This window comes from Leeuwenhoekiella parthenopeia (assembly GCF_020782115.1).
Classification (GTDB): Bacteria; Bacteroidota; Bacteroidia; order Flavobacteriales; family Flavobacteriaceae; genus Leeuwenhoekiella; species Leeuwenhoekiella parthenopeia.
The window spans coordinates 288,358-344,125 of record NZ_JAJGMW010000001.1 but is presented as its reverse complement, the minus strand read 5'-3'; the positions used below and the strand labels follow the sequence as shown (position 1 = coordinate 344,125).

General features: G+C 38.1%; 33 protein-coding genes (1 of these 33 cut by a window edge). 24 read left to right on the top strand and 9 right to left on the bottom strand.

Translation table 11 applies throughout. The features are described from left to right. Positions 1-212: 212 nt before the first annotated feature. Together LLW17_RS01100 and LLW17_RS01095 are read right to left on the bottom strand one after the other, a co-directional pair. Positions 213-2,189 carry a DUF262 domain-containing protein gene (locus LLW17_RS01100; RefSeq protein WP_228228424.1) on the bottom strand — a complete coding sequence of 659 codons (1,977 nt, stop codon included), beginning with the start codon at positions 2,187-2,189 and terminating at the stop codon, positions 213-215. Positions 2,190-2,194: 5 nt separating this feature from the next. Further along, positions 2,195-3,904 (bottom strand): DUF262 domain-containing protein, encoded by a 1,710-nt coding sequence (locus tag LLW17_RS01095; RefSeq protein ID WP_228228423.1) that lies wholly within the window; start codon positions 3,902-3,904, stop codon positions 2,195-2,197. Positions 3,905-4,450: 546 nt separating this feature from the next. Here LLW17_RS01095 and LLW17_RS01090 point away from each other — a divergent pair. From LLW17_RS01090 to LLW17_RS01080, 3 genes are read left to right on the top strand one after another with little or no spacing between them, the layout of a single operon-like run. Next, positions 4,451-5,647: a DNA adenine methylase gene (locus tag LLW17_RS01090; RefSeq protein ID WP_228228422.1), complete on the top strand. Its 1,197-nt coding sequence runs from the start codon at positions 4,451-4,453 to the stop codon at positions 5,645-5,647. Position 5,648: 1 nt separating this feature from the next. Next, entirely contained in the window at positions 5,649-7,448 is a 1,800-nt protein-coding gene (locus tag LLW17_RS01085) for an AAA family ATPase (RefSeq protein ID WP_228228421.1), read from the top strand. After that, a complete protein-coding gene (locus tag LLW17_RS01080; protein WP_228228420.1) occupies positions 7,435-8,238 on the top strand; it encodes a retron system putative HNH endonuclease in 804 nt (267 codons plus the stop codon). Before LLW17_RS01085 ends, LLW17_RS01080 begins: the two co-directional genes overlap by 14 nt. Positions 8,239-8,278: 40 nt before the next feature. Here the strand turns inward: LLW17_RS01080 and LLW17_RS01075 are convergent, their stop codons facing one another. Then, a complete protein-coding gene (locus tag LLW17_RS01075; RefSeq protein ID WP_228228419.1) occupies positions 8,279-8,584 on the bottom strand; it encodes a hypothetical protein in 306 nt (101 codons plus the stop codon). A 2,336-nt stretch (positions 8,585-10,920) separates the two neighbouring features. On the opposite strand from LLW17_RS01075, the gene LLW17_RS01070 reads away from it, so the two are divergent. Genes LLW17_RS01070 through LLW17_RS01060 form a run of 3 tightly spaced genes read left to right on the top strand, consistent with a single transcriptional unit; the run spans position 10,921 to position 18,128 of the window. Further along, entirely contained in the window at positions 10,921-13,920 is a 3,000-nt protein-coding gene (locus LLW17_RS01070; protein WP_228228418.1) for a SusC/RagA family TonB-linked outer membrane protein, read from the top strand. A gap of 4 nt (positions 13,921-13,924) precedes the next feature. Continuing rightward, a complete protein-coding gene (locus LLW17_RS01065) occupies positions 13,925-15,319 on the top strand; it encodes a RagB/SusD family nutrient uptake outer membrane protein (RefSeq protein ID WP_228228417.1) in 1,395 nt (464 codons plus the stop codon). Then, the gene (locus LLW17_RS01060; RefSeq protein WP_228228416.1) at positions 15,306-18,128 is read left to right on the top strand and encodes a M16 family metallopeptidase; all 2,823 of its coding nucleotides are present in this window, start codon (positions 15,306-15,308) and stop codon (positions 18,126-18,128) included. The genes LLW17_RS01065 and LLW17_RS01060 overlap by 14 nt, the downstream gene beginning before the upstream one ends. A 60-nt stretch (positions 18,129-18,188) precedes the next feature. Here LLW17_RS01060 and LLW17_RS01055 read toward each other — a convergent pair whose 3' ends face one another. The 4 genes from LLW17_RS01055 to LLW17_RS01040 all read right to left on the bottom strand — a co-directional run bounded on the left by LLW17_RS01055 (position 18,189) and on the right by LLW17_RS01040 (position 20,427). Beyond that, on the bottom strand, positions 18,189-18,467 hold the full coding sequence (locus LLW17_RS01055; RefSeq protein ID WP_228228415.1) for a DUF6520 family protein: 279 nt from the start codon (positions 18,465-18,467) through the stop codon (positions 18,189-18,191). Positions 18,468-18,549: 82 nt separating this feature from the next. Then, positions 18,550-18,987: a MauE/DoxX family redox-associated membrane protein gene (locus tag LLW17_RS01050; protein WP_228228414.1), complete on the bottom strand. Its 438-nt coding sequence runs from the start codon at positions 18,985-18,987 to the stop codon at positions 18,550-18,552. 68 nt (positions 18,988-19,055) lie between these two features. Next, entirely contained in the window at positions 19,056-20,003 is a 948-nt protein-coding gene (locus LLW17_RS01045; protein ID WP_228228413.1) for a helix-turn-helix domain-containing protein, read from the bottom strand. A gap of 43 nt (positions 20,004-20,046) precedes the next feature. After that, on the bottom strand, positions 20,047-20,427 hold the full coding sequence (locus tag LLW17_RS01040; RefSeq protein ID WP_228228412.1) for a DUF7793 family protein: 381 nt from the start codon (positions 20,425-20,427) through the stop codon (positions 20,047-20,049). A 218-nt stretch (positions 20,428-20,645) separates the two neighbouring features. Here LLW17_RS01040 and LLW17_RS01035 point away from each other — a divergent pair, with 218 nt between their 5' ends. The 4 genes from LLW17_RS01035 to LLW17_RS01025 all read left to right on the top strand — a co-directional run bounded on the left by LLW17_RS01035 (position 20,646) and on the right by LLW17_RS01025 (position 27,207). After that, positions 20,646-23,075 carry a bifunctional aminotransferase class I/II-fold pyridoxal phosphate-dependent enzyme/GNAT family N-acetyltransferase gene (locus LLW17_RS01035; RefSeq protein ID WP_228228411.1) on the top strand — a complete coding sequence of 810 codons (2,430 nt, stop codon included), beginning with the start codon at positions 20,646-20,648 and terminating at the stop codon, positions 23,073-23,075. Positions 23,076-23,088: 13 nt separating this feature from the next. After that, complete coding sequence (locus LLW17_RS01030; RefSeq protein ID WP_228228410.1) at positions 23,089-24,789, top strand: helix-turn-helix domain-containing protein; 1,701 nt, start codon at positions 23,089-23,091, stop codon at positions 24,787-24,789. Between the two features lie 61 nt (positions 24,790-24,850). Beyond that, complete coding sequence (locus LLW17_RS18830) at positions 24,851-24,979, top strand: hypothetical protein (protein ID WP_262908914.1); 129 nt, start codon at positions 24,851-24,853, stop codon at positions 24,977-24,979. Positions 24,980-25,029: 50 nt separating this feature from the next. Further along, positions 25,030-27,207, top strand: coding sequence for a prolyl oligopeptidase family serine peptidase (locus LLW17_RS01025; RefSeq protein ID WP_228228409.1), 2,178 nt, complete (start codon positions 25,030-25,032; stop codon positions 27,205-27,207). Position 27,208: 1 nt separating this feature from the next. Here the strand turns inward: LLW17_RS01025 and LLW17_RS01020 are convergent, their stop codons facing one another. Continuing rightward, positions 27,209-28,501 (bottom strand): HlyD family secretion protein, encoded by a 1,293-nt coding sequence (locus LLW17_RS01020; protein ID WP_228228408.1) that lies wholly within the window; start codon positions 28,499-28,501, stop codon positions 27,209-27,211. 1 nt (position 28,502) lies between these two features. After that, a complete protein-coding gene (locus LLW17_RS01015) occupies positions 28,503-30,686 on the bottom strand; it encodes a peptidase domain-containing ABC transporter (protein WP_228228407.1) in 2,184 nt (727 codons plus the stop codon). A gap of 541 nt (positions 30,687-31,227) precedes the next feature. On the opposite strand from LLW17_RS01015, the gene LLW17_RS01010 reads away from it, so the two are divergent. The 14 genes from LLW17_RS01010 to LLW17_RS00945 form a co-directional block, all read left to right on the top strand. Then, positions 31,228-32,865 carry a sulfatase family protein gene (locus LLW17_RS01010; RefSeq protein WP_228228406.1) on the top strand — a complete coding sequence of 546 codons (1,638 nt, stop codon included), beginning with the start codon at positions 31,228-31,230 and terminating at the stop codon, positions 32,863-32,865. Positions 32,866-32,876: 11 nt separating this feature from the next. Then, positions 32,877-34,364: a sulfatase gene (locus tag LLW17_RS01005; protein ID WP_228228405.1), complete on the top strand. Its 1,488-nt coding sequence runs from the start codon at positions 32,877-32,879 to the stop codon at positions 34,362-34,364. Continuing rightward, positions 34,361-35,479, top strand: coding sequence for a family 43 glycosylhydrolase (locus LLW17_RS01000; protein ID WP_228228404.1), 1,119 nt, complete (start codon positions 34,361-34,363; stop codon positions 35,477-35,479). Before LLW17_RS01005 ends, LLW17_RS01000 begins: the two co-directional genes overlap by 4 nt. A gap of 46 nt (positions 35,480-35,525) precedes the next feature. After that, positions 35,526-37,175 carry a sulfatase-like hydrolase/transferase gene (locus tag LLW17_RS00995; RefSeq protein WP_228228426.1) on the top strand — a complete coding sequence of 550 codons (1,650 nt, stop codon included), beginning with the start codon at positions 35,526-35,528 and terminating at the stop codon, positions 37,173-37,175. A gap of 6 nt (positions 37,176-37,181) precedes the next feature. Then, positions 37,182-38,345, top strand: coding sequence for a glycoside hydrolase family 43 protein (locus tag LLW17_RS00990; RefSeq protein WP_228228403.1), 1,164 nt, complete (start codon positions 37,182-37,184; stop codon positions 38,343-38,345). 107 nt (positions 38,346-38,452) lie between these two features. Beyond that, on the top strand, positions 38,453-39,886 hold the full coding sequence (locus tag LLW17_RS00985; protein ID WP_228228402.1) for a sulfatase: 1,434 nt from the start codon (positions 38,453-38,455) through the stop codon (positions 39,884-39,886). Between the two features lie 198 nt (positions 39,887-40,084). Continuing rightward, a complete protein-coding gene (locus LLW17_RS00980; RefSeq protein ID WP_228228401.1) occupies positions 40,085-44,131 on the top strand; it encodes a cellulose binding domain-containing protein in 4,047 nt (1,348 codons plus the stop codon). Positions 44,132-44,456: 325 nt separating this feature from the next. Continuing rightward, complete coding sequence (locus tag LLW17_RS00975; protein ID WP_228228400.1) at positions 44,457-45,512, top strand: hypothetical protein; 1,056 nt, start codon at positions 44,457-44,459, stop codon at positions 45,510-45,512. An 80-nt stretch (positions 45,513-45,592) separates the two neighbouring features. Beyond that, positions 45,593-46,600 (top strand): TolB-like translocation protein, encoded by a 1,008-nt coding sequence (locus LLW17_RS00970; protein WP_228228399.1) that lies wholly within the window; start codon positions 45,593-45,595, stop codon positions 46,598-46,600. Further along, on the top strand, positions 46,597-48,204 hold the full coding sequence (locus LLW17_RS00965) for a glycoside hydrolase family 43 protein (protein WP_228228398.1): 1,608 nt from the start codon (positions 46,597-46,599) through the stop codon (positions 48,202-48,204). Before LLW17_RS00970 ends, LLW17_RS00965 begins: the two co-directional genes overlap by 4 nt. A gap of 2 nt (positions 48,205-48,206) precedes the next feature. Further along, the gene (locus LLW17_RS00960; protein ID WP_228228397.1) at positions 48,207-49,238 is read left to right on the top strand and encodes a nucleoside hydrolase-like domain-containing protein; all 1,032 of its coding nucleotides are present in this window, start codon (positions 48,207-48,209) and stop codon (positions 49,236-49,238) included. 214 nt (positions 49,239-49,452) lie between these two features. Then, positions 49,453-52,641, top strand: coding sequence for a SusC/RagA family TonB-linked outer membrane protein (locus LLW17_RS00955; RefSeq protein WP_228228396.1), 3,189 nt, complete (start codon positions 49,453-49,455; stop codon positions 52,639-52,641). A 23-nt stretch (positions 52,642-52,664) separates the two neighbouring features. Next, positions 52,665-54,416 (top strand): RagB/SusD family nutrient uptake outer membrane protein, encoded by a 1,752-nt coding sequence (locus tag LLW17_RS00950; protein ID WP_228228395.1) that lies wholly within the window; start codon positions 52,665-52,667, stop codon positions 54,414-54,416. A 37-nt stretch (positions 54,417-54,453) separates the two neighbouring features. Beyond that, positions 54,454-55,768 carry the beginning of a SusC/RagA family TonB-linked outer membrane protein gene (locus tag LLW17_RS00945; protein WP_228228394.1) on the top strand. Its footprint extends 1,754 nt past the window's final position, so the window shows 1,315 of its 3,069 coding nt (coding positions 1-1,315); it begins with the start codon at positions 54,454-54,456; its stop codon lies beyond the right edge, outside the window.

Here is a 55,768-nt window from a genome sequence, read left to right as displayed (position 1 = left end):
CTCTTTGAGAGCTTCTAAAACCACTTTGGTCTTGAACTTGGGTGTGAATTTTCTTCGTGTCATAAAACAGTAAATTTAAAGTTATTTTGGAACTTAAATTACTGTCCTAATTTTTGGGGGATGCTCAATCTTTCTCTTTTAAAGTTTAGCTATTTATACTTCGGCTTAGTTTACCACGCCACCGGTCACAGACTGGCGGGAGCTTGGAGTTTTTACTCAATTTTTATACACCCTTTTTTATCTCTGGGTCTTTTACTTTTTAATAAATAACAATAACTATTATCTTGAGGGATAGCTATATAGTTTGAACTATTCTCGTTTAATAATTTTTCTTCCTTAATTAATCTCAGTTTCCAATTAGGGAAATTGTTTTCAGGATTAAAATTATCAGCTATTTCCTTCAAATTGTTGGTTTTAAGTTTATGAATTAAAATTTTGAAATATTCGCTAAATTCAGAATGAATCAAATATTCAATCTCACGATATTTGTCTATCAATCTTCTCTTATCACTATCTACAACATTCCAAAATGACCACCAGTAGTGATAAAATTCATATCTACCATTAACCGATATAGTCAATAAAGCTCTTCTTAAATCATTTGTTAAGCATGCGTCAGAACTTAAGTTGCTTAAGAATACTGTTTTAATTTCTTCTAAAAATTTAGTGTCAATATTGTCTTGTTGTTTGTTAATATCTAAACAGTAAAAAATAAAATCAATTCTTCCCCTTAGTAAGTCTGTATCCTCTAACTCAAAAAGTGTTTTTTTAGTGTCAGGGTTTTTGAAAATGATTTTAGCTTTAAATTTCTCCTCTTCAACTTGTTCTTTGGCAAATGTTGAATTTAGATTTCTAATTTCTGACAAATGGCCATAAATATCGTTACAACCTTTTGACAATTCAGATATTAAATAAATAACTCCATCAAATGTTGCAGGACTCCTTACGATGTCTGGTCTCTTACCGCTTTTTTCTATGTCACCTCGAGAAACAATGTTTCTTACTACCCTCATCCATTCCAGGTATTTTTGAGTATCTACATTTTTTACTTTTCTGAAATACTCTAGTTGAGCAAATAGAAGTACCTTCTGAGTATATGAGGCATCTGATTCAAGAGTAATAGTTTTTACTAAACTTTCTTTTGGTTCATGTCTAAAAAGTGGAAAGTTGAATTTAATTGCTTCTATTTCAATAAAGTGATCATTTATAAGGTTAAGACATTCAACTAGATATTGGAAATCATCAAGTGAAAAAAGTTTTGGAGATATATTATTTGAATCCTCTTGTAACTTTGAGATGATTCTCAATCTTTCTTCTGTTTTTTTATTTCTTTCAACGGATTGTCTAACCATTAATAGGGTAGAAATGAAGTTTACAAACGAAGCATCAACTGTATTATCTTTTCTGAAATGCTTCCAAAATAAATCCGTCCAAGCAGTATCTATCCTAAACGCAAATGATTTTGTGAAGTCCGAATATGACTCCCATTTTTCATCTCTAATTCTTTTCTCAAATCCAGCTTTAAAGTTTTCAAATGTTGAAAGCAATTTCCCTCTAGCATTCATTTTGATGTAGAGATCATCGGTTAAGCCAATATTTTCTAATTCAACGTGATAAAATTGTATTAAATCAAATTCTTTAGAGGTTAATTTATACCAAAGATTAGGTATGTTATAGAATTGATGATGAATATCGTCTATTGTTCTAAGCATTGCATCAATTGTAGGGTCATTCTTCCATGATAAATAAAACCAAGGTGAATCGATGATGACTTCACTCGGAGATATGTCTCTTGATAAGTTAAAACTGTTATCGATTAAGGAATTGCAAAAATCTCGCGAAGAAATTCTTGTTTCATATGTGAACTTTATTAAGATGTTTTTTTCATCGACTAACTTATTATCTTTTTGTGCTGCGTACCAATGTAAAAGAAATAGAGTTGTTAATCTTTGTTGTCCATCTAATGGTTGAAATGAATCGTCTGTATTACTACCATAAACGAAGTCAAGCATTATTTTTTCTTCTTTGTCAATGCTTTCATACAAAGCCTCTAAAAAATTCTGTCTTATTTTCTTTTTATCTTTTCTTCCTTGTGCATAATCACGCTGGATGATAGGGATTTCGATTTTAGTTGATGCAAGTAGTTCATAAAAACTGAAGATTTTACCTTTATACTTTTCGTTTTGCATAGAATTTAAGATAAGTAAGAATTTAATACTTTATTCAAATCATTCTCGTAATTTTCACGGTCTTCTTGGGACCAAAATGAAATTTTGGGAGGATATTCACTAAAATATTTTAAAAAAACATTCTTTGTGCAGATAGGAATAAAAACGCCTTCCTTATCACGATTTATAATTGTTTTTCTCTTGAAGGGAAACACTGCATTTTTGTAGCTTCTGTTTGTTCCAGCATCTAGCAATGTAAGGTTTGACAAATCATTAATGTCATCATCCTCTCTTAACTCAGAATTAAAATATGTAATAACTTCCTCGAATAAAGATTTAAATCCTTCGTCATCTTCTTCTTTCCAATTGTTTATCTTTTTTCTTAGACCCTTTTCTATTTTACTTTCATTACCAATAAATACAATAGCATCATCAATCCATTGCTTTTTATTTTTTTCAGGTAATTTATCCTTGACAGAGGTAATATGTTCAATATCCCATTTTTCATTTTTATATAAGTCGAAGGGAAAGTAGGAGTTGTCTTTTGAACTGGCTAGCATAGTTAGGATATTGTAAAGCAAAAGTATTTTTCTAACCTCATTTCCGTCAGAGTATTGAAGTTCATTGATGTCAACATTTTTTAGATCCTTCTTGATAAGTTTATCTAAATAGTCCTTAAACTCAGATTTACTTATGTCATCAGACTTGTTATAAAGTTCTTTGATACTTGTAGATTCTGTGCTAATTAGAAAACCAATTTTATGATAAAGTTCCCTTTCATTAAACCATTCACTAAATCGTTGAAAATACCTTTTTACTTCATTCCAGTTTTGTGTCAACTCTTCATTACTACCTTTTGAAAATTTCTTACTGAAATATCTAAAAGTATCATAATTGTCATTAGGGTCTGGGTCTTCATTCATTAAGTTGAAAATGAATTCTATTCTGTTTGTCGCAACGTAGTTTTGATTTAAAAAGAACCAAAATTTGTCATTTTGTAATGAGCTTTCAATGTTATCCCATTCAGTTGCGATTTCTAATTGCCGTAACCTGAGCTTATTTTCCTGATTTTTAAAATTTGAACTATTAAGAAAAAGTGCTTTTATTAATTCAGAATTTGTTAATGGAATCTTTCCAATATTAATTCTTGTGAAAATTGAAATAGAATCAGTCTCATTACTTAAATACCAGATGACTTTAGAGTTAAATTTAAATTTTGAGCGAAAATCACCTGTGTCAAAATTTAAACTTCCTTTGTTTTCAAACCATTCAGTAATTGCCCTGAAAGCATTTGAGATATAATAATAGTCAATATTCGAATTGTTATCGATACCGTCTTCTAATCGGCTTAAAAAGACTTTTGAACCACTCCTCGTTTGGTAATCTAATTGAAATAACTTATCTCTTTTTTTCTCAACAAAGTCTTGATTTAAGTAATAGAGTATCAAGTATATAGTTGTAAGTCTTTGTTGTCCATCTATTACTTCATATTTGTCATGCTCAAGTTTCTTTACAACAATTGGTTGAAGACAATACCAAGTTTTTTCATCACTATGCTCATCTATTAATCTAGGTGTGAAATTTGAAATATCATTTAATAACTCCACAACTTCTTTAGGACTCCATCTATAACCTCTTTGGTATGATGGTATGAAGAAATTGAATTCTTGAAGTTCACTTATCGTTTTTAACTCTAATATATTATCCATTTCAGTTTCATTTTGGGCATTATCCACAACTCATTATTTAAACACTTAATACGTACATATCCCTTCAAAATATAGAGAATATCAACACTTTAGAGTTGGATCTATAAAAATAGACTTTTGTCTTTGAAGTAGTCTACAGAATCCTGTAATCCCTTTGATTAAAATTAAAAAAAGGGGAATAACCCCCTTAGAACACCTCTTTATTATTCTGTTTTCAGTTTCCTTTGGTTTTTGTTCGAGAAACTCCCCCTTTTACCGAAGCCCTCTTGAAGGAGACCGTAACGAAACTCGAAGAGATCATTACCCTATAAATGCCACTTTTTTCTTAAGCGTGGCTTACAATAGTGGGCCACCAGTCACAGACTCGCGGGAACGAGGGATACGGGCAAGTCATAACATTGGTTTTTCCATTGTGCCTTAAAATCGCCCGGCAACTATGATATTTTATATTGGTTTAGAAAGAATATTTTTAACAGTCGTATTAATGTTAGAATATTCTGTATATCTTTAAGAGATATAAGTCCAATATATAATTTATAGAACTTACCTTTAACTTTTTGTAAAAAAGTTAAAATGAGCGAAACTATTTCGGTAGTAAAATCAGAAGAATTTAAAAAAGTCCCCCATTTATTGAAGTATATGGGGTCAAAGCGTGAAATAATTGATTTCGTTATAAATTCTATTGAATCCATTGATTCTGATAGTGAATGGCTATGTGATTTATTTAGTGGTACTGGTGTAGTAGGGGGCTCCTTAAAAGATAAATATAAGGTTCATGCAAACGATGTTCAGGAATATTCGTCTATTATGTCTAATACCTATTTGCGTAATTTGAAAGGACAAATATCTATTTCCTGTCTAGTTGAAATAAAAGAGAAGGTATTACATTTCGTAGACGAATTTAAAAATAAATTTCCTTACCATAATTTTGACTATTCTAACATAGATTCATTTAGTGACCTTGAGTTATTAGAAAAAAAACAGCAAACCTTAATAAATAATAATTTTGATTTTGGTTTTCATTTGTTTACAAAATACTATTCAGGTACATATTGGTCATACAATCAATGTGTTTGGATTGATTCAATAAGAGCTGTTGCAGAGTTATATAAATCTAAGCCACAATATTATCCAATTCTTTCCTCTCTAATATTTGCAATGTCCTATGTATCACAAAGTACAGGCCATTATGCACAATATAGAGATGTGACTGAAGATAATATGAAAGATATTTTAAGCTATAGAAATAGGGAATTGTGGCCGTATTTTCAAAAAAAGTTTAAAGAGCTAATTAAAACAGTAAATGGAAACTCAAATGAGTTTCGAGTTACAACTTTAGACTATACGGATTGTTTGCGGATTATAGATGAAGGCTCAATTATTTACGCAGATCCTCCTTATCAATCCGTGCATTATTCACGATTTTATCATGCTCTCGAAACTCTAGTAAAATACGATTATCCCTCTATTAAATTTAAAGGAAGATATAGAGAAGATAGACATCAATCTCCTTTTTGTAAAAAAACTACTGTAAATAAAGCTTTTAAGTTATTGTTCGAAGGAGCTTTTTCAAAGAAGGCAAATCTTGTTTTAAGTTACTCGGATACTGGTATGATAAGTTTAGATACAATACTTAATGTTGCTAACAATAGTTTTACCAATTATAAAACAGAAGTACTTATCAAAGATCATGTGCACAGTAATATGGGTAGAAGTGAACAAAGATCTCAAGATGTAAAAGAATATATCATATTATTTAAATATAATTAATATGTGTGCATTTAATAATGTGAAAACCTCGTGGACAAAGTATGATATAGTCTTGGTCATGGATGTTATTTCAAGTGTCGAAAAGATAAAGGCATACTTGGCTAAGGAAATTGTTATTGATGAACCTATTTTACGATCTTTTCTGGGAATAAATAAACTAACAGATCCTATTCCAAATCATTGGATAGATATTCAAAAATATCCGAATGAAAAAAAATTATTTGCTCTATTAAGTGTGCTATTCACACATGGAGATATAATTGAAATGTTTGCCGATAAATTTTCCAATGTTAAAATGGGAGGTGTATTTATTATTTCTAAAGGTAAAATTTATACTAACATTAGAAGTGCTTTAGTAGAATCTGGTGCTTCATTATCCAACTATAGAAGAGAAAATCGAGTTCCATATGATTTTTCATTATTATTTAAAAATGGGGATGTAGGTAAATTATTTAAAAATGTACTAAAAGAAAGGATCAGTAGAGTAAGTAGATCAAAAGATTTAAAAGACATAGAGTTTTATAAATTTTGTTTTGATAATAAATTTAATAAAGCTGTTGGTTTATCTCGCGAAGAGCTCCAAAGATGGTTAGAAGGAAGTCCAATTTATTCTATTGGTGAGGGCGCTAAATATATAAAAAATGTTCAGATAAGAGATTTTTATTCTATAAAAGAGGTTAACTTAAAGTTTGAAAATTCAAAAGAGATATATTTTCTAGGTGAAAATGGAGATGGAAAATCTCTGATTTTAATGGCTCTTTATTTGACTTTTAGAATGAACTTCATAAATGGAGTTAATAATATAGAAAATATTGCTAGGGTAATTAATATCATTAAAGAAAATCAGAAATTTTCTCCCTTAGGTTTTGATAACATAAATAAACAATATGGTATAGGAAATAATACCTTTTTAGATAATGTGTTTGCATATGGCACCCATCGTGGCCGTTTTTCAACTGATGAAGCAGAAGAGTTAGGATTTATGTCTTTATTTGATGAAGACCAAACTCTCCTCAATCCAGTTACTTGGCTTTCTCGCCAAAAAGCAATAGAATTAGAAAAATCAAATGAATCTCCGGGTTATACTGATGATTCATTTTTATTGGGACTTTCTATTAATGGCTTAGAAAAAATGCTAAATGAATTACTGGAAAGAGAGGTTATAATTAAAGTATATACTGATAGAGTAGAATTCACAGAAAAGGGAGCACGGCCAATATCGTTTTATCAATTGTCTGAAGGCTATAAAGGGGTAATTATATTTGTGTGTGACTTAATATTCAGATTATCTAAGAATATGAAGTCGAGTGAATCCATAACTAATTCTAGTGGCGTAGTTCTTGTTGATGAAATCGACCTTCACTTACACCCTAAATGGCAACGAGTATTAATCGGAAAATTGCGTAAGGTTTTTCCTAACATTCAATTTATTTTCACTACTCATAGTCCTACTATAATTCAGGGGGCATCTGAAGAAGCTATAATTTATAGGGTATTCAGAGATTTAAAAACTGGAGAAACAAAAGTTAGTGATCCATATTTCAGGAAAAACCTAGATCATTTAATGATAAATACCCTTTTGACTTCTCAATTATTTGGGCTTTCTGATTCTAGAATGAATGAAGATAATGATTTTGCAGATACCAGTGAAACTTATCTAATATATCGGATAAATAAAGTGCTTGAAAATGAATTAAATAAACAAAAGGCTGAGGGAAAAGAATTTTTTAAAGACGAAGAAATAGATAATATTATTGAGGAAATATTAAAAGAGGATTTAAATAAAAATGATAAAAATTAAAAAAAACTTAGAAGAAGTACCAATTTCATTAATTCCTGCTTTTAACGATTTATTTTTAAAGACGGGCCAAATCCCTCAAACTACTTTTACTACTCATCAGAAGCGAATGGACATTATAAAAAATAAAACATATAATGATAAGTATAGTGAGAGATACAAATTAGACGATGTTCGTGATTCACTTATTGCTATTTATAAATATAAATGCGCTTACTGTGAACAAAAAATGGAACGATATAACGTAGAGCATTATAGACCCAAAAAAATCTATTATTGGCTAGCTTTTTCATGGGATAATTTAATTATGGCTTGTCCAACTTGTAATGGATATAAAGGTACCCATTTTGATTTACCCATAGGTAATACAAGAATATCTTTTAAGAATACTGAAGCTAATATTCGTTTAATTAATTTGAGCTCTAGTAAATATGATGCAATTGAAAAACCTAAACTGGTAAATCCTGAGGTAACAGACCCGTCTGGATTAATTAGGTTTCAAATATCAGGAAGGATAGAATCACAAGATGAGCGATTTAAATATACTATTGCTAAATGTCAAATTGATAGAAAGTATTTAAATGATGATAGGCGAAAGATTTTAAATGTATTTAAAAGAGATATTTGTAGTGCAATGCTTATTTCTGATTCAAATGAACGATTACTTTGTATAAAAATGATCGTTTCTAAATTCATCAATGATTCTAGAGATGAAGAGCTACCTTTTTTGGCGTTTAGGAGATTTGCTATTGAAAATATGTGGTTAAATAATTTTATAAAAGAAATGAATTGAGAAAATAGTAAGAATTGAAAGAAAATAATTTTAGGTAAAATTACTTAGTATCATAAGTATCATCTAATTTACTTCCATACAACCGCTCCACTTCTTTGAAGAATTGAGAGAGTTTAACTCCTTTATAGAAGCATATTGTACTTAGAGTGTAGAGTGGGATATGATATCCTTCTGGTCGTGTCATTATTTTTTCAACTGTATGATAATGAATACCAAATTCATCAGCGATTTTTTTTGGCTTTTCATCAAGAAGACCAGAAAACCAATTTTCTCTAATAAACTTGCAAACGAATTTGTCAACGTTATAAACTCGCCTATTTTCCTTATTAGAATTATTATCTGACATCTCTACAAAAGAAAAGACATTTTAAAATTATTTACAGCACGGTCGTGCTATATAAAAAGTTTTTCTTTATATTTACTTCATAATTATATATTTGCGAAACTTCTGAAAGTAACATATTAGAAGCATTCGCTTTGAATCTCGACTTGAAAACTGGTAATTTAATACGTACGAGAGGATAAGCAGGGATGCTCACAACCCGGGTGTGAGTGTGCCGCTTATTGTACGTAGGTATACCAGTACCCCAAGTCGATAAGTTGAGCCCTCGCACCTTTTTTGTTTTAAGGTTTTGCAAAACTTCAACTTATTTCTTCAAAGTCGTTTTCTTCTCTATATAAAGCTTCGCACCCCTAAACTCCCCCTACATTAATTTAGGCCAAAATGGTCAACATCCCGCACAGGGTGAGGTGTTTAATTTTTTAAAGTGATTTTGCCTATGGTATATACGAGGTGTTGTATTTGTTTTTCACGATAGCATTAGCTTGATCTGAGGAGATTTTTAGGTACTATAGCATGTTTTGTTCATTTTCTTTAGCTCGCTGTAGCTTATTGGTTTTGAAGCTCGTGAATCTCCTATCGTCGATTTGCATTGTCCAAAGAAAAGTAACAAAAGAAAGGACACTTTTTAATCTGTATCGCTTATTGGTTTTGGACAGATAGAATGTGCCTATAGTAATTGGAGTTCTGTAGGATCATTTAGATTGGGCACATTTCTTAGGTATTTTTCGCCTCAGGGCGAAAACCGCAAGAAGTCCCCTAAATTTTTTCCAAGGCTTCGAAAATTTTTAACGGGTCCTTCTTACTATACTGAAGAAAAAGGACACTAAAGAATGATATTCTTAGTACCAATTTTGGAAATGGCCTACAAGAAGGTATCGTCAAATTTAGGGCAGAGCGTTAAAGAATAGTCCGGTGGACTATTCTAGCGAATGAGCCAGCTTGCCGCGTTGGGCTGTTTTAGTTAGAAACAATGCAGTGCAGCGAACGATAAATTTAGATACCGTCTTGTGAGCCTTGTCCCGACGCTTCGGGATTGGTTCTTTTGTATCAAGACAAAAGAACAGTAACAAGCATAGAAGTAAGAATCTTTTTTCTATAGTTCGAATCCCACAAATCTTATTAGATGGATTTGTAGAGCTCCAGGACTATTCTGAACCGAGGGGGATTTAAAGAATGCTATTCTTAGTTTCAATTTCAAATACGGCCTACAAGAAGGTATCGTAAAATTTGAAGTGAGCGGAACGTAGCAGGCGGTTTTGTTTGAGGCCGCCAGAGCGGCCGAGTTAAGCGCATGCAGTGCAGCAAACGATAAATTTAGATACCGTCTTGTGAGCCTTGATCTTTTGTTTCTTTTGCATCAAGGCAAAAGAAAGGAATCAAGCATAGAAGTAAGAATCTCGATTGAATAACACCACTATAATTGAAACTTAAAACAATACATAAACCATTAAAAATAAATTTATTGTATGAAGCACGTGTTTACGGGTACACGTCATAATCCGCTAATGCACCCGTGGGTTATGGGGTATCTCCCTACGAGGTAACCTGTTGTGGGTGGGTAACGCCGGTTTGCATTGTGCAGGCGGCCTGGGCTTATACCGGGTAGGTTTAAGCACACCGGTGAATTAGCGAAGGTTTTATAAGATGTTTTGTTTGTTTTCTTAAGCTTGAGAATTTTTTTAATGGGAATAGACTGTTTAAGGATAATCATTTGGATTTGAATGTTTAGAGGTTCTATTGAGTGTTCCTTACTTTTCTTTGATTGTCCAAAGAAAAGTAACAAAAGAAAGGACACTTTTTCTTAGGTATTTTTCGCCTCAGGGCGAAAACCGCAAGAAGTCCCCTAAATTTTCTCCAAGGCTTCGAAAATTTTTAACGGGTCCTTCTTGCTATACTGAAGAAAAAGAAGGATAAAGAATGATATTCCTTAATCTTAAAGCAACTTTCCAGTTAGGGATAGGCTCCCTTCTCCAGTGGGAGAAGGGCGGGGGGATGAGGATAGGATTATTCTCTTAACTCATTCTTTCTTTTAGAGTTCGGATCCCGCAAATCTCATTAAGTGGATTTGTAGAGCTCCGGGACTATTCTGAACCGGGGAAGAAGGGTTGGGGATGAGGACAACGGAAACATCCTGCTATACTGAGAAAAAGAAAGTTTAAGAAGCAAACTTAGAACATTGCTATAGACCGTTTGAATTAGCCATAATAAAAAAGAGCTGCAGACCTTGCGGTCTGTGAAGAAGAGAAGCTTTTAAGCTCCAGACCTTCCCCTAAGAGTGGTATCAGGTGGGGAAGGCGTGAGCTTAAACAAATTAATTGTTTAATTAACACGACGAAGTTATGAAAAATAAGACTACGCGCCTTACGGGGGCTGCGTTGCCGGGGCTATTATGCCTTTTTATGAGCCTGAGTGCCCTGTGGGCCAGTGCCTCACCCTTACAATCACGGGTAACGGGAAGCGTTACCGACACGAATGACAACCCCATCCCCGGGGTAAGTATTTCCCTTACAAACACGAATACCGGTACCCAGACCGATCTGGACGGGAACTTTGAACTGGTGGCCTCGCCTCAGGATACGTTGCGTATCAGCTATATCGGGTTTAAGACCTTATTGTTGCCGGTAGGGAATCAAACCAGGTTTACTATCACCCTGCAACAGGACATCACAGACCTAGGCGAAGTCACCATCAATGCCGGGTATTACAATACCACACGCCGGGAGCAAACGGGGAGTATCGCCCGGGTGACCGCCGAAGAAATCGAGCGGCAGCCGGTGACCAATCCGCTAGCCGCCCTGCAAGGCCGGATGGCAGGGGTCTCTATCGTGCAGCGCAGTGGGGTGCCAGGTAATGCGCCCAGTATTCAAATCCGTGGTCAGAATAGTCTGCGCAGCGGCTTCGGGAATTCGGGAAATCTGCCGCTGTATATCATAGATGGCGTACCTATAGACAGCGCACCACTTAATAGTTCAAGCGGGCTTACATCACCTAACCTGGGAGGGATAGACCCACTCAATACCTTGAACCCTGCGAATATTGAAAGCATCGAAGTGCTTAAAGATGCCGATGCTACCGCGATATACGGTTCGCGTGGGGCCAATGGCGTAATCCTGATCACCACCAAACAAGGTACAGGCGGGAAGCAAAAAACCCGGTTTAACGCACAGATCTATACCGGTGCCGGTGTGGTACCCCGCAAACTGGATTTGGTTACCACAGCTGATTACATCAGCCTAAGGCAGGAAGCCTTTGCCAATGACGGCACAACCCCTACGGAATCGAATTCCCCAGATTTGCTTTTGTGGGACCCGGACCGCTATACAGACTGGCAGGAGACTCTTTTTGGGGGGACTGCGGAAACCACCGGAGTGAATCTGGGCGTGAGTGGTGGGAGCGAACGTACGTATTACAACCTGGGTGTGGGCTATCAACGTGAGACTTCGGTGTTTCCTGGTGATTTTAAGTATACCAAACTCACTGCAAACCTGAGCCTCAATCACCGCAGCAGTGACGAGCGTTTTAAGTTGCAATTGAGCACCTCCTTTGGCAGTGACAACAACCGGCAGTTTGACGGGAGCAGCTTTGTAAGTACCGCCCTATCTCTGGCGCCTAATGCACCGGCATTATACTCCGATGACGGAGCGTTAAACTGGGAAGACTCGAGTTGGAATAACCCGCTTGCCACTTTATACCGGGAGAGTGAAGCCCGGGTGCAGCAGCTTATTAGCAACCTGAGTTTAAACTATGCCATAACCCCACAACTGGAAGCACGGTTAAATACCGGCTATACCCTGCTAACTAGTGAGGAGGTCACCGAGCAACCCATCCGGTTTTATAATCCCGCTCTTTGGGCGAATGCACGCTCACGCTCCATACATCTTAGTGCAGGGCGCCAATCCTGGATTGTGGAACCGCAACTCAATTACCGCAATACCTGGGGGAAGTTTAATCTGGATGCTCTGTTAGGGAGTACCTTTCAGCATCGCCAGGGCTCAACGCTTAATATAGTGGGTATTGGGTATTCCAACGATCAGTTACTGGGAAATCTCGCAGCTGCAGAGCAGGTGGTGGTGGCCGATAACAGCACAAGTGAATATGCCTATGCAGCAGCTTTTGGGCGTATCGGTCTTAATTACGCCCGTAAATACTATTTGAATCTAACCGGAAGACGGGACGGCAGCAGCCGTTTTGGTCCGTCCCGGCGTTTTGCCAGTTTTGGGGCTGTTGGTGGAGCGTGGATTTTGAGTGAAGAAAGCTGGATGCAAGGTCTAAAGCCCTTTTTATCGTTTACCAAATTGCGCGGCAGTTATGGTTCAGCCGGAAGCGATCAAATAGGGGATTACGGTTACCTCGATACCTATTCGACCACCCCGGGAGGGGGAGGTTTGTATCCCACCCAACTCACGAACCCCATTTATTCGTGGGAGCGCAACCGCAAACTGGAATTGGCTTTAGAACTGGGTTTCCTGAAGGATCAATTACGTCTGAATACGAGTTGGTATCGCAATCGCTCTTCCAATCAGCTGGTGGGCTATAACCTGCCTGCTATCACGGGTTTTACCAGTGTACAGGCCAATCTGGATGCTACCGTTGAAAATACCGGTTGGGAGTTTGAAGCCTCCACAAATCTAAACTCAGGGCGCTTTAGCTGGCAGGCTTCGCTGAATGTGAGTATTCCTCAAAACCGCCTGGTGTCTTTTCCCGGAATAGAAGAGAGTTCGTATGCCAATACCTACAAAGTAGGGGAGTCCCTTAACATTCAGTTTCTCTATGACCATACCGGGGTAGACCCCGAGACGGGGTTGTACACGTTTGTGGATGTCAATGAAGATGGGGTGTATAATTTCGATGACCGCGTGGTGGTTAAAGATCTTAACCGAACGCTCTTTGGCGGGTTTCGTAACCAGTTTAGCTATGGGCGGGTGAGCCTGGATTTTTTATGGGAGTTCGTCGTACAGGACGGCCAGCAGTATTATTCCTCAGGAGTTCCCGGCAGATTGGGCCCTATACTGCAGGAAGATTACGAACGGCGCTGGCAAAGTCCGGGAGATATGGCATCGTTTCAAAAACTCTCTCAGGGACTGGATGCCTTACGAACTTATTTCAGATTTCAGACCAGTGACGGCATTTATACCAATACCTCTTTTTTAAGACTGCGAACGCTTGGGCTTAACTATGAGCTCCCTACTGAAAAACTAGGAATAAACTCGTGCATCTTGTTCTTGCAAGGGCAAAACCTGTTAACTCTGACTTCATACCGCGGATTAGACCCTCAGTCCCCCGGAACCACCTTACCCGCTTTACGCACGCTAACTGCGGGGCTTAAACTTAATTTTTAACGATATGAAACATTTTAGAAATTACCATCTACACCTGCTATGCTTACCGGTGCTGTTGTTCCTATACGCCTGTGAATCTTTTGTAGAGGTAGACGTACCCAATGACCGTATCACCAGTGTGACGGTGTTTAGCGATGATGCCACCGCACGTGAGGCGATGGATGGGGTGTACATTCAGTTGTTTAATACGGCCTTTGCAGCAGGAGGGAACCAAAGTGTCAGTTTTTTAGGCGGGCTCTCTGCTGATACCTATACCGTAACCAATGCGGTACCTGAGATGGAAGCCTTTGCAGCGCATCAACCGGAAGCAACCAACAGCCTGAATCTGGCCTTATGGTCTGGCGCTTACAACACGATTTATATGTGTAATGCGATTCTGGAGGGGGTTGTAGATAACAGTGGTTTAAGTCGGGAAACCCGTGCTGCTTTGGAAGGGGAATCCCGATTTATACGGGCGTTTGCGTATTTCTACCTGACCAATTTATACGGGGATGTGCCTTTAGTCACCCAAACCGATTATACCGTTAATGCCTTAAAAGCCCGAAGTCCACAAACTGAGGTTTACGATCTGATTTTGGAAGATTTAAACCGGGCAGCCGAACTATTGGATACCGGCTACCCTGATAATGATCGTACCCAGGCGAATCGTTTTACGGCTTTGGGTTTGTTGGCGCGGGTACATCTGTATCTGGAAAACTGGGAGCAGGCGGAAACCTACAGCAGTGAAGTACTGGCCGCAACGGATCTGTATGAGTTGCCTGATGATTTAAATACCGTGTTTTTAGCCAACAGCCCGGAAGCACTCTGGCAGGTGTCACCGGAAGGCTGGGGAGGCACGTTTACGCATACCCGGGATGGCAATCTGCTGATTCGCATTACCCCAACCGGGAGCCCGGTCAGTCTGAACGAAACGTTTATAACAGACCTAGAGGCCGGGGATCTGCGCCGGGACAACTGGATTGGGAGTTTTAGCAGCAGTAGTGAAACCTACTATTATCCCTATAAATACAAGATTCAATACAACGCTACAGGTTCTAACTATACCGAATACTCCATGGTAATACGCCTTGCAGAGCAGTACCTGATACGGGCAGAGGCCCGTACCCGGCAGGGCAAACTGGAAGCGGCGGTAGCTGACCTGAATGTTATACGGGAGCGTGCCGATCTGCAGCCTTTGGTTTATACCACGGCAATTACCCAGGAACAGCTGTTAGAAGAGGTGATGCAGCAGCGCTATTACGAACTTTTTAGCGAATGGGGGCATCGCTGGCTGGATTTAAAGCGCACCGGAAAGGCTTTGGAGGTACTGGAAGGAGTCTCTGAAACCGATTTGCTATACCCAATTCCTGAAGCCGAATTATTAAAAAACCCTAATCTCACTCAAAATGCAGGATATTAAACGTTTAAAATCATTAAATTTCTTTAGCCTGGTATGGATCTGTTTTCTGGTATACAGTCCTTTTATGTATGGGCAAACCGAAGCAGATACCATAGAAACCGGTATTCGTAGCGGAACCCTGGATAACGGGATGCGGTATTTGATCCATTCTAAAGCAGCCTGGGAGGGACAAAACGTATCTATGAATTTATATGTAAATACGGGTTATGAAATGGAACAGGAAGGACAAACGCACCTGGCCCATTATCTGGAGCATTTGCCCTTTGCAATTTATTTGGATGAAGCAACAGCCAAAGGCGGTGCTTTACTGGAGGCTGTTCGTAGCGGAAAATATCCCTGGCAGGGATATACCAATGTAAGACATACCTGCTACCTTTTCCTTTTTGATACAGTAGGTTCTGAAATCTATACTGCAGAGTTGGATTTGCTAAGCCGAATCATTGGAGGAAGTTTAAAACCGACTCCTGAAAATCTAGCAGCGGAACACGGCAGTTTTTATCAGGAGTACATACATAGAAATGGTCATTTAGGATACGATGAAGAGCGCCTGTTCTGGAACCTTTCAAAAGTTTATGCTCCGGCTGTACGACCGGAACACTATTTTGATCACGTTAAAGGTTTTAATAGGGATGCCGTATCCTCCTTTTATAACGACTGGTATCATCCCCAGCGGGCTACCCTGATGATGGTGGGGCCTATTACCGATCTGGATCAGGCAGCGCAGGATATTGAAGACTATTTTGGAAAATTAAAAGCTACTCCTGCTAAAAAACTGGTTTATCCAAAAATGGAGTATTTACAACGCCCCAACCAATTTATACAATTGGAACAGCTTGAAACTGATGAACAGGAGCTCTCCGAAACGAAAATCGATTTATACTGGCGTAACCGGATCCCTCCAAAAGCAGAACCTAAAGCTTTACAGCAAAAGTGGATGTATGAAATGTTGTATGCGCTTATTGGAGATCAGCTACCTCAAATACCTACGACTTATGATCTGCACTACACACTTGGTGTTGATAAATCTGGCGAACTTCCTGCACTGGGACTGAAACTAAAAACTTTTACAGGAAGGGAACGGGGAGCAGTGGAGGAAGTGGCAACCGCCCTTAATCAGCTTAAGAAACAGGGTGTTGATCAGGCTGCTTATCAGAAATACCGGCAAAGGGAATTAAACGCTATTGATCAAAGGGATAACAATACTTTGGGAGCGGTATTGAGTACTTATGATCAACGGATGCTGGCAGAGGAATCTTTGGAATTTGATCAGCTTGCTTTAAAGAAGCGCTGGTTAAATGGGCTCTCGTATGATACTGTAAATTCGGAACTCAAAGCCTTTTTAAGAGACGGGCCTCAGGATATTGGGATTTTGGCCCCCAAAGGTGCCGCTGTATTAAATTTAAATGAGGCTGAGTTCCGCAGTTGGCTGGATCAGGCTAAACTGGGGGTAGGTACGGAGGCAAATGAGGAGCTGAAAACGAAGTTGATATCCGATTCGCTCCTTGCCCGGTTGCCTCGTGTTCCTTCTAGAGATTTGGGTAATGATACTTTAGGAGGACAACTAATACAACTTGCTAATGGAGCGCGGGTCGTACTTTACCCTCAGGAGGGTGCTCCACTAAAATTACATGGCTTCCGCAATGTAGGTGCCAGTAACCTGAATAAAGAGGACTTTATAAGAGCCCAGCTTGTACCGGAGTGGGTACATACCTCGGGGGCGGGTGCTTATACCCATTTTGAAATGCAACGCATGCTTACCGATCTGGGAATGATTTACGGCAGAGCCTTGTATGTAAACCAGGAAGAATCCGGTATAAAACTGCAGGCCCCGGCCGAGCGTCTTGAAGCTTTGTTACAACTGGCTCATTTGTATTTGTCTGCACCCCGGGAGGATCCCGAAGCCTTTACCTATTGGAAGGAGGATGAATTCTTATTTTACAAGAACCCCCCTTACGGGAGGGAGGAACACGATTTAACCGTACTTAGTAAGAATGATCTTAAGGAAGTAAATCCTGGTTTAACAGCTGAGGAACGTTATAAGGCGGTACAGCTATCTACTATGACTGAATTGAAGGAAATTTATCAAAGCTTATTTCAACATCCTCAGGAGTTTTTGTTTCTGCTGAGTGGAGATTTTAGCGAAACAGAAGTCATACCGCTTTTGGAAACCTATTTGGGTAATCTGCGGGTATCTGAAAATCAGGTAAAACGGGAAGAAAAAGTTGTAAGTTATTTACCTAAAGGACCTTTAAAGAAGACGTTTAGAATTCCCGGTATACTGCCTTCCGATCTGAACCTTAGATTACAATATTCCTATCCTATAGCCCGGGATGACTGGAAAGCACAGGTTAACTTAAAACTGATGCGGGAAGTAATTAATAACCGCTTATGGGAACTGCGTCATGTTAAAAAAAGAGGCCTTTATATTGTACACGTCGTTTCTAATTCGAATATAGATATGCAACGCGGCAATTTGGTAATTACATTGCCAACGGTTGTCGGGATGGAACAGATGCTGATAAGCGATGTGGAGGAGTTGGTATCCTGGTTTAAAGAACATCCTATATCTGAGAGCGAATTAAATGCGATTAAAAGTAGATTTTATTTAATGGGAATTACGGGTAAATCCATTATAGATAAAGGATATCGCTATTATAAATGGGATTTGCAACTGCCCGATCCGGAAGCGGTTAGAGCTTATTTAGAAGTTGTAAGTCCTGGGGATATTCAGTCTTTTATACAGGAAAAACTGGTGCCTGAACATCGGTATATTTTTATGGGTAAGGGAGTCCCTGAAGTTAGTAATTAAAATAACCTCCCCATAGAAGCGGCTATGGGGAGGCATTTTACCGGGTTTAATCCTATCGGATTAAGGAGTACCCGGAATCAAATAGGGTGTATCAACACCACTTGCTTTACGGGTAGTCAATGACATATCCGTATAGACTTCAAAATTCCGTTGCTGTGGATCTTCCTCAAAACGCACTGAACAATTTTGGCTAGTACCCGTACAAGGGTCGTTGCTCAATTGTGTAGGAGTACCATCCAGGTCAATCCATCCATTTGACTGGTTTGCGGTATTGGCAAAAGCCAGGCCTACTGCCAGCCCCAGTGTCATCACCGGGATCATTATTTTAGACTTTTTCATAATAAAAAGTATTAAAAGATTATGCCTACTCGAATTCGAAGGTTTTCGGCTCTCCCTAATCGTCGTGCACACGATTCATATTTTAAATGTTGTTTATTTTAAAGTGTTTAAAACGGTAACAGCCCCAATAAGCCAAGCCAGTAAAAAACAGGTTAAATATCAGATGCTGCTGCCAGGTGAGGTGATTGATAATCCCACCACATGAGCAGGGCAGTTCCGGACTAAAACTGATCATCCCGCCTATATATACCGTAAATACGCTCATCAATACTGCAGAACCCATTAACGCGAGCCGGCGTGTTTTGGATACCAGTAGAAGAGCAGCCAGAAAATATTCCAAAAGTGGAATGAACCATACCAGAATGTCGGCCATCGGTTTTAGAAAGCTTACCTGACTCATCTGTATTTTAAACTGGTCAAACTCGAGGATTTTAGCCGTAGCTGCATACATCCAGAGCAGGCTAAGCGCCAGACATATACCCAGGTAGATACTCGTAGTGTAAGACTTTAAGGTTTGCATATCAGAACTTTACTGCAAGTTCCGAAAGAATACTTGACAATTTTGGATAATGATTTACCTCTAAGGGATTAATTCCCCGCTTTCCTCAATTCCCGGGGAGTGCTACCGAAGTGATTTTTAAAGGAGCGTGAAAAATGAGAAGAGGTTTTAAAACCCATCATGACTGCAATAGATTTTAAAGGGATGGAAGAGGATTCTACCAAAGTTTTGGCATAATTGAGGCGTTCTTCCATTTGAAATTTAAATACCGTGATTCCATAAAGTTCCTTAAATCCGTTTTTTAGTTTGAACTCATTGGTTCCAAACTCGTGAGCAAGTTCTTGTAAGGATCCCAGAGATTCAGAGATATTCTTTTCAATGTGGGCGTGAATCTGTTTGATGATGCTGATATCCTCTTCATTTTTTAAAACCGAATCCGAAAGATCAAGGAAATTTTTATAGTGATTTTCTCCTTCAGATTCAGAATACATACTGTCCAGGTGCTCCCTGATATTTACAGTACGTACGCCGGTCAATAAAAATTTAGACTTGGATTCTTTGGGATATAATTCATTCAAAAAGAACGTGATCGGTTGTTTAAGCTTCTTTTTACCTTTTAAATTTAAATTTAATTTTTTGGGGAACTTGTTGATCTCTGCAATAGCCTTAGACCAAAGATCCTGAGATTCCTTATCCAGGAGTTCTTTAAACTGCATACCAATCAGGCGGGATTTTTTAATCGGAATATAGTCCTTGTAAGAGGATGTGACCCCTTGAATATTATAATCCTCATCCAATACAAAACCTATGTCAATAAGATGTTCATAGGTTTTTCTGCTTTGTATCAGATAGAGGTTTTCAAAATATTCGGAGAGCTTGTCGGCCAGCATATTGATCAGGACCGTGATGGCTTCAATCTCATCATCATTTGTAGTGGTAGGAATACGGTAATTTAAGTTACCCCTTCCCATCTCAATAATCATTTTCTTAATTAGGGAGATTCTTTCGTCGTCATTAGTATTAAATTCTGTTTCCATACCGGTATTAATTTATTCATTACACTAAAGGTCATAGCGTTACTTAGATATAAGACTTTAAAAAGTCTAGTGCTTGTTCTTCGTTGGTAAAAATTCCGGTAGGGACCAGATGTGTATTAGATTGGACAAAAAACTCTGCCCGGGCTTTATTGTGAATAGGCTGTACCAAAAAGCTAATTGCTTTAGTCAGCAACGTGCCTTCATAGGCAAAAAAGTTCCTTGCGATGGTGTCTGCATCCAGAAGCTTACTGGCATCGCATAATACGGGATATGCGCGTCCATTTTGAAATTGAATGCGATCTGACACAATACGTCTGGCAAGCTCGATACCTCGTATCTGGGTAGGCTTGTACTCAAAAAACAGGATGGAATCTGCAATTCGCATCCTGGCATAATCGGTTTCTAAAAAATTGTGCATAATCATAATCCGCACCAAATTAATATAAATAATATGTTCAACTCATATAATTACTTGTCTCTAAGGGATTTTATGATCCTTTACAGGCTTTTGGAGTCAACTAATTGCCTTTAAGGGATTAAAAGTTGTCTCTAAGGGATAAAAAGCGCTTTGCGTAGGGGGAAAGAATAGAGGCTAGGAAATAATTATCTAGCTTCAATAACAAATTTAAAATCTATCTTCTTATGGCAAAGATTAAGCACAATAATTTTTTGGATTCGGTTGACGATGTGATGGTACGCGCCAAAGAAGAAGGGGTACTTCATTTGTATGCCAGCGGTAGTACCCTTAGTGGCAGGTATATGGAGATTGATGGGACAAAACACTATCACTTTGGTACCACCGGTTATCTAGGGCTTGAGCAGGATCCCCGCCTAAAAGAAGCAGCCATTCAGGCTATTCGGGACTGTGGGACTCAGTTTCCACTTTCCAAATCTTACATCTCGCATCCGCTGTATGAAGAACTTGAGCAGCAAATGGCTGCTATTTATAATACCCCGGTAATTATTACCAAAAACAGTACCCTGGGGCATCTGGCCGTACTACCGGCAGCGGTACGAGATGAAGATGCGGTAATTCTGGATCATCAGGTGCATTGGAGTGTACATCACGCTACAGAGGTATTGAAATCGCGCGGCATCCCGGTAGAGATGATCAGGCATAATAACCTGAATATGCTGGAGGAAAAACTCCGGGAGTTGGGGCAACGAGCAGAGAAGGTTTGGTACCTCGCAGATGGGGTATATTCCATGTACGGGGATTTTGCACCTATTGACGAACTGATGGGTCTGGTTAAGAAATACCCGCAATTGCATCTGTATTTCGACGATGTTCACGGCATGAGTTGGAAGGGTAAGCACGGTAGCGGGTATGTAATGAGTGTGCTCAAGGAATTGCCCAAACAGGTCTTGCTAATAGGTACCTTAAGCAAAACCTTTGGAGCAAGCGGGGCTACTGTGGTTACTACAGATCGCAAATTGTATTCCCGGATTAAGAACTTTGGAGGTCCGCTTACTTTTTCCGCACAATTGGAACCGGCTTCGGTGGCCGCAGCAATCGCTTCTTCAAAAATTCATTTATCGGATGAGATTTATGAGCGGCAGCAGGATTTGCAAAACCGGATAAGCCATTTTAACAGGTTGCTGTCCCAGACCGATTTGCCACTAATCGATCACAATGATTCCCCGGTACATTTTATTGGCACGGGAACACCCGCCACGGGTTATGAACTGGTTAAACTGATGATGCAGGATGGATTTTACACCAATCTGGGTATTTTTCCGGCAGTACCTGTTAAGAATACCGGAGTACGCATCACCATTTCTACCCATAACGAACTTGAGGATATAACCGGCCTGGTGGACGCCTTGTCCATAAACTACAAGCTGGCGCTCGAGCATACGCAAACTTCCCTGCAACGGGTGCGCAGGGCTTTTAAACTACCCGAGGCTAAGGCATCTGATACTCTGGATGCCTCAAAATATTCTGGCAGGTTTCAGGTCAGCCTGGAATCAAGCATAACAAAGATCGATAAGGAACTGTGGAATACCTATATGGGAGGGAAGAGCATATACGATTGGGAGGGTCTTAGATTATTGGAAGAATCCTTTAGTGGAAATGAAAAGCAGGAAAACAACTGGGAGTTTCGGTATGTAGTTATTCTACACAATCAGGAGCCTGTACTCATGACTTATCTTACGTGTGCGCTGTGGAAAGATGATATCTTTTCTAAAAAAGAGGTATCTGCATATCTGGAAAAAGAACGTAAGAGGAATCCCTATCATTTAACCTCCAGGGTCTTGAGTCTGGGATCGCTTATCACCGAAGGCGATCATCTATATATTGATTTTGATCATACCGATTGGCTGGAAGCTTTAAACGTGTTTTTCCGTGTACTGGAAGATCTCGAACGGGAGTTTCAGGCTGAAATGATTGTGCTTCGTGATTTTAGGAAAGACAACCCTTTGCATAAACATTTTAATTTACAGGGCTTTGTGCGTATGGATATGCCCGAATCTGCCCGGTTTGAACAATTTGACTGGGAGAGCAGTGCTGATTTTATAAGCAGTCTTAGTAAAAAGTCACGCGCCCATTTTAGAAAGGATATCGCAACTTTTCAAGAGCACGTTGATGTTCAAATACGCCCTTCATTAAATCGGGTGGAATTAAGACGCTGTTATAAATTATATAAGAAGGTTAAAAAAGCCAATTTGGGCCTCAATACCTTCACCTATCCCTTTCAGCTATTCCAGAATATGAACGCCCATAGTGCATATGAATTCATTGTACTCTGTAATGATGACGACGACAAATACCGATTGATCTTAGGTGTAATGTTTTGCTATAAATCGGGTAAAACCTACGTGCCGAATCTAATTGGTCTCGATTATGAATATGTCAACGAATATGGGGTCTACAGGCAATTGCTTTATCACACGATTTTAAGAGCGAAGGAATTGGGGATGAAACGTATCGATTTTGGAATGACCGCCGGTTTTGAGAAGCGGAAACTGGGAGCAGAAGTTATTGAAAATGTGAGTTATGTTCAGGTCAGGGATAATTACAAGCTGGAATCACTGGGGGTTTTACAGGGAGCTACTGATAAATTAAGCTAATACATTTGAAAGCATGTCGTCATTTGGGATTTGGATATGGATTTGTACACTTGGTTTTCCGCAGCAGGGAGTAGCTGATACCGAAAAGTTACACCACCCCGATGTGCATGCCAGCTACTACCGAAACTATCTTAAAGGTTTGAGCATCCCAGAACTGAGAGCGGCTTATGATGATGAAGCCGTAGCCTTCCGGCAGCAAAGGCTGATTGCGGAAGCCTATCTCTATAAAGCCCGATTGGCCAAAGACAGTTTTGAAGTGGCACGGGCTTTTGATTTCGCTGCCCGTTTATACGATACCGAAACCAATTTAAGCTACGCAGACAGTGTCATTCTGTATTCCCAAAACTGTGGGGATTATACCTATCCTGCATTGGGTTATATGCTAAAGGGCTATTATTATTACGAAAGCGGAGCTTATGTTAAATCGTTAAAAGCCTATTATAAAGCTTATGATTTGGCCCGATTGAATCGAAATCGAGAACAGGAGATTGAGATCAGTCAGGCTTTAGGAGCCTTTCAAAATCGATGGGGTAATTATAGTAAGGCTATTGAAATCTATGAGAATCATATCGCTTATCTACAATCACGGCCTGATTTTGAAACCGAATATCAGGAAGATTATTTAATCACCCTGCATAATCTGCAACTGGCTTATCAGCGCGCGGAAGAGTATGAAGAGGCAGACCGACTTATCGAAATCGGATTGAACAAAACCTTGAGTACTCCCGACCGGCTATTCTTTTATGATTTTCTGCATTCCAACGGGGTCAATGAATACTATCTAGGTCATTTTGAAAATGCGGAACGGCTTTTAAAGGAGGCTTTACCGGCAATCTCGGAGGACCTTTCTGTGGTCTCGGTTTCCTATTACTATCTGGGACAAATCGCTAAAAGGAATGCTCAGACCGCTTTAGCTTACGATTATTTTAAAAAGATCGATTCGGTTTACACGCTAAATCAGGAAGTATATCCGGAGCTTAAAGGAGTCTATAATTATCTGATTGATTATAACAAGAACACGCAGAATCCAGACAAGGAGCTGTATTATACACGCAGGGCATTAGCGGTTGATTCAGTCATCAACGCTAACAAGCTATTTGTAACTGACAGCTATCTCAATCAGGTAGTAAAACCCAGACTTCTGGAAGAAGTAAATTCTGCAAGGCGAGCGCTACAAAAGAAGTATCGAAAACAAATTCTGGGGTACAGTTTATTGGTGCTCGTAGTTTTAGCTGCTGGGTTATATATAAACTACAGCTTCAAGCACAAACAAACCAATTTATCTCAAGCAGCAACGTCTTTGGTAGCAAAAAAAATCAGTAACGATGAAGAAGTAACGGAGCCGGTTCTTACCGAAGAGATTAAAACCGTATTGCTGCACCGATTGCAAAAGTTTGAAGAGGGGGAAGCCTTTCTAGATCCTGAGTTAAGCCTTTTCGGACTTGCCAAAAATCTGAATACCAACTCAGCCTATCTCTCACGGGTAATCAATGAGGTTAAAGGAGTCAACTTTTCCAATTATATCAATGAATTACGGGTACAACACCTACTCAAAAAGCTGGAGGATGATCCACAACTTCAGTTTTACAAGATCCAGGCTTTGGGAGAAGAGGTTGGTTTTAAGCGCGCTTACTCCTTTTCTAAAGCTTTTGAGCGAAAAGTAGGGGAGAAACCATCAAACTATTTAAAGCAATTGCGATCTGTAGAAAGCTGAATACTATTTACTTAAGTAGAATTATTGATTAACAATTACTATTAATTAAATACCTTGTATTATGAAACAACCCAATTTAAAAGCCTTTGAGAAATTCAGGATTAAAAATCCTCAGGCCATCTTAGGTGGATTTGCAGACAAAGGTCCCATTCGCAGGGACAAGCTAAAACGACCGAAGCACGGTCTTTAAATTTAGTTTTAATCAGCCCCGGAGCTACCGGGGCTTTAACACCCAAACTGATGAAGTATTTATGGATTCTTACTTTCCTTTATTTCCCACTCCATTCGTATTCTCAAAAGCGGGTACAATCCAAGTTGCAGTATCCTGCGATACATGCTAAAGATGTTCAGGAAACTTATTTTGGAATAGAAGTAACTGACCCTTACCGGCACCTGGAACAACTGGAGCAGGAAGAAATCAAAGGCTGGTATGAAGCTCAGGCAAAGCTGGCAGATACGGTATTAAACAACATAACCGGACGTAATCTCTTATTGGATAAGTTTACAGATTATGGAAGCCGGGCTGCTGCGCATGTTTCAGACGTTAAAGTCTCGGAGAGCGGAAGGTATTTTTATTTAAAGCGCAATGCAGAAGAGCAATATGCATCTTTATACTATCGGGACTTCTATGAAGCCGAAGAAAAGCTGCTGTTTGATCCCAAAACTTATGATTATGATACTAAACATACAATAAGCTATTTTAAACCCAGTTGGAAAGGAAATAAGCTAGCTATAGCACTTACTCATTCAGGATATGAAATATCAGATATCATTATTCTTGATCTCGAAAAAAATGACCGCTATCCTGAAGTTTTACATAACGCGTGGCCTGATTCATTTTTAGGAATCAGTTGGCTGCCGGATGATACCGGCTTTCTTTTTCTTCAATTTTCTTATGATGAGGAAGGGGCTGAGCATACCGAGACGGTACTGCATAGATTAGGGAAACCTGCAGACTCTCTGATTTCCATTTTTGGAAGTAAACTAATTAATGACTTAACTATTACGGAAGATGTGTATCCCATTGCTACAATCGATTCTCAGGATGCCATATACGCTCTAGGTTATCTCGCAACCGTAGATAATTTTTGGGATGCCTACATAACGCCTATAGCCGATCTTGAAAGAGGTACACCCAATTGGGAACCTTTTTATACTAAAGAAGATCAGGTATATACTTCAGAAGGTCAGTTTTACAGAGATAATTACTACTACCGCACTAATAAGCTTAAAAACACCAATACAATTAATAAGGTACCGATCTTAAATCCGGATTTCAAAAATTCTAAGCAGTATGCGGATTCAGAATCAAATGAAATCCTAAACTCTTTTTTAGTAACCGAAAACGGGGTTTGTTATACTACCACTAAATATGGCACTCAGGCCAGTTTATATACCTCTGATGGTTATAAATCGGATTCCATAGCCTTACCTTACAAACCGGGGGCCATTAAGCTGTATCAAACTCAGGCAGGAAGTTCGCACTTATGGTTTAACCTCTCCGGCTGGACATCGGAAAGTGACCGGTATTATTTAAATTTAAAAACTCAAAAGTTTACTGATCAACCTCTTACCACACCCGTAAATTTTGACGAGTTTAATGATATAATCAATAACGAATTACTGGTAGAAGCGGATGATGGGGAGCAGATACCGGTATCTCTGATTTATAACAAAAACCTCACTCGTGATGGTACTCATCCTGCTTTATTCTACACCTATGGGGCATACGGTACTACTATTTCTCCATTCTTTTCACCGATTTTTTTAAGCTGGGTAGAATTAGGTGGTATTCTCTGTATACCTCACGTAAGAGGGGGAGGTGAAAAAGGGGAGGAGTGGCACCTGCAGGGAATGAAACTCAATAAATGCAACAGTTGGAAAGACCTGATTGCTGTTACCGAATATCTCATTGACAAGGGTTTTACAGCTCCGGACAAGACGGTAATTTATAGTTCGAGTGCAGGAGGAATAACAATTGGAGGAGCACTAAATGAAAAACCCGAGTTGTTTGCAGCAGCAATTGCTGAGGTTTCTGTGATGAATCCCTTTAGAAGTGAGAATCGGGATGATGGTGGAGGCTCTAATCAGGATGAATATGGAAGTATAAGCGATTCTTTAGGTGTTGTTGGTTTAACGCGGATGGATCCGTATCTAAACATACGTAATACTAATTATCCTGCAGTATTGTTAACCGCAGGAGACAACGATGCACGAGTGCCGTTGTGGATGCCCGGGAAGTATGTTGCCCGGCTTCAGAATAGTACCACTTCAAATGATCCGGTACTTTTTCGCATTCATAAAGAATCCGGCCATCAGGGAAGCTCAGAAATATCACAGATGTATCTGGAATATGTAGATGTTTTTTCCTTTGGATTATGGCAAACCGGTCATCCCTTATTTCAAAATCATGAATAACTTAACGGTCGAGTAATTGCTTGAATTGAATGAATAAACGCTCTAATAATCTTAAGTCTTCCGTGATGATTTCTGCGGAGCCAGGCATTTCCGGTTTGTAATCAATAGGTTTACCATAGGTGGTAACTAAGGAATCCGGGAGACTCACATCAATGATATAGTTCTGTTCTTCATCAGGTAAGGCCGAGATACTACTTATGGTTCCCTTGAGTACTCCAAATTCATTTTCGGGATAGTTTGCCAAGTTGATGTTTACAATCTGACCTGTTTTTATTTTGCCTGAATTCTGAGCCGGAGCGGTGAGTTTCGCTAAATAGCCATGCTTTTCATTGGGAATTACAGTAAAGATAACATCGCCCTGATTTGCAGTTTGATTGGTATTCCAGTAATTCATAAATGTAAGGGTTCCTGGCTGTTCTGCCTGCAACAGGTATACATATTTCCAATCTTTAATGCTCTTTTTGAGTTGATTAAAGGACTGAATCAAAGCTTTATAAAGCGATACTGATTCACGAGTGCGGTTGATGTCGGTAGATCGTGAATTTGAACTCGTAGCATTGATAGCGTCTCTAAGCTGGGAACGTAAATTGATTAGGTTTTCGTAATTGCGCTGGGCCTGAAGAAATTCAATTTGTCTGGTTTCGTATTCCTGTTCTGCAATGACACCTTTATCGAAAAGCGTATTCATGCGCTCCAAATCATTCTCTTTAAACTCCAGCTCTTTCTTGTTGATTCGTATTTGAGATTCCAAATTAGAAAACTGAAGCTTCAATTCGGATAGTTTCAGTTGCTGAGCATTGGCTTCATTAGAGTAGGGGCGCAGGTTTTTGTTTATCGAATAGGAAATATAGCTATTCTCAAAATTGGCATAGGCCTGCTCAACTTCACCCAGGAAGAGCAGCGGTAAATCATCTATTGGAAAGAAGAATTCATTTTCAGAAACTTCCATAGTGTCTAATAGGGAGTCTAGGAATACAATATCGGAATAATTAGCAGTGTTTTCCAATAAGGCTAAAGGTTGTCCTGAAAATACCTGCTGATTAGCTTCTACAAAAATACTGTCAATCCTGGCCGTTGATCTAGCATAGATTTTCTCAGCAGGGTTTTCAGTAGTTAAAAAAGCAGTAGTTTGAATAATGTCCGGGTATTTGATAAACCAGGCCATCACTAAAACTATTACGATAAGACTCAAAAATAAAGTGTTACCCCATCTAATCATCCAGTTAGGAACACGGGTAAGGATTTCCTGAACCTCTTCACTACGCAATTCAATATTTTCAAGTTTTTCCGGCATCTTATTTTCCGAGTTCGAGTTGATTTTTAACCAAATTATAATAGGACCCTTTTTGCTTAATGAGTTCGTGATGATTTCCAATCTCAATAATTTTTCCCTGATCAAGCACGACGATTTGGTCTGCATGACGAACGGTGCTTAATCGATGTGCGACCACAACTACGGTTCGATCTTCAAAAAATGAATTGAGTTTTTCGATTATTGTTTTTTCATTATTAGCATCTAATGCAGAAGTAGCCTCATCAAAAAATAAATATTTTGGATCCTTATAAACTGCCCGCGCGATTAAGAGACGTTGTTTTTGACCTGTACTTAAACCCACGCCTTCCATTCCGATCTTCGTGTTGTAAGATAAAGGTAAAGACTCAATAAAGTCTTTGATGTTGGCGATATCAACAGCTTTAGCCAGTTTATCTTTATCAATATAGTCTTCACCAATAGCTATATTATGAGCTATAGTATCGTTAAAAATATAGCCTTCCTGCATTACTACTCCGCAAACAGATCTCCAGGTTTTTTGAGAAACATTTTCCAATTTGTGCGCTCCAAGAAACACATTTCCTTCAATGGGGGAGTAGTATTTCATCAGTAGTTTGATGAGCGTAGATTTACCACTACCGCTAACCCCAACGATGGCCGTGACTTTCTTTGCGGGAATCAAAAGATCTAAATCTTCAAGAACCAACTTATCAGAGCCCGTGTATCTAAATGAGACGCCCTCCAATTTTAAGTCGGAATCGTAGTTAACATCGCTAATCTTTTGAGCAGTATTCTCTTCGTTTTCTTTATTATGGATTTCACCAAGCCGGTCGAGCGATATTTTTGCATCTTGATACTCGCGAACAAAATTGATAAGTTGAGATATGGGAGAATTGAGTTGTCCTACAATGTATGAGATGGCCAGCATCATACCCAGGGTGATCTCGCCCTTAATCACCAAAGTTGCAGATAAAACTGTAATAAGAATGTTTTTAAGCTCATTGATAAAATTTGACCCAACTTGTTGGTACTGTTCTAATGCCAGACCTTCTACCGAAATTTTAAATAATCGGGCTTGCAAAAACTCCCATCCCCAGCGTTTTTGTTTTTCAGCGTTATGCAATTTGATTTCCTGCATCCCGTTGATGAGCTCAATGGTTTTGCTTTGCTCCTGGCTAATCTGAGAAAATCGTTTATAATCCAAGTCAGCACGTTTTTTTAGGAACAGTTTTATCCATAGGAAGTATAAAATACTACCACCAAGAAAGACAACGAAAATCCAAAGATTATAATAGGCTAAAACGATACCGAATATGATCAGGTTTACAAAAGAGAAGAGTACATTTAATGAGGAAGAAGTAAGTATGCGCTCAATCCGTTTATGGTCATTAATGCGTTGTAATATATCCCCGGTCATCTTGGTGTCAAAGAATGCGATGGGTAGATTCATTAATTTGATGAAGAAATCTGAAATTAACGATATATTAAGTCGGGTACTCAAATGTAAAAGAATCCATCCCCGTATTACTTCGATGGCTGTTCTGCCCAGAAATAAAAATATCTGCGCGATTAATATCAGATAGATAAATTGTATGTCCTGATTTCGTATCCCGACATCAACAATACTTTGCGTTAGAAATGGGAAAATAAGCTGTAGTAAACTTCCCGCAATTAAGCCAATAATCAATTGGACTAAAAATCTTTTGTATTGAAGGAGATATTTTGAAATAAATCCAAAGCCAAACTTGGAATCCTCTTCAAAATCGGAATCATACAACTTTGGGGTAGGTTCGAGTAATAATGCTATACCTTCCTCGGTGTAGTCGTCTGCATTATTGCCTATCCAAGATTTTATAAAATCTGATTTTGAATATTTTAGAAGTCCGTGAGCTGGGTCAGATATGTGAAAAATATCCTTTTTTATTTTATAAAGAACGACATAATGATTTTTGTTCCAATGAAGAATACAGGGTAGGGGTGCTTGTTTAAGCTTTTCCAAATTGATACGGACACCAATAGACCGGAATCCAATTTGCTCAGCAGCTTCACTAAGAGATAAAAGGTTACTGCCAGAGCGAGTGGTTTCACTAATAATTCTTAATGACGTGATTGAAACACTTTGACCATAATGTTTGGCAATGATTTTAAGACAGGTGGGGCCACAGTCCTTGGAATCAGGTTGCCGGTATGTTGGGAACTTTTTCAAACCTTAATTATTACTATTAAATATAAGGTTTAATGTTTTGATATATAGTTAAGTACAGATTTTTAACTTGTATTCAATGGTTATTAATAACTATAAAAATTCTAAGTTGTATTTGGAAAGACAATAAAATAAACTCGGTAGATTACTTGAAACTATTTTAGTACTAATTATATTTTTTACAAAAATGCAGGATATAAAAAAAATGTACAATAGTGTTATTCGATATCTTAAATGTAATGTAGAACATATATAATTTTATTATAAACGCTTTTGAAGAGACAGAACAATTTTAAAATTTTTGTTTAAATTTTATGAATATCAGTCCAAATTCGACGATTCTGACTTTTAATTCACGCTATTAGGTTATGTTATTACTTAAAAGATTACTCTATAATCTGTGGGATCTGTTTTAATTCTAGATTTAATGGAAAATATAAAAGTGAAAAACAAGGAGTTGTATTTATAGCTATCATTTTAATCAAATGAGCAAAAATATTAATCTCATTTAGGCAAGCTTTGGAGTATTTCAAAACACTTCTGAATGCTCAAACAAATGCTTTATGCTTCAATAATTCTAAGTTACTCATTTAAGCCAAACATTGTAGTTGCCCAAAAAGCGGACAAACCCAATGTGCTCATTATTATGCTCGATGATGCAGGTCTTGATATGAGTGCTTACGGAAGTACTTATGTGCAAACACCAACTTTTGATAGAATTGCAAAAGAAGGTGTTTTGTTTAAAAAGGCATATACTCCTAATGCCAAATGTGCACCATCCAGAGCTTGTTTACTCACAGGTCGTAACAGTTGGCAGTTAGAGGCCGCTGCCAACCACTATATCTATTTTCCACCTCAATTTAAAACCTATCAGGAAGCTCTTGCTGATTTTGGATATAGTGTTGGCTATACCGGAAAAGGGTATTCTCCAGGTGTAACCCTAAAACAAGATGGTACCCCTAGAGATGTCTTGGGTACTAACTTTGGAAGACATAAACTTTTACCACCTACTCCTGAAATATCCAGAGACGATTATTTTGCAAATTTTAAAGATTTTATAGATTCTGTGCCTGATGAGAAGCCCTGGAGTTTTTGGGTTGGCATTCACGAGCCGCACCGCGCATATGCTTTTGAATCTGGTGAAAAACTCGGTAATAAAAATACAAATATGATCGGGAAATTACCCGGCTACTGGCCAGATTCCCTGACCATACGCAAAGACTTATTAGATTATGCTTACGAAATAGAGTATGCTGATGAACAGGCGGGGAAGATAGTGCAGGAACTTGAGAAGCGAGGCATATTAAATAATACGCTCATCATTTACACCTCAGACCATGGTATGCCTTTTCCAAGAGTTAAAGGAAACCAATATGAACAGGCTAATCACGTGCCTTTGGCGCTTTGCTGGAAGGATAGAATACTATCTACAGGAAGAGATATAAAGAATTATGTCAGCTTTATTGATCTCACACCAACCATCTTTGATGCGGTAGAGCTCCCATTTAAAGAGTCTGGTTTGCATCCCTCGCCGGGTAAGAGTTTCTTGCCCTTGCTCACTGCCGAAATACCAGAGGAGGTGCAAGCCTCTCGTGACTTTGTACTGGTTGGTAAAGAACGTCACGATACCGGAAGACCCAACGATTGGGGTTACCCCATACGTGGTATTTATAAAGATAATATGCTTTATATAAAAAATTTTGAACCCAATCGCTGGCCATCAGGAAACCCGGAGACCGGCTATCTTAATGTCGACAGCAGCCCTACAAAGAGTCTTTTACTTAATTTAAGACGAAAGGGAAATGACAAAAATTACTGGATGACAAATTTTGGCAAGAGACCTTTAGAAGAATTATACGACATTACTAGCGATCCTTATTGCATTAATAATCTGGCATTAAATGAAGAATTTTCTTCGCAAATGCAAAACCTGAAATCATTTATGATGAAAAAATTAAGTGAAGAGGGTGATCTGAGGATCGAAGGTTACGGGCATCTTTATGAACAATATGATTTATCAAAATGGCGCGGATTGTACGACGATTTTCTTGCCGGCAAAAAGCCAGCTCCACCTTGGATACTGATCTCAGACATCGAGTCGTATTTTCTTGATGGGAGGGGCAATAATTTAAAAAAAGTTCCCGATAGTATAAATATGGGGAGTTTGTCTGGCAAGAACTAAACAGTTAGAACATGAAGACTCATTTAAAAAATTTAAGCCTTTTATTGATCTTGATTATGGCTGGCTGTAAAAAAAATGTGGCAGAACAAGAAAGCTGGCAGCATCCCAATGTCCTTTTTATTAATGTAGATGATATGAATGGTTGGGGGCCAAAGGATCTCTATAAAGAGGTTAGGACTCCATATCTGGATAAATTAAGGGATCAGTCTGTCAATTTCACAAATGCGGTCTGTGCATCTCCGGTATGCGTGCCTTCTCGAGCAGCTTTCTTCAGCGGTGTGGCACCTCACAAAACAGGGGTATATTACAACGGTTCAGACCCTTGGAGACGTTCTGATATCTTGGCAAAAGTAGAGTCCATGCCAGAATGTTTCAAACGAAATGGATATGAAACTTTCGGCCGTGGCAAGATCTTTCATTCTAAATTGCAAGACGGTAGGGAAGAAGCCATGTTTGACAACCGTCCTATTTATAAAGGTGGTTTTGGACCTTTTGCTGAAGAGGGATTTTGGGTCGGAGGCAAGAGCCAATTTCAATCTGTTAAAGCTTGGGAAGGACCCGATTCTGACTTTCCTGATGTAAATAACAGTGATGCGGCAATTGAGTTTCTTCAACAAGCCCATGACTCGGCATTTTTCTGTTACTTGGGTTTCTGGCGCCAGCACACACCCTATACTGCACCTAAGCGATTTTTTGATCTTTACGATGCTTCTGATGTTCATTTGCCGGTAAGTTATAAAGAAGGTGATCTGGAAGATATCCCACTAATAGGACGCGCCTTGGTAGATTCGCTTGATCTTTTTGGCGAAAGCTTGGAAAGGCGACACGAAACTTTTAAACAGATGATACGAGGTTATCTCGCAACGACATCGTTTGCAGACTGGTCTGTAGGACGAGTGATCGATGCGCTTGATGCTTCTGCTTATTCTAAAAATACCATCGTAATCGTCGCGTCAGACAATGGTTACCATATGGGCGAAAAAGAAAAATGGCAAAAAGGGACATTGTGGGAACTTTCAGCATATTCCCCACTATTGATACGCCTACCTAATGGTAAAAGCATGGAACTTGACCAAACGGTAAGTCTGATGGACATATACCCTACCTTAATAGACTATTGCAGGCTAAGGAAGCCAGAACATAAAATTGATGGCGAAAGTCTTTTAAAATATATTGAAAACCCCAAACTAAAGAGCAGTCCCAGTATAATGACATACGGAGAGGGTTTTGTTTCTGTTGGTGACGGGCACTATCGTTACATTCAATATCCAGATGGTAGCAGCGAGCTCTATGACCATCGGGTTGATCCATTTGAGTGGGACAATGTTACAAATGACCCAAATAATCAAAAAATCATTATGAGGCTTAAAAAGGAAATCCCAAAAGAATTCGCTCGCTCGCTTGGGGGAAGAACAGAGGAGAACAATAGAATGATAAATACCCGGGAATCAGAATATAAATCAAACCCAAAAAATACCAAATACCTAGTTCAGATATGAAAAACATCCTAAAAATCTTATTTGTATCAGTTTTTTGTACCGCTGTAATAGCTTGTAAAAACGGTCAAGACAGTAACTATAGAGAAGGGTTAAAATCAAAAGAAAATAGTATCAGGCAGTCCCCTTCAGACAGCCTGATTCAAATGATCAATAAGCATGACCGTGCTATACATCTTATGAAAGATACCTGGATGCGTGATCCATTCATCGCTTTATGCCCAGACGGTAACTACTATCTTTCTGCAACCAGAATGACTGAATCTTTTCCTGATAGTATAGCTTCAATAGAGTTTTGGCGTAGCCAGGATTTAACTAATTGGGAAAAATTGGGTGTACGTTGGAGAGCAAATGATTCAGAATTTGGAAAAGCCCTTCTTAAAAAAGCAATGGACAATGATCGGCAAGCTATGATATGGGCACCAGAAATTCATTTTATTAATGGGAAATGGATAATTGTAAATACCAGTAATATGGGAATGGCTAATCTAATGATTACTGAAAGCGATGAATTAGCTCCACCCTATATTGAACCATTTGGGGCTGAACTTGGTCATCGACACGATCCTAGTATTTTTATGGATGATGATCAACCATATCTGGTTTACAAAATGGCAGCAATACAGCGCTTGAAAAAAGACTTTAGTGGTTTTGATGGGGAGGAAATCAACATAGGGCCATCAGACCGAAAGATGGGCCACGAGGGGGCATATATTATCAAAGTTCAAAATAAATATATTCTTTTTGGAACTGCCTGGAGCACCGATGAAATGCGTAAGGGAACCTATAATCTCTACTATGCCGTTTCAGATAAAGTGAATGGCCCATATGGTAAGCGACAATTTGCTGGACGATTCTTAGGGCATGGAACCCCATTTAAAGACAAAAACGGCAACTGGTGGTGCACGGCCTTTTACAATGCCAATGAGCCTACCTTAAAACCCCATGAAGTTGAAAATAAGGATATGAGCAATACCGCCTTTACCATAAATAAGCAGGGATTAACCCTGGTACCTATGGAGATTAAGATTGAAAATGATGCGGTTAAAATCAAAGCCTTAGATCCCGCATATCAGAACCCTGGTAATGAAGAGGTCCAGAATTTTCAATTTGAATAGAGGTTGATAGGTTGGGCATAGAATACTCCATTAACTAATGTAGTTGATGACATCAATTTTTTTAAAATTTAAAATGGATTTATTAAATAAAGTTTTCCGATTAACTTCAATGAAGTTTGTATCTCTATCAAGTTTCCTGTTATTACTAATGGGCTGTGATACCAACCAGCAATCCAATCAAGTCGCTAAGCCTTTGGGTAATAATAAACCTAATATCGTTTTCATCTTTTCAGATGATTTAAGTTATAAAGATATTAGTGCCTATGGACAAAGGAATTATAAAACACCTAATCTTGACGAATTACTGAGTAATTCAACACGCTTTACCCAAGCTTATACAGGTGCACCTGAGTGTGCACCATCAAGAGCAACCATGCTTACAGGATTACATGTAGGGCATGCACCAATTAGGCTTAACAGTAGTGCGCGGGGTTTTGAACCTCTGCCAGACAATACATATACTTTCGGAAAAATGCTTCAGGAAGCAGGTTATACGACTGGTGTGATCGGGAAATGGGGTCTTGGTTATAAGGATACAGCTGGGAACCCCCTCAATCAGGGATTTAATTATCATTATGGATATTTAACGCACTACGAAGCACATTCTTATTTTCCCTTGAACTTATATGAAAATAATAAGGAAATAGAATTTCCTCAAAATGAATCACTCAACATGCAGTTGCTTTATGAATTAGAGCGTAATCCGGAATCTTTAAAAAACGTTCAGTTTTACAAAGAAAATGGAGAACTGGCGCTAATGGATATGAAGACGGCTGCTTACACCCCTGACCTGATCGACACTAAGGTTTCGGAATTTATAGAACGGGAAAAAGACAACCCTTTTTTCCTGTTTTTTACAACAAATTTACCTCACGGGCCTGTAATAGTTGATGATTTACGGCAATTAAAAAATCGGGACGACATGTCTTTACTCTCGAAAAGTTGGGGAGCGATGGTGCAGCGACTGGATATATCAGTAGGAAAACTTATTAAAAAGTTAAAGGCAGAAGGTCTTTATGATAATACGATGATCATTTTTGCTTCAGACAATGGATATGCTATGCACAATTCCTATCGCAGTGAAAATGGAGAGTCAATTTGGCCTGATGATGAATTTTTAAATAATAAAGGGCCTTTTCACGGTGGCAAATTCAGTGCACTTGAGGGAGGTATGCGCGTACCTTTTAGCATACATATGCCGCAGCAGGACTATGCCGAAATAATAAGTGAACCCGTTTGGTTACTTGACTTATTTCCCACATTTAAAGATGTATCGGGTTATCAGGGAAATTTAGACGTTGATGGCTTTAGCTTATTACCCTTACTTGAAGGCGATAGAAATAGTATCCCAAAAGATCGTTTAATGTATTTCTATAAACAAAATCAGCAGGCGGCCCGAAAGGGTGGTTTTTATGCTTACCGTGATCATCCTGAACAGCCCGTTCAGTTATTTTTGTTAGAAGAAGATCAAAGGGCACAAGTTAATCTGGCCAATATTTATCCTAAGATAGCAGCAGACTTTAAGGAAATACTAGATACCATTCATCAACCCAGTCAATGGTATTGGAATCCAGGAGACACCCCACAGAATTTTAAAAAGAAACAGCATTTAGCCGAAGAAACTGATCAGATTATAAAACGCTACCGTCCCAATAATATGAAATTAATGCCTTGGGAACGTAATAAAACCAATTGATATATTATGAATCGAAATTTTAAGATACTAACTTTTTTATTTTTTGTAGTAATATTTATCTCGTGCAAGTTTGATAAGAACAGCGGAGAACCAAAAAATGTCGCTGCAGAGGCTTCTTACTTTACATACCAGAATCCTATTAGATCAGGTATTGATTCTATGGGCTTACGTGATTGTCAGGTACTCCGGGATGGAGATAATTGGTATTTGACAGGTACATCTTACCCGCACTGGCCTCGCGAAGAAGAAAACGGCAACTTTAATAAAGGGGTAGTTCTGTACAGGTCAAAAAACCTTACCGATTGGCAGCTTGTCAAATATATTGTAGAAGCAGGGGACTCAACAAAGTGGTACCACAGACGTTTTTGGGCGCCAGAGATTCAAAAAATCAACAATAAATATTATGCACTTTTTAACTGCAACAATGATCAGGCAGGATATGTAGGGCAACATAATGGATATGCTGTATCTGAAAATATAGAGGGGCCATATACTGTAGTTACAGAATCTGAACCATTAACTCGCGGAAATGACCTTACTTTTTTTCAGGAAGAAAATGGCAGTGTTTGGGCCTTTTGGAACCAAGGGCGCGAAAAGGGAATCCAGTTTGCACAGGTAGATCTGCAAAAGGGCAAACTTATTACAGATCCTGTTACGGCAATTCTTCCAGGAAAAGTTGATTACAAATACGATGGGGAAGGAAATATCGAAAAAACTCCCGGCTACAATGGCAGGCCTATAGACAAGGTGGAGAAATACTATGATTGGGATTCCATCGGAATAGAAGGTGCCTATGTGATAAAAGAAGGAGATACCTATTATTTGTTTTATTCGAGCTGGACGCGTGGTTACGAGATAGGGATTGCAAAAGCAAGGAAAATAACCGGACCTTGGGTCAAATCAAGTTCCAATCCAATATATGGTGCTCAAAGTAAAGAGGCCTGTGAAAACAATGGGATGACTTATACTGGCAATCCCGATAACCCGTTCAATCAGGTAGGGCACAATGAGATTTTTATCGGGCCTGATGGTAGACGTTGGTTATCTTGTCATGGTATCAAACCTGGTGAAAACCCTTTTTTGGTTATTGATCCTATCACAATAAGTAAAGATGGAGAGATTAAAGTAGACGGACCGACTTATACTCTTCAAAAAGTCAAAATAAATTAAGAAAATAAGACTCAGTTCAACTACTATACTCTTTTTTAATTCTAAGAGAGAATAGTTATTGAACAAAATACTTCGAAATATTCTACTCAAACTGTAAAGCCCCTATTATGAAACATATTATTAACTGGCTTATATACTCAACTTTATGTATACTTATGGTTGCCTGTAAAAGTAATTCCTCAAAACAGGATTTCAGTACCTCAGCTCTTAAAACAGAAAGTCAAAATTCTAAAAACTTAAAGTATAACATTTTGATGATTGCAGTTGATGATCTTAATGATTGGACTGGTTTTATGGGTGGACATCCACAGACATTAACTCCAAACATGGATAAGCTGGCTAAGGAGTCGATGGTATTTGACCTTGCGTATTGCGCAGCTTCAGTTTGTAATCCCTCGCGAGCGGCTATTATGTCTGGTTACAAACCTTCTACAACGGGAATTTTTCAAAATGGAGATAAAGTATTTGATGTTCCATTAATTAACAATAGTCTTATGTTGCCCCAGTATCTATCCAAATACGGATATCATACACTTTCTCGAGGAAAAATATATCATACACCTGCAACAGGCAAACATACATGGGATGAGTGGTCACCAGTTTCTGGGAATTATGGTGCTACGCAAAGCAAAAAAGGTTTATTGGACAATGGAATTCCACGGGGGGAAATGAGCGATAATATGGATTGGGCACCCACCACTGGAAAAACGGAGGAAACCCCAGATTACCTCAACGCCCAGTGGGCCGCAGAACAGCTCCAAGAAGGTTTTGACAAACCATTTTTTATGGCTGTTGGTATTTTCAGACCGCATCTGGAATGGAAAGTACCTAAGGAGTTTTATGATAAATTTCCTGTTGAGAATATGATACTTCCTGAAGTTCTCGAAAGTGATCTCGATGACACCAGAGAAAACTTTAGTCCTACTAAAGAATATACGGCAATTGAAAAATACAGTAAACAGAAAGAGGCCGTACAAGCTTATCTGGCAAGTATAAATTATGCAGATTATTGTGTGGGTGTTATTCTTGATGCTTTGGCCAAAAGCAAATATGCAGACAATACCATAGTCGTCCTCTGGGGTGATCACGGCTGGCATCTAGGAGAAAAGTTACGTTATAAAAAATTTACACTTTGGGAAGAGGCTTGCAGAGTTCCCTTCATTTTTAAAGTACCAGGAATGATTAAACCTGAAAGTCGAAGCAATCGCCCAATAAATCTTTTGGATCTTTATCCTACACTTTTAGAACTTACAGGTTTACCCGAAAATCAAAAAAATGAAGGAAATAGCTTTGTGCCGCTTTTAATAAATCCTGAACTTAAGTGGGATCGAGCCAGTCTCACCCAGATGGGTGAAGGGCGAAATACGATAAGAACTGAAAAATACAGATACATAAAATATGAGGATGGATCAGAAGAATTGTATGATCACGAGGTAGATCCGTTAGAATGGCACAATGAAATTAACAATCCTGTTTACAAAAACGTTCGAACCGATTTGAGAAATAAATTAAGCGAACTGACAAGAAAAAATAATTCATAACAATAGGGTAATTGTTCAAATGAGTTATGAAATTGAAAATGAGAGCTAAAGAAGTCTTTTAGAAATGAGTTAATTCGGTCTTTGTTCTGAGTTTCCTTAATGTGAGATATTATCCTCTAAAGGATATATGCGATTCTGAACTTTGAACTTTAATATATAAATTAAATAAGATTTAGTTCATTTTTAATCTCTTGTGTTATGCTAAAAAATTACCAAATTTTCATTTTTGTATTACTTATGAGCTTTTCAGCTCTAGGACAAATTACTACTTACCAATGGCCTAAAGAACAAGGCCAGGCTCTCATTTCTGATAAATACGAGGTTTATGTCAAAAGCGGTTCGAGCGAAGAGGTAAAACTGGAAGTGCTAATGTCACACTCCAGATTTCAGGGAGATTTTCGTGCAAATGAACTTGAGGGGAGGACATTCTCATTTGTAAATATTGATTACAATCCTGAAAATGGAGAGAGTCTTACGTTTAGGGTGGTAAAGCTTTTCGGTGATAATTCTCAATCGATTGAGTTGGTGCCTAAATCTTATAATCTACAACCTAGTATTGATAGCGGAAATGAGGTCTCATTTGATATTAATGAGTCATCTAAATATATTTCCGTGAACTTTAATGGTTTAGATAATCAAACTCCAACTTACGGTTGGATAAAGCACATGCTCTGTATTTTTATAAATCCAGGTCAAAATGAAATACCTGAATCTAGTTCAGCAGATGCAGTTATATACTCAAATTCTGTTCCTTCTGAGACTCTTAAGGAAGCTGGTCTGATCTACTTTCCAAAAGGTTATCATAATTTGAGAAATTACACTGGCGGAGATGTCATATCTGATGATGGAGTACTTTATCTTCAAGATGGTCAAAGTGTTTATTTTGAAGGAGGTGCTTTTGTAGAGGGATTAATTGATAGAAATCCTGAAGGAGCAAATAATCAGAAGATTTTTGGTCGTGGTATCCTATCCGGACGACAATACGAATGGCGCGCAAGTCCCCTTTTTGAAGGTCCTTTTCATCCTGAAATTTTAAGAGTTGGGAATAATGCGTCCATTGAAGGAATTACAGTTTTAGATTCTCCACATCACGGAATAGTAGGTAATGATAACGTTACAATTAAAAACGTAAAATTTAATGGTTGGCACGCCAACAATGATGGGATTCGGGTGAGCAGCGGATCTGAAATTTCAGAAACTTTTGTTAGAGCCGTTGATGATCATTTTTATAATTGGAATATTTATGTTCACGACTGTGTACTATGGGCGGGACATAATGGAGCGATTATGACCTATGGATGGAGTAATTTGAGAACCGGGGCCTCGCTTATGGAAAATATAGATGTCATTAATCCGGAATGGACTGGTTTAGGAAATAATAACGGTTTGATAGCTTCACAGGTAGCACTCGATTTTTCTCCTAGAGATTATGGAACTGGTAGTACTTTGACCACCCTTAGAAATATACGAATTGAAGGAAGTATTCCTGGAATTACAAATTTAAAGCCCAGATCAGAAACTAATGCTATACCCTCCGGACCAAAGGTTTTAGAAGTTCAGCTTGGATATTTGGGAGATCTACTACTTGATAATATTCAAGTTGAAAATCAGTTTAATAAAGGCCGTATTATTGGGCGCCAGGATGCAACATCAGATGGCAGTTCAAGTTTTTTGGTAAAGAATGTTACTTTGACAAATGTCGAAATTGGTGGCGTTAAACTCAATGAGGACAATGCCAACATATTCTTTGATATTGAGGAGACAACTACAAAAGACATTGTTTTTGATCCCGGTCAGGGTAAACCTATTGCTCTTACAAGGGTAGAAACATTTGATGAAGTTTCAATTTTACCTGTTACAAATAGTTCTGGTGCCGAATATAGTCTGAATCAAAATAACCTGAACGATTTACAGGCTGGCGAAGGTAACTGGTTTGGTGTTCAGGCAACTGGAAATACAGATTACAACATTTATAACGAGGGAGGAAATCCTGATGCCTATCTTGGAAGATCAAGTGATGTTGCCTTTGCCAGGGGTGTTGCTTACGTCTATAATAATAGCGATTTGGAGTTAAATGGATTGCTATCTATGTCTTTCGATTATTTCTGGAAACTTGACGGAAATCGTTTAAGCTACAGAGTTTACGGTATTAATGACAATGAAGCTAATGGTATTGACGGTCGCCTTGTTCTTACCGGTGGTTCGGGCGCTTTTGGAGATAATTTTGCCTGTGAATATAAAGGATCTGATGCCACGGAGTTAAGTTCAAATCTTGCCTTAGGAACAAGTTCAGGTTGGTCAAAGTATGATTACGATATTCTACTTTCAGATTACGAATATATAATAATAGCTTTCGCAAATACATATGGCAGTGTACAGAGCGGAAATATAGGGGGCCTTTTTGGAATCGATAATGTGACGGTACCATTTTTAATTAAAGCTCCGATATTTGACCTTCAGGCTAATCGTTCAGGAATTAATCAGGTTAATCTTAATTGGATAAATTTAAATGAATCAATTACCAAAATAAACGTTTTGCGTAAAGCTGATGATGCTGAGGAATTTACAATTATTGATGAAATTGATGCGACTTCCATATATATAGATTCTAATGCTGATCCTGCCAAATCCTATACATATAAATTAGAAGCATTTAACGAGACGCAAAGTTTAGGCTTTTCTTCAGAGGTGAGTATAACTCCAAGGTCTTTAGCTATTTATTATAAGAATTCAGATGCGAAGCCTATGAATAATCAAATAGAGCCTCATTTTGAGCTGAAAAATATTGGAGGTACAACAGAACAACTTTCGGACTACAGTTTTAGGTATTGGTTTAAAACTGAAAATTATGATGATTTAAATTCAGTTATTGATTATGCAGCTTTAGATAAAAGCAACATTAAAACATCAATACAGCAAGTGAGCAACCCAAGAATCGGGGCAACACATTATCTTCAGGTAGAATTTAGCGATGACTTGGAATCCTTATCTGCAGGTGAAGGAACAGGAATTATTCAATCAAGAATTCACAAAAAAAATTGGACAAATTTTGATGAAACAAATGACTTTAGTTATCAGGCTTCCGCTCCTGCTTTTAAGTCGTCTGAGTCTATAAGTATTTATAAAAATGGAGAGCTCATATGGGGAATGGAACCAAAAAGCGAAGAACCTAACCTTCAAATTAGTGTTAATCATAAAGTTACTAAGGGAAATAGAATAGATGACGGTCAGATTAAACCTTCTTTTGATATCATCAATGAAGGTAATACTGCTCTTGATTTGAAAGAATTAGAAGTAAGATATTGGTTTTCTTCAGAGGAGAATGATAAATTTAATTTCTATACAGACTATGCAAAATTGGGTACTTCAAATATTCAAGGTCAAATAATAGATCTGCAAGAACTTTCAACTCCTGAAACTACGCATTATTTGTCGCTGAAATTTGCTGATGCTTCTGGCAAACTTGCTCCGTTTTCATCTACAGGTGAAATACAAACTCGATTTAATGGACTTGATTATTCTAAATTTGACGAAAGTAACGACTGGTCGTTTTCACCTTCTACTGATTTTATTTTAAATGATCGAATTACTGTTTACTATAAAGGGAATCAAATCTTTGGTAGTGAACCTTCGTTAAATAGAACCATTGTTTTTCTAAATGATTATAATGATAGTTGTGGTGCTTTGGGCCCTAGAATAATCCCCACTTTAACGATCGCCAGTGATTTTGACGAAGTTTTAGTCTATCGAAATCAACAGCTTATCAATGTTGTACTTACTCCTGCTGATGGTCAAGTTTTTGGGAGATATGGCCGTTATAGATTTGCCGATGTACCTTTAGAGCCTAACACTACATATGAGTATCGTTTGGAGCTATTTTCAGATGGTAAACTTATTGGGAATGGAATTTTTGAGGCAACAACAGCAGTTAGTTGTGAAACAAAAGCCGCAAGTAATGAAAAAATTACACTGAGTAAAGAGGCGACAAACAATAATTCTTTTACAACAGTAAGTCTTTATCCAAATCCTTTTAAAGATCTTTTGAATGTTAGTTTTTCTAAAGACGAATCTCCAGAGTATTTGATCATAAGCGATATGAGTGGTAAACAAGTGTTTTATAAGAAACTGACTGCTGATACCATGTCACTACAATTACAGATTTCCGGTTTCTCGAAAGGAATATATCTTCTGACAGTATATAATAAAGCTGGCAATCAAAAGACTTTTAAATTAATCAAAGAATGATATTCAGAGCTTAATAAAGTAAAATCAAATAAAAGTATTCTTAAGAATTTTTAAGTGTGTTTTGCTTCTTTATAGGCCAGGCGTCATTTTGAGTCTGGCCTATATTTTTTAAAAAATTGTTTAAGTGTCAAATTGATTTCAATCTTCAGTAGAGCGAATCTAATTACAGCAGAAATTATTTGTTGGTGTAGATTCTTATCTAAACATAATCGAAGCCATACGGATTAAATGAGCAAAAGAATTGTGGAAAGGAGAAACAATATCTTAGAATACTCAAATAATTTAGATCTATAAATTTAAGATTTCAACATTAACTTATATTAGAATGTCAATTTTTAAAAAAGCGTCAATTTTTTGCTACTTACTGTTTTTGTGCTGCCTATTGGCTTGTAAATCTACTACGGATGGTCAAACCGCTTTGAATAGTAATCTCAAACAAACACAGGAACAATTAGAATTAGAAAGCAATTATTCGGGCCGGGTGCAATGGGACAAGGATAAGGGGCAGGTAACTTTTTTGACTTCAGGTTCCATTAATTTTGAAAATCAGGGTGTTAAATCTTTTATTTGGAATGTGCCAAAAAGTGTAAAACATATTGTTATCGAAGCTAATACAACTGTAAATGGAGCCTTTCACACTTATGCACCTTGTCTAATAGAAGGTAAGAATCGTAAAACTTCAGTCGTATATGGTACTGAAATTCAAAGTTGGCCACAAAAGCATGATGTAATAGCATATGTAATTAGTTCCTTTGAGACACATGAGGGTGAATTGGTATTGAAAAATTTGACATCATTGAACCCCAGGTCATTTCACGTAAGAGGTCTTTATGCTCCGGTTCATTTAAAATCTTGCGATTTTATTGATACCAGAGGTGGAAGTGGTAATCATAGTGACGGTATTGCTGGTGGTGATGGTAGCACTGTTGATGACTGTTACTTTGAAACTGGCGATGACGTTATTAAGGTTTATAACGACATACTTGTAACAAATACAACCATTAATATGGTTAAGAATGCAGTACCAATTCAATTGGGTTGGGGAGATTATCCGGATGGCGCAGTCGGCACTTTCCGAAATATAAAAATTATTGGAAATAGCGGACGCGGCAACCCTCAGGGAAGTAACCCGATAATTGCAGGCAGGAGCGGCGAATATACTGTAACTGTCAATATTGACGGGATGGTAATTGATAACCCCAATGCTTCGATGGTAAACCTTTGGGATGACGGAAATGACGGTGTTTATGAGAAAACTCTCAAGGGTACGCTGAAAAATGTAGAAATCATTCAGATTCAACGCTATACTAATCATTTATTAGGTAACGATGCCCTTGAAATTTTTGATAAGGAGGGCAACCTTATCGGTAAAAACTTTTAATGTAAAAAATGGGGTTTTTACATAGACTTTTTCGAAACACCTCTTTAGAATGGTTGTTTTTCGTGTATTGCTTAAACTTTTTGGCATATAATAATTATTATCCTCAGGGAGGAGATAAAGTTATGGTGTTACCCCCGTATGTAAAACAACTCACTACATTTAGTCAACGCGCTGACTGGTCTCAAGACGGTAAGCATATCCTGTTTTTAGAGAAAACCTTTGGAGATGTTTACGAAGTTGAAATTGCAACAGGAAAACTTATCCCACTAACCCATCATTACTTTCACGAAGGCTATGTAAGGGCACTTTATCTGTCTAACGGCGACATTTTATTATCAGGCGCAAAAAGTTTTGATTCTGAAAATCCATGGAAAAGTCGAAAGCCCGAAAATGCAGAACTCTGGGTACTTAAACGCAACTCAATTGAACCCCCTCATCCATTGGGTGTAAATTGTAAAGAGGGTCCTGCGGTATCAAGGACTGAAATGAGCATTGCCTGGACTATTGACGAAATCTATACGGGTAAGATTAGCTATCTGGACGGCAAGCCACAATTAGTGGAAATTGATACAGTTTTAACTCCTTCAATGCTTCCAGGAGCTCTAAAAGGATGGCGCCTTGAAACACAAAATTTTAGACCTGGTACAAATGAACTTATATTTAATGCACACTTCCCAGCTATTGAATATGAAGCCGAAGTAATGGGGATAGACCTTATTTCTAAAAAGCTTACTAATTATTCTCAACGACCAGACTGTTATGATGAGCCCGAAGGTATTTTTCCAGATGGAAAATCGATATTGGTAGAGAGTACACGTCATCATCCAAAGCGGGAAGACCGCACAACTTGGGATTATCTTGATCTATATGAGCTTAAGCTTGATGGATCGGGTACAATGAAACGTATCACTTTTTTTAATGATTCTTTAGAATATAAAGCTACAAATCCTGTAGTGAGTGATGATGGTCGATATATGGCATTTCAATATTCAAGTGTGGGCGAGACAACAGGCGTAGGGCACGGGGTTTTAATTTGGGATTTTGAAGAACAGCAACGTCTAGAACAAGAAAAAAAACAAAAACAATGAAAAAAATATTTGTTACCCTTACATATATAATATTTAGCCTGCACTTTACGGTACTAGCTCAAATTCGTTCAGAGCCTCCAAATTTCAATAACCCAATTTTGTCAGGTTTTCATCCAGATCCATCCGTTATACGTGTAGGAGAAGATTATTATTTGGTGAATTCCAGTTTTGAATGGTTTCCTGGAATACCAATATACCACAGTTTGGACTTGGTAAACTGGGAATTGATAGGATACGGGATAACACGACCTGACCAGGTCCCACTGCCAAAAGGACTGAAAGATAGTCGAGGTATCTATGCCGTTACAATTCGCTATCACGAGGGGCTTTTTTATTTAATTACTACATGTGTACAGTGTGACGGTAATTTTTATATCACTGCAAAAAATCCTGCGGGGCCGTGGTCAAATCCGATCTGGACAGGTACCCGCGGCATTGATCCATCACTTTTTTGGGACGATGACGGCAGATCATACTATGTAGGTCACGCAAATATAAGTGGTCTAAATGACTGGCCCGATAAAAATGGAGCTTGGATGCAAGAAATAAACCTTAAAACTGGTGAAATGAAAGGTGAGCCAAAGCAGCTTACCCATGGTCATGCCGCAAATGCTCGTTGGACCGAGGGCCCCCATCTTTATAAAATCAATGGGAAGTACACGCTTATGGTTGCAGAAGGGGGCACTGGCTTTCACCACGCCGTCACGGTGCACCACAGCGATAGCCTATGGGGACCTTATGTCCCTGATCATGCAAACCCTGTCTTGACGCATCGGAATTTAGGACAAAATTATCCTATTCATTCAGTAGGTCACGCAGACCTGGTACAAACCCAGAAAGGTGATTGGTGGGCTGTAGCTTTGGGAAAAAGACTAAAAGACAGCATAACTCTTTTGGCCAGGGAGACCTTTTTGGTGCCTGTAAACTTTGAAGGTCAAACACCGGTATTTAATCCTGGGGAAGGCAGATTATTACAAAGTCAAAAGCGTCCAGATTTATCCTGGCACCCTTTTAATTCTGACTCTGATCGAATTCTATTTGATAAAGGGAAATTACCTCTTCAGTTTAATTTTTTGCGAACGCCGAATACAAAATGGTATGAAATTAAAGAGGGAAAACTGAAAATTCAATTACGCCCCGAGGTAATAGATAGTCTCGTCAATCCTTCTTTTATTGCACGAAGAATCGAAGATTATAAATTTAAAGCAGCAACATCATTTGATTTTATGGCAAAAAAGGAGTCAGAGGCAGCCGGACTAGTAATTTATCGTAACAGCACCAATCATATAAAGTTTTTAAAAACAAAAGCGAACATCGTGGTGAAAATTACTGATAATGGAAGCGTAATTGAAGAGCTTCAAATTCCTTTTAAAGCTAAAAAATGTATACTACAAGTACAAGTCAATGGCCGCGAACTGAAACTATTCTATGGCAGTAAAGAAACTGATTTAATAGAAGTTGGGAATATTTTTGATTTAGAAGTTATTTCTGATGAAAATGCTGGCGGCTTCAATGGTCCATATATCGGTATGTATGCAACTTCCAGAGGAAATGAAAGCCGAAACGTAGCAAGCTTTGATTGGTTTGAATATATAAAGAATTAGGTATGAAAATTTCAGTAGCTTATTTATTAACCCTTTTCTTTTTAACAAACTCAATTGCTCAAACCGAAAAGATAAATGTCTGGATATTTACAGATATGACAGATAAAACTTTGAAGGGCACTAATCATATGGGCACTCTCAATGATCCGGATGACATTTCTGCTCTCGCCGGTTATTTATTAATGTCCAATTTATTCAACACTAAAGGAATAGTTGTTGGAAGCACGCATAGATCTGAACATAAAAATACACCCAATCAAGCCAAATGGGCTCAATCCTATTTTGGAGAGGCATATGGTAAGGATCTTAAAGGATTAAGTTCAACTTACTCCGGGTACCAGAAAGAAGTCCCGTTTATACAGTCATCGATTATGGCTAATGCTGAACATTACGATCCCACTGCAAACTATAGAAGTCTTTCTAAATACAATTCAATAAAAGCGCTTTTTAAAGAAGTCAAAAAAAGTAAGGATACGCTAAATGTTTTGATCTGGGGAAGTACTACTGAGCCTGCAATTTTCGTCAAACATATTTTTCAGACTGGACAGGAAGAACTTTTAAAACGTGTTCGATTTATTGCTCATTGGACTAATAGTGCATTACATCAGGGAACACTTGAAAATCCAGAAGCAGTTGCTAATTGTAATGAAGATCGTGCGGCTTGTACTTATATGAAAAATTTAGCATTAAAGGGCAACATTCAATACTATGAGCTTGGCGCAATTGGTCAACATGGTCTTGTTAGTGGAGCTCCATCTGGAATAGAGTATTATAGTCAGTTTAACTCAAGCCATCTAGGACAAATTTTTTTAAATGGAAAATATGTAAATGATAAGGTTGATCATTCTGACGCAGCAACTTATTGGGTTTTATTAGGTAAATACGGAGTTCATCTCAATCAGTTCAAATCAAATGGATCAAACAATCCTGTTCTAGAGAAACAAATGGAGTTAAACCTTAGAAACAATTCTCTAGAAATTCACAATGTACTTTTAGCAAGAAGTAATTCTGCAGCTAATGGTAATTTCAAATAATTCAATTTTTATTAGCTCATTTTACCAATTCCTTGTTAAGCAAATAAGCTTGATCTTAATATTGACTAACAGTCTCTAATTTAAATAGTTAACGAGTGTCTGTTTTATTTTTTTTTCGGGTTTAAACAAATGAACAAAACAAAGAAACAATTGAGTAAGTCTAATATTATGTTAACAAGCTATGTTTGGTGAACAAATTAAAAACAATCAACTAATGTTTAAACAAGTACATAATTCTTCATCAAGCTATCTACGGCGAGCAGTAGTGGTCTTGATCCTGTTTTCAACATTTGCCTTTGCGCAAGCACAAAACACAGTAACAGGTACCGTGTATGATGATGCCGGTGTACCACTTCCCGGTGTTTCCGTTTTAGTGCAAGGAACGGAAAATGGAGTAGTAACAGATTTCGATGGTAAATTTAATATCACCTTTGAAGGAACAAAAACGCTAGTAATAAGTTATGTTGGCTTTGCTACTCAATCGTTTGAAATAAGTCAGTCTCAAAATCTAGTAGTGAATCTTAAACCTGATGTAGCCGCCCTAGATGAAATAGTTGTTGTGGGATATGGAACACAAAAACGAGAAAGTGTCGTAGGAGCTATTGGTCAATTAGATGGAGAAAATTTAGTACAACGTGGTGTACAAACAAATTTGACAGATGCTTTAAGTGGACAATTGCCGGGTGTAACTGTTTTAACCAGTACAGGATTACCAGGAGGCCCTTTTGGAGGTGAGGAGTCTGCTTCTCAAATCTTAATTAGAGGAAGGTCAACTCCAAATGACGCTTCTCCGCTTGTTCTTGTTGATGGTGTAGAGCGAAATATACAGGATGTGGATCCCCTAGATGTTGCTACTATATCAGTACTCAAAGATGCTTCTGCGACAGCTGTTTATGGTGTTCGTGGTGCAAATGGGGTAATTTTAATAACTACAAAAAGAGGAAAAACAGGGGAAGCTCAATTTAGAGTAGATGCCAATTATGCTGTTAAATCGATTTCAAGACTTCCAAATGTTCTGGATTCATATACTAGTCTACAAGCTAAAAATTATGGTATTATAAATGAATTAACTCGTTCACCAAACAATTGGAACTTTTACGTTCCTCAAAGAGAACTTGAATTTTATAGGACAGGAGAATTTCCTTATGCCTATCCTAATATAGATTGGCAAGATGTTCTCACTAATGATACCGGAAGATCTTATAAGGTGAATTTGGGTGTTTCAGGAGGAACAGACTTTGTAAAATATTATGGCTCTATAGGTTATACAAATGATGGGGATATTTTAAACACTCGCGATGTTGGACAGGGATACGATCCCGATTTTAAATATGAGCGCTATAATTTTAGAACCAATTTAGATTTTAACCTTAGTTCTTCTACAAAACTTTCTGTGAATCTAAATGGTTTTTATGGGGAACAGCAAAAGTCAGGAGCACCAATATTTGGTTTTTGGTATGGTGTTTATTCCAAACCCAGTACAACACCAGTTTTACGTTATGAAGATGGTATATATGGTTTCTCTAATGACTTTGACCGCTTAGGTGAGAATGCATTTGCTCAACTAAACTTTTCAGGAATTGATGTTCAGAATAGAGCAGAGGTTAATTCCGATATCACCTTGAATCAAAAATTAGATTTTATTACCGAGGGTCTATCTTTTCAAGGAAAAATAGCTTATGATAATGCTTATGCAACACGAGGTAGAGGTGTTCAGGATGACGGAGTTTTATTAAAGTTAGTAGACCCCCTTTACTATACTTTGGAAAATCCCGGACCTATTGAACAATACACTACTTTTTTTGAACCAACTACAAACACATCAGGATTTGACTTTTCTGATGCACCACTCAACTATTTGGATGAGCTTGTTGATCAGAATACCGCCAATCAGCAATTATCTCAATTACTATATCGATTGCAATTGAATTACGATAGGACTTTTGGAAACAAACATACAATTACGGCATTATTCAATTTTCAGAGACAAGCCAACAGAAGCTACAGAACAGCGGATTTTAGAGGTATTCAAAGAAAGCGGGAAGAATATGCAGCTCGTCTTACATACGCTTATGACAGAAGGTATAATATAGAGTTGACATCTGGTTACAACGGTAGCGAGCGTTTTGGACCGGGATATAAATTTCAACTTTTTCCGTCAGTTGGTCTGGGCTGGACAGTAAGTAATGAGCGCTTTTTTGAGCCATTAAAGCCGGTGTTTTCATTACTTAAATTTAGGTATAGTGGCGGTCTGATAGGTAATGATAACGCGCCAGGTCTGGCTCCTTTTGCATATCTGGATGTTTATGAGAGACTTACCGGTAATAATTCAAGTTCTCCTTTTGGAAATGCAAATGGACAGGTGGTATTTGGACCGGATTATTATATTCAATCTTTTATTGGTAACCCGGAATTAAGATGGGAAACGGCTTTTCAACAAAACTTCGGTATAGATTTAGCCTTTTTTGAGAGTAAACTTGGTTTAACAGGGGAATTTTTCAACGAGAGAAGGGAAGATATTTTACGTACAAATCGGATTACTTCAGATATATTCGGAGCCACCCCACCACCAGCAAACGTTCAGGAAACCAAGTTAAGAGGATACGAACTTGTCTTAAACTGGAAAGATAATATAGGAGACTTTGGCTATTTTATATCTGCCAATTTTGCGCGAGCTGTCGATGAATATGTTTTTGCAGAGAACGCTCCGCTTTTGCCAGACTATCGTAAAGATGTTGGTTTTCAGATTGGCCAAAATAGAGGGCAAGTCGCATCCGGAATAATCAACACTTGGGACGAAATGTATACCGGTGTTATAGGTTTCAATAATAATCAAAATAACCTTCCTGGAGAATATCGAATTATTGACTATAACGCAGATGGTTATATCGATGCCAACGATAATATTCCTAACGGCTATCCTACGCGGCCTCAAAATACTTATGGTCTCAACATGGGTGGAGACTATAAAGGCATCAGCTTCAACTTAAATTTTTATGGTCAGTTTAATGTGACCCAAACCGTAAATCAATTGAGTGAATTTAATTTTGGGGCACCAGTAATTTATGATCTACAATTAGAAAATACCTGGCAGCCCGAGTACGGAAATACAAATCCTACTTATAGAATGCTTAATGTAGGGAATGATGGTGCTGAATCAGGCAGTGCTTCATTCTACGCCAGAGATGCCTCTTTTTTACGATTGAAATCAGCCGAGATCGCCTATTCTCTACCTAAAACTTTCATTGAAAAATTTGGTCTTAAAAACTTTAGACTATTTGTAAACGGAAGCAATCTTATTTTATGGAGTGATTTTCCCGTGGATCTGGAAGGTCAAGATTTTAATTACAGGAATTATCCCGTTACCAGACAGATAAACTTTGGTATGACTGCAAATTTTTAATTAACGAAAAGCTAAGAAGACATATGAAGAAGTATATTTTAATTTTAATAGCAAGTAGTCTGTTAATGGTGGGCTGCGAGGATTATTTAGAGATTCCAAACGATATAGCCATTGACCAAAATGATGTTTTTGGTAGTTATCAAAGCTTCCAGGGTTTTATTGATCCTCTTTATCAAAGCATTGTTGATTACAACAATCACTCGATTGTTGTTGGGCACAATTTAACAGGAGAGACTTTGGGTTCACGAGGTTTTAATACCTCTGTTGAAGCAGCAAATGGGAATTATCGTGGACTCATTTATGGACGATCTAATTTCTTTCCTTTCGCGGGTGATAAGGGTATCTATGCCTACAGTTGGGAAGGAATTCGTATCGCAAATCTTGCGATTGCAAACATTGATTTGTTAACTGATGCTACAGAACAGGAACGAAACCTAATTTTAGGACAGGCTTATTTTTTCAGAGCGTTTTTCCATTGGGAATTGGGTAGGGCATTTGGTTCTATACCTTATATAGATTTTGTTTTTGAAGGGGATCAGACCTTAGACATACCTCGTTATTACGAGTACAACGGAAAGTTTGACTATCAAGCAATGACGGAAAAAACGGTAGAAGATTTTGACCGTGCAGCAGAATTACTTCCGTTACGATGGCCGGTAAATAACGATGGTCGTGCAACAAAAGGAGCTGCATTAGGATTTAAGGCCAAAGCATTACTGTATGCCGGAAGTCCATTAATGAACGAATTTTCAAGAAATACAGCGACATTCGATAAGGAGTATATGCTACGTGCTGCTGAAGCAGCTGCTGAAGTATTAAAATTAGCGAATCAAGGCGTATATAGCCTAACGCCTTTTGAAAACTACCAGGATATGTTTGCTAAAAATGACGGAACACTTCCTGTTACCGATGAGGTTATTTTTCGTAAAGTCAATACTGATGTGGGATCAGGACAAATCTTAACTTTTTTGGGTCGTTTATATCTTCCTGAGTCGGGTGTTTTTGGGGGAAATCCTCAATGTGAAGCTGTAACGCAAAATTTTGTGGATGAGTTTGAAATGGCAGATGGAACAAAATATATACCAGGGCCAATGTCTCAGGGTGGATACGACGATAATAATGCAAGACGTTGGAATGATCGTGATCCCAGATTTAGAGAGGCAATATACGTTGATGGAGACTTAGCAGGTTTGGCTGAACGTACGCGACTTCAGATGTATGAAGGAGGAAGAACTATTGCAGAAGGAAATGGGGGAAATACACTTTCACCCTATATCGTACATAAATTCTGGATTCGAGGAGCGAATCGTTTTGACAGGGAATGGAATGGATTTCGATATACTACACCTCATTTAAGATTAGCGGAAATTTATCTCATTTATGCTGAGGGCATTTATGAAGCAACCGGTGATGCAAATGCAACGGCATCAAATTACACTATGTCAGCTGTAGATGCGGTGAATGCAGTTCGTAACCGAGCAGGTATGCCTAATACTACTGCTAGTCCGGAAGCATACGACGGTGATTTCAGAGAACAATTAAGAAATGAAAGGGATGTTGAGTTGTGTTTTGAGGGGCATCGTTGGTATGATATCAGAAGATGGAAAGAACGTCCTTATCCAGAATTATTTAAAATGGTTTTTGATAAAGATTATACATTCTTCAATCGAGAGTCTTTAAGGATTTTCATTTTTGAAGAGCGAAATTACTGGATGCCGTTTCCCGATAATCAAGTCTTTCTTTTTGAAAGTTTTCCTCAGAATCCAGGCTGGTAGATCGGAATCCTTATTAACTAACTCATAATTCAAAGAAATGAACAAAGTGTTTAAAAATATACTATTTGTCTTATTTACGTTCTGCCTGTCATTCAGTATGAATGCTCAAAATAGGGCTGAGGGTAGCACCATTTCAGGTACCGTAAAAAATCAAATTGGAGAACCTATTGAGAACGTACGTATATCGTCTTTAAATGGAAAGAGAACCTATACAGATGCAAATGGAAAATTCCAATTCAAGATGGTAGAACCCGAAATGATAAGAATCGATAAAGAAGCCTTCGCTACACAATATGTTGAATTACAGGCTGACAGTCTTCAGAATATTAACATTGTTTTGGTAAATAATGAGTCTCGCTTGGGGTCAGAAGATCGTATTCAATTACCCTTTGGAAGTTTACCGGAAGGAAAATTAGTAGGCTCAGTAGTAGAGGTTGACGTACAGCAAGATCATCTTGAGCAAGACCAACGTATCGGAGTGGGCAGTGCCATTAATGGTAAAGTAGGAGGTGTACGTAACGGTAATAATATTCTAGGTATAGGTTCTGCAATCTATGTAGTAGATGGGATACCTCGTCCCATTGAATTTATTAATCTTACCGAGGTTGAAAAAATCACTGTTTTAAAAGATCCTGTATCGAAAGTTCTTTATGGGGCTGCGGCAGATCAAGGGGTTATTTTGATTACTACAAGAAGAGGTGAGGCATTTCAAAATAAAATTCGTGTACGGTACGATAATCAGTTTATTGTACCAAGAGCTTTACCAGATTACTTGGGAGCAGCTGATTATATGACAGCCTTTAATCAGGCAAGAATAAATGATGGAGCATCAACTACTTATAGTCAGGATATGATTGACGCTACACGTTCTGGTGTAGATCCTGTGCGTTATCCAGACAATGACTTATACGGAAATCGGTTTGTAAGCAGGCTTATTAATAGTTTTGACGTCAACCTTGAGGCTTCTGGCGGAAATGAGAAGGTACAATACTTTCTTAATTTGGGTGCGAACCAAAGTGAGGGTTGGATTGCTTATGGCAAAGGAGATCAATCAACCCGATTGAACCTTAGAGCCAATACAGATTACAAACTATCTGATAGATTAAAAGCTAATTTAGATGCTATTGTTGTTTTGGATTATTTCAAAACTCCGGATGTTTTTGATGTTAATAATGAAGGTGTTATTCAGAGTGATTTTTGGACCATCCTTCAAAACACCAGACCAAATGATTATCCTTTATTAATCCCCATTGATAGGGTTGATAATATTGACAATCTCTCAAATGCTTCGCTAATTGATGGACAGTTTCTTCTTGGGGGTAACGCAAATTTTCAAAGGAACTTAATAGGAG

Bases quoted from the DNA above. Each gene is read 5' to 3' on its own strand.
- LLW17_RS00960 (WP_228228397.1), top strand. From the start codon at position 48,207: ATGAAAATTTCAGTAGCTTATTTATTAACCCTTTTCTTTTTAACAAAC.
- LLW17_RS01090 (WP_228228422.1), top strand. From the start codon at position 4,451: ATGAGCGAAACTATTTCGGTAGTAAAATCAGAAGAATTTAAAAAAGTC.
- LLW17_RS00990 (WP_228228403.1), top strand. From the start codon at position 37,182: ATGAATCGAAATTTTAAGATACTAACTTTTTTATTTTTTGTAGTAATA.
- LLW17_RS01005 (WP_228228405.1), top strand. From the start codon at position 32,877: ATGAAGACTCATTTAAAAAATTTAAGCCTTTTATTGATCTTGATTATG.
- LLW17_RS01055 (WP_228228415.1), bottom strand. From the start codon at position 18,467: ATGAAAAAGTCTAAAATAATGATCCCGGTGATGACACTGGGGCTGGCA.
- LLW17_RS01080 (WP_228228420.1), top strand. From the start codon at position 7,435: ATGATAAAAATTAAAAAAAACTTAGAAGAAGTACCAATTTCATTAATT.
- LLW17_RS01075 (WP_228228419.1), bottom strand. From the start codon at position 8,584: ATGTCAGATAATAATTCTAATAAGGAAAATAGGCGAGTTTATAACGTT.
- LLW17_RS01000 (WP_228228404.1), top strand. From the start codon at position 34,361: ATGAAAAACATCCTAAAAATCTTATTTGTATCAGTTTTTTGTACCGCT.
- LLW17_RS00965 (WP_228228398.1), top strand. From the start codon at position 46,597: ATGAAAAAAATATTTGTTACCCTTACATATATAATATTTAGCCTGCAC.
- LLW17_RS01060 (WP_228228416.1), top strand. From the start codon at position 15,306: ATGCAGGATATTAAACGTTTAAAATCATTAAATTTCTTTAGCCTGGTA.
- LLW17_RS00980 (WP_228228401.1), top strand. From the start codon at position 40,085: ATGCTAAAAAATTACCAAATTTTCATTTTTGTATTACTTATGAGCTTT.
- LLW17_RS01025 (WP_228228409.1), top strand. From the start codon at position 25,030: ATGAAGTATTTATGGATTCTTACTTTCCTTTATTTCCCACTCCATTCG.
- LLW17_RS00985 (WP_228228402.1), top strand. From the start codon at position 38,453: ATGAAACATATTATTAACTGGCTTATATACTCAACTTTATGTATACTT.
- LLW17_RS01100 (WP_228228424.1), bottom strand. From the start codon at position 2,189: ATGCAAAACGAAAAGTATAAAGGTAAAATCTTCAGTTTTTATGAACTA.
- LLW17_RS01085 (WP_228228421.1), top strand. From the start codon at position 5,649: ATGTGTGCATTTAATAATGTGAAAACCTCGTGGACAAAGTATGATATA.
- LLW17_RS01070 (WP_228228418.1), top strand. From the start codon at position 10,921: ATGAAAAATAAGACTACGCGCCTTACGGGGGCTGCGTTGCCGGGGCTA.
- LLW17_RS01010 (WP_228228406.1), top strand. From the start codon at position 31,228: ATGCTCAAACAAATGCTTTATGCTTCAATAATTCTAAGTTACTCATTT.
- LLW17_RS01020 (WP_228228408.1), bottom strand. From the start codon at position 28,501: ATGCCGGAAAAACTTGAAAATATTGAATTGCGTAGTGAAGAGGTTCAG.
- LLW17_RS18830 (WP_262908914.1), top strand. From the start codon at position 24,851: ATGAAACAACCCAATTTAAAAGCCTTTGAGAAATTCAGGATTAAAAAT.
- LLW17_RS00955 (WP_228228396.1), top strand. From the start codon at position 49,453: ATGTTTAAACAAGTACATAATTCTTCATCAAGCTATCTACGGCGAGCA.
- LLW17_RS01045 (WP_228228413.1), bottom strand. From the start codon at position 20,003: ATGGAAACAGAATTTAATACTAATGACGACGAAAGAATCTCCCTAATT.
- LLW17_RS01050 (WP_228228414.1), bottom strand. From the start codon at position 18,987: ATGCAAACCTTAAAGTCTTACACTACGAGTATCTACCTGGGTATATGT.
- LLW17_RS01030 (WP_228228410.1), top strand. From the start codon at position 23,089: ATGTCGTCATTTGGGATTTGGATATGGATTTGTACACTTGGTTTTCCG.
- LLW17_RS00975 (WP_228228400.1), top strand. From the start codon at position 44,457: ATGTCAATTTTTAAAAAAGCGTCAATTTTTTGCTACTTACTGTTTTTG.
- LLW17_RS01040 (WP_228228412.1), bottom strand. From the start codon at position 20,427: ATGATTATGCACAATTTTTTAGAAACCGATTATGCCAGGATGCGAATT.
- LLW17_RS01065 (WP_228228417.1), top strand. From the start codon at position 13,925: ATGAAACATTTTAGAAATTACCATCTACACCTGCTATGCTTACCGGTG.
- LLW17_RS00950 (WP_228228395.1), top strand. From the start codon at position 52,665: ATGAAGAAGTATATTTTAATTTTAATAGCAAGTAGTCTGTTAATGGTG.
- LLW17_RS00995 (WP_228228426.1), top strand. From the start codon at position 35,526: ATGACATCAATTTTTTTAAAATTTAAAATGGATTTATTAAATAAAGTT.
- LLW17_RS01035 (WP_228228411.1), top strand. From the start codon at position 20,646: ATGGCAAAGATTAAGCACAATAATTTTTTGGATTCGGTTGACGATGTG.